At 61.9% G+C, this 56142-nt stretch carries 53 protein-coding genes and 1 tRNA gene (1 of these 54 only partly in view); 22 read left to right on the forward strand and 32 right to left on the reverse strand.

What is annotated here, in order from left to right; genetic code table 11:
• Nucleotides 1-328: 328 nt before the first annotated feature.
• From HMPREF2996_RS03360 to HMPREF2996_RS03370, 3 genes are all read right to left on the reverse strand, one after another.
• Nucleotides 329-1012 carry a DUF2334 domain-containing protein gene (locus tag HMPREF2996_RS03360; RefSeq protein ID WP_070446055.1) on the reverse strand — a complete coding sequence of 228 codons (684 nt, stop codon included), beginning with the start codon at nucleotides 1010-1012 and terminating at the stop codon, nucleotides 329-331.
• 117 nt (nucleotides 1013-1129) lie between these two features.
• Nucleotides 1130-3238 (reverse strand): S9 family peptidase, encoded by a 2109-nt coding sequence (locus HMPREF2996_RS03365; protein WP_070730109.1) that lies wholly within the window; start codon nucleotides 3236-3238, stop codon nucleotides 1130-1132.
• A gap of 9 nt (nucleotides 3239-3247) precedes the next feature.
• Nucleotides 3248-4105: a phosphoribosylaminoimidazolesuccinocarboxamide synthase gene (locus tag HMPREF2996_RS03370; protein WP_070446047.1), complete on the reverse strand. Its 858-nt coding sequence runs from the start codon at nucleotides 4103-4105 to the stop codon at nucleotides 3248-3250.
• A 64-nt stretch (nucleotides 4106-4169) separates the two neighbouring features.
• On the opposite strand from HMPREF2996_RS03370, the gene HMPREF2996_RS03375 reads away from it, so the two are divergent.
• Complete coding sequence (locus tag HMPREF2996_RS03375) at nucleotides 4170-4976, forward strand: serine/threonine protein kinase (protein WP_246815734.1); 807 nt, start codon at nucleotides 4170-4172, stop codon at nucleotides 4974-4976.
• Between the two features lie 222 nt (nucleotides 4977-5198).
• On the opposite strand, the gene purB is transcribed toward HMPREF2996_RS03375, so the two are convergent.
• Both purB and purD read right to left on the reverse strand, forming a co-directional pair.
• On the reverse strand, nucleotides 5199-6638 hold the full coding sequence (gene purB / locus HMPREF2996_RS03380; protein ID WP_070446043.1) for an adenylosuccinate lyase: 1440 nt from the start codon (nucleotides 6636-6638) through the stop codon (nucleotides 5199-5201).
• Between the two features lie 39 nt (nucleotides 6639-6677).
• Nucleotides 6678-7952 carry a phosphoribosylamine--glycine ligase gene (purD, locus tag HMPREF2996_RS03385; protein ID WP_070446040.1) on the reverse strand — a complete coding sequence of 425 codons (1275 nt, stop codon included), beginning with the start codon at nucleotides 7950-7952 and terminating at the stop codon, nucleotides 6678-6680.
• 34 nt (nucleotides 7953-7986) lie between these two features.
• Here purD and HMPREF2996_RS03390 point away from each other — a divergent pair, with 34 nt between their 5' ends.
• Entirely contained in the window at nucleotides 7987-8415 is a 429-nt protein-coding gene (locus tag HMPREF2996_RS03390) for an HIT family protein (RefSeq protein WP_070446036.1), read from the forward strand.
• 3 nt (nucleotides 8416-8418) lie between these two features.
• On the opposite strand, the gene HMPREF2996_RS03395 is transcribed toward HMPREF2996_RS03390, so the two are convergent.
• From HMPREF2996_RS03395 to HMPREF2996_RS03405, 3 genes are all read right to left on the reverse strand, one after another.
• Nucleotides 8419-9864, reverse strand: a complete 1446-nt coding sequence (locus HMPREF2996_RS03395; protein WP_070446033.1) for a sensor histidine kinase — start codon at nucleotides 9862-9864, stop codon at nucleotides 8419-8421.
• Between the two features lie 11 nt (nucleotides 9865-9875).
• Nucleotides 9876-10580 (reverse strand): response regulator transcription factor, encoded by a 705-nt coding sequence (locus tag HMPREF2996_RS03400; protein ID WP_070446030.1) that lies wholly within the window; start codon nucleotides 10578-10580, stop codon nucleotides 9876-9878.
• A 131-nt stretch (nucleotides 10581-10711) separates the two neighbouring features.
• Nucleotides 10712-11485, reverse strand: coding sequence for a MerR family transcriptional regulator (locus tag HMPREF2996_RS03405; RefSeq protein ID WP_070446025.1), 774 nt, complete (start codon nucleotides 11483-11485; stop codon nucleotides 10712-10714).
• Between the two features lie 80 nt (nucleotides 11486-11565).
• Here HMPREF2996_RS03405 and HMPREF2996_RS03410 point away from each other — a divergent pair, with 80 nt between their 5' ends.
• On the forward strand, nucleotides 11566-12855 hold the full coding sequence (locus HMPREF2996_RS03410) for an MFS transporter (protein ID WP_070730111.1): 1290 nt from the start codon (nucleotides 11566-11568) through the stop codon (nucleotides 12853-12855).
• Between the two features lie 81 nt (nucleotides 12856-12936).
• Here HMPREF2996_RS03410 and HMPREF2996_RS03415 read toward each other — a convergent pair whose 3' ends face one another.
• Entirely contained in the window at nucleotides 12937-14682 is a 1746-nt protein-coding gene (locus tag HMPREF2996_RS03415) for a pyruvate dehydrogenase (protein WP_070711533.1), read from the reverse strand.
• A 168-nt stretch (nucleotides 14683-14850) separates the two neighbouring features.
• Here HMPREF2996_RS03415 and HMPREF2996_RS03420 point away from each other — a divergent pair, with 168 nt between their 5' ends.
• Together HMPREF2996_RS03420 and HMPREF2996_RS03425 are read left to right on the forward strand one after the other, a co-directional pair.
• Nucleotides 14851-16350, forward strand: a complete 1500-nt coding sequence (locus HMPREF2996_RS03420; RefSeq protein WP_070711534.1) for an MFS transporter — start codon at nucleotides 14851-14853, stop codon at nucleotides 16348-16350.
• A complete protein-coding gene (locus HMPREF2996_RS03425; protein WP_070446013.1) occupies nucleotides 16337-16864 on the forward strand; it encodes a TetR/AcrR family transcriptional regulator in 528 nt (175 codons plus the stop codon). The genes HMPREF2996_RS03420 and HMPREF2996_RS03425 overlap by 14 nt, the downstream gene beginning before the upstream one ends.
• A 39-nt stretch (nucleotides 16865-16903) precedes the next feature.
• Here the strand turns inward: HMPREF2996_RS03425 and HMPREF2996_RS03430 are convergent.
• A tRNA-Thr gene (locus HMPREF2996_RS03430) sits at nucleotides 16904-16976 on the reverse strand.
• Between the two features lie 185 nt (nucleotides 16977-17161).
• Between HMPREF2996_RS03430 and HMPREF2996_RS03435 the strand changes: the two genes are divergently transcribed.
• The 5 genes from HMPREF2996_RS03435 to otsB are packed head-to-tail and all read left to right on the forward strand — an operon-like array spanning nucleotide 17162 to nucleotide 21968.
• Nucleotides 17162-18838, forward strand: coding sequence for a threonine/serine exporter ThrE (locus HMPREF2996_RS03435; protein ID WP_070730114.1), 1677 nt, complete (start codon nucleotides 17162-17164; stop codon nucleotides 18836-18838).
• Between the two features lie 50 nt (nucleotides 18839-18888).
• On the forward strand, nucleotides 18889-19248 hold the full coding sequence (locus HMPREF2996_RS03440; RefSeq protein ID WP_070684866.1) for a hypothetical protein: 360 nt from the start codon (nucleotides 18889-18891) through the stop codon (nucleotides 19246-19248).
• Nucleotides 19249-19250: 2 nt separating this feature from the next.
• Complete coding sequence (locus tag HMPREF2996_RS03445; protein ID WP_070730116.1) at nucleotides 19251-20672, forward strand: alpha,alpha-trehalose-phosphate synthase (UDP-forming); 1422 nt, start codon at nucleotides 19251-19253, stop codon at nucleotides 20670-20672.
• Nucleotides 20669-21193, forward strand: a complete 525-nt coding sequence (locus HMPREF2996_RS03450) for a hypothetical protein (RefSeq protein ID WP_070446002.1) — start codon at nucleotides 20669-20671, stop codon at nucleotides 21191-21193. The genes HMPREF2996_RS03445 and HMPREF2996_RS03450 overlap by 4 nt, the downstream gene beginning before the upstream one ends.
• A gap of 31 nt (nucleotides 21194-21224) precedes the next feature.
• Complete coding sequence (otsB, locus tag HMPREF2996_RS03455) at nucleotides 21225-21968, forward strand: trehalose-phosphatase (RefSeq protein ID WP_070445997.1); 744 nt, start codon at nucleotides 21225-21227, stop codon at nucleotides 21966-21968.
• On the opposite strand, the gene HMPREF2996_RS03460 is transcribed toward otsB, so the two are convergent.
• Nucleotides 21965-23050 (reverse strand): LacI family DNA-binding transcriptional regulator, encoded by a 1086-nt coding sequence (locus tag HMPREF2996_RS03460; protein WP_070730117.1) that lies wholly within the window; start codon nucleotides 23048-23050, stop codon nucleotides 21965-21967. The two genes, otsB and HMPREF2996_RS03460, sit on opposite strands and share 4 nt — an antisense overlap.
• Nucleotides 23051-23122: 72 nt before the next feature.
• On the opposite strand from HMPREF2996_RS03460, the gene HMPREF2996_RS03465 reads away from it, so the two are divergent.
• The 4 genes from HMPREF2996_RS03465 to HMPREF2996_RS03480 are packed head-to-tail and all read left to right on the forward strand — an operon-like array spanning nucleotide 23123 to nucleotide 26762.
• Complete coding sequence (locus tag HMPREF2996_RS03465) at nucleotides 23123-24271, forward strand: metal ABC transporter solute-binding protein, Zn/Mn family (protein WP_070730119.1); 1149 nt, start codon at nucleotides 23123-23125, stop codon at nucleotides 24269-24271.
• Nucleotides 24272-24973 carry a metal ABC transporter ATP-binding protein gene (locus HMPREF2996_RS03470; protein ID WP_070711552.1) on the forward strand — a complete coding sequence of 234 codons (702 nt, stop codon included), beginning with the start codon at nucleotides 24272-24274 and terminating at the stop codon, nucleotides 24971-24973.
• Complete coding sequence (locus tag HMPREF2996_RS03475; RefSeq protein WP_210398893.1) at nucleotides 24951-25913, forward strand: metal ABC transporter permease; 963 nt, start codon at nucleotides 24951-24953, stop codon at nucleotides 25911-25913. Before HMPREF2996_RS03470 ends, HMPREF2996_RS03475 begins: the two co-directional genes overlap by 23 nt.
• Before the next feature lie 9 nt (nucleotides 25914-25922).
• A complete protein-coding gene (locus HMPREF2996_RS03480) occupies nucleotides 25923-26762 on the forward strand; it encodes a CE1 family esterase (protein ID WP_070524571.1) in 840 nt (279 codons plus the stop codon).
• 33 nt (nucleotides 26763-26795) lie between these two features.
• Here the strand turns inward: HMPREF2996_RS03480 and HMPREF2996_RS12420 are convergent, their stop codons facing one another.
• From HMPREF2996_RS12420 to HMPREF2996_RS03515, 8 genes are all read right to left on the reverse strand, one after another.
• Nucleotides 26796-27077 (reverse strand): ATP-binding cassette domain-containing protein, encoded by a 282-nt coding sequence (locus tag HMPREF2996_RS12420; protein ID WP_083313774.1) that lies wholly within the window; start codon nucleotides 27075-27077, stop codon nucleotides 26796-26798.
• Between the two features lie 305 nt (nucleotides 27078-27382).
• Nucleotides 27383-28033: an AAA family ATPase gene (locus HMPREF2996_RS03485; protein WP_010188886.1), complete on the reverse strand. Its 651-nt coding sequence runs from the start codon at nucleotides 28031-28033 to the stop codon at nucleotides 27383-27385.
• On the reverse strand, nucleotides 28030-28764 hold the full coding sequence (locus HMPREF2996_RS03490; RefSeq protein ID WP_010188884.1) for an AAA family ATPase: 735 nt from the start codon (nucleotides 28762-28764) through the stop codon (nucleotides 28030-28032). Before HMPREF2996_RS03490 ends, HMPREF2996_RS03485 begins: the two co-directional genes overlap by 4 nt.
• Before the next feature lie 18 nt (nucleotides 28765-28782).
• A complete protein-coding gene (gene rlmB, locus HMPREF2996_RS03495; RefSeq protein ID WP_070445974.1) occupies nucleotides 28783-29733 on the reverse strand; it encodes a 23S rRNA (guanosine(2251)-2'-O)-methyltransferase RlmB in 951 nt (316 codons plus the stop codon).
• Nucleotides 29734-29792: 59 nt separating this feature from the next.
• Entirely contained in the window at nucleotides 29793-31199 is a 1407-nt protein-coding gene (gene cysS / locus HMPREF2996_RS03500) for a cysteine--tRNA ligase (RefSeq protein WP_070730123.1), read from the reverse strand.
• A gap of 46 nt (nucleotides 31200-31245) precedes the next feature.
• Nucleotides 31246-31728, reverse strand: a complete 483-nt coding sequence (gene ispF / locus HMPREF2996_RS03505; RefSeq protein ID WP_070645580.1) for a 2-C-methyl-D-erythritol 2,4-cyclodiphosphate synthase — start codon at nucleotides 31726-31728, stop codon at nucleotides 31246-31248.
• Nucleotides 31721-32482, reverse strand: coding sequence for a 2-C-methyl-D-erythritol 4-phosphate cytidylyltransferase (gene ispD / locus HMPREF2996_RS03510; protein WP_070645578.1), 762 nt, complete (start codon nucleotides 32480-32482; stop codon nucleotides 31721-31723). The genes ispF and ispD overlap by 8 nt, the downstream gene beginning before the upstream one ends.
• A complete protein-coding gene (locus HMPREF2996_RS03515; protein ID WP_010188874.1) occupies nucleotides 32454-33038 on the reverse strand; it encodes a CarD family transcriptional regulator in 585 nt (194 codons plus the stop codon). The genes ispD and HMPREF2996_RS03515 overlap by 29 nt, the downstream gene beginning before the upstream one ends.
• A gap of 288 nt (nucleotides 33039-33326) precedes the next feature.
• On the opposite strand from HMPREF2996_RS03515, the gene HMPREF2996_RS03520 reads away from it, so the two are divergent.
• Nucleotides 33327-33902: a hypothetical protein gene (locus HMPREF2996_RS03520; RefSeq protein WP_070445962.1), complete on the forward strand. Its 576-nt coding sequence runs from the start codon at nucleotides 33327-33329 to the stop codon at nucleotides 33900-33902.
• A gap of 178 nt (nucleotides 33903-34080) precedes the next feature.
• On the opposite strand, the gene HMPREF2996_RS03525 is transcribed toward HMPREF2996_RS03520, so the two are convergent.
• Nucleotides 34081-34317, reverse strand: coding sequence for a hypothetical protein (locus HMPREF2996_RS03525; protein WP_070711555.1), 237 nt, complete (start codon nucleotides 34315-34317; stop codon nucleotides 34081-34083).
• Between the two features lie 40 nt (nucleotides 34318-34357).
• The gene (locus tag HMPREF2996_RS03530; protein ID WP_070711556.1) at nucleotides 34358-34570 is read right to left on the reverse strand and encodes a hypothetical protein; all 213 of its coding nucleotides are present in this window, start codon (nucleotides 34568-34570) and stop codon (nucleotides 34358-34360) included.
• A 208-nt stretch (nucleotides 34571-34778) separates the two neighbouring features.
• Between HMPREF2996_RS03530 and radA the strand changes: the two genes are divergently transcribed.
• Nucleotides 34779-36161, forward strand: coding sequence for a DNA repair protein RadA (gene radA / locus HMPREF2996_RS03535; RefSeq protein ID WP_070730125.1), 1383 nt, complete (start codon nucleotides 34779-34781; stop codon nucleotides 36159-36161).
• Here the strand turns inward: radA and HMPREF2996_RS03540 are convergent.
• Nucleotides 36148-36888, reverse strand: a complete 741-nt coding sequence (locus HMPREF2996_RS03540; RefSeq protein ID WP_070445957.1) for a hypothetical protein — start codon at nucleotides 36886-36888, stop codon at nucleotides 36148-36150. The two genes, radA and HMPREF2996_RS03540, sit on opposite strands and share 14 nt — an antisense overlap.
• 107 nt (nucleotides 36889-36995) lie before the next feature.
• A complete protein-coding gene (locus HMPREF2996_RS03545) occupies nucleotides 36996-37619 on the reverse strand; it encodes a carbonic anhydrase (protein WP_070730127.1) in 624 nt (207 codons plus the stop codon).
• Nucleotides 37620-37660: 41 nt separating this feature from the next.
• Here HMPREF2996_RS03545 and HMPREF2996_RS03550 point away from each other — a divergent pair, with 41 nt between their 5' ends.
• Nucleotides 37661-38521 carry an HhH-GPD family protein gene (locus HMPREF2996_RS03550; RefSeq protein ID WP_070730129.1) on the forward strand — a complete coding sequence of 287 codons (861 nt, stop codon included), beginning with the start codon at nucleotides 37661-37663 and terminating at the stop codon, nucleotides 38519-38521.
• Here HMPREF2996_RS03550 and HMPREF2996_RS03555 read toward each other — a convergent pair.
• From HMPREF2996_RS03555 to HMPREF2996_RS03560, 3 genes are all read right to left on the reverse strand, one after another.
• Nucleotides 38487-39803 carry a threonine/serine exporter family protein gene (locus HMPREF2996_RS03555; RefSeq protein ID WP_070730131.1) on the reverse strand — a complete coding sequence of 439 codons (1317 nt, stop codon included), beginning with the start codon at nucleotides 39801-39803 and terminating at the stop codon, nucleotides 38487-38489. The two genes, HMPREF2996_RS03550 and HMPREF2996_RS03555, sit on opposite strands and share 35 nt — an antisense overlap.
• Nucleotides 39803-39973 (reverse strand): DUF4236 domain-containing protein, encoded by a 171-nt coding sequence (locus HMPREF2996_RS12425; protein WP_010188861.1) that lies wholly within the window; start codon nucleotides 39971-39973, stop codon nucleotides 39803-39805. The genes HMPREF2996_RS03555 and HMPREF2996_RS12425 overlap by 1 nt, the downstream gene beginning before the upstream one ends.
• Nucleotides 39974-40134: 161 nt before the next feature.
• Nucleotides 40135-40968 carry a DUF1266 domain-containing protein gene (locus HMPREF2996_RS03560; RefSeq protein ID WP_070730133.1) on the reverse strand — a complete coding sequence of 278 codons (834 nt, stop codon included), beginning with the start codon at nucleotides 40966-40968 and terminating at the stop codon, nucleotides 40135-40137.
• Nucleotides 40969-41101: 133 nt separating this feature from the next.
• Between HMPREF2996_RS03560 and HMPREF2996_RS03565 the strand changes: the two genes are divergently transcribed.
• The 3 genes from HMPREF2996_RS03565 to HMPREF2996_RS03575 all read left to right on the forward strand — a co-directional run bounded on the left by HMPREF2996_RS03565 (nucleotide 41102) and on the right by HMPREF2996_RS03575 (nucleotide 43496).
• A complete protein-coding gene (locus HMPREF2996_RS03565; protein WP_070711563.1) occupies nucleotides 41102-41662 on the forward strand; it encodes a hypothetical protein in 561 nt (186 codons plus the stop codon).
• Nucleotides 41662-42525 (forward strand): hypothetical protein, encoded by an 864-nt coding sequence (locus HMPREF2996_RS03570; protein ID WP_070730135.1) that lies wholly within the window; start codon nucleotides 41662-41664, stop codon nucleotides 42523-42525. Before HMPREF2996_RS03565 ends, HMPREF2996_RS03570 begins: the two co-directional genes overlap by 1 nt.
• An 80-nt stretch (nucleotides 42526-42605) precedes the next feature.
• Nucleotides 42606-43496, forward strand: a complete 891-nt coding sequence (locus tag HMPREF2996_RS03575) for a cation diffusion facilitator family transporter (RefSeq protein ID WP_070645562.1) — start codon at nucleotides 42606-42608, stop codon at nucleotides 43494-43496.
• 126 nt (nucleotides 43497-43622) lie between these two features.
• Here the strand turns inward: HMPREF2996_RS03575 and HMPREF2996_RS03580 are convergent, their stop codons facing one another.
• A complete protein-coding gene (locus HMPREF2996_RS03580) occupies nucleotides 43623-46400 on the reverse strand; it encodes an ATP-dependent Clp protease ATP-binding subunit (RefSeq protein ID WP_070711566.1) in 2778 nt (925 codons plus the stop codon).
• Nucleotides 46401-46656: 256 nt separating this feature from the next.
• Between HMPREF2996_RS03580 and HMPREF2996_RS03585 the strand changes: the two genes are divergently transcribed.
• Complete coding sequence (locus HMPREF2996_RS03585) at nucleotides 46657-47928, forward strand: serine/threonine protein kinase (RefSeq protein ID WP_070445922.1); 1272 nt, start codon at nucleotides 46657-46659, stop codon at nucleotides 47926-47928.
• Between the two features lie 35 nt (nucleotides 47929-47963).
• Here the strand turns inward: HMPREF2996_RS03585 and HMPREF2996_RS03590 are convergent, their stop codons facing one another.
• From HMPREF2996_RS03590 to lysS, 4 genes are all read right to left on the reverse strand, one after another.
• Nucleotides 47964-49364, reverse strand: coding sequence for an MDR family MFS transporter (locus HMPREF2996_RS03590; RefSeq protein ID WP_070445919.1), 1401 nt, complete (start codon nucleotides 49362-49364; stop codon nucleotides 47964-47966).
• Between the two features lie 159 nt (nucleotides 49365-49523).
• Complete coding sequence (locus tag HMPREF2996_RS03595) at nucleotides 49524-50468, reverse strand: hypothetical protein (protein ID WP_070446070.1); 945 nt, start codon at nucleotides 50466-50468, stop codon at nucleotides 49524-49526.
• A 34-nt stretch (nucleotides 50469-50502) separates the two neighbouring features.
• Nucleotides 50503-51459, reverse strand: coding sequence for a hypothetical protein (locus HMPREF2996_RS03600; RefSeq protein WP_070730136.1), 957 nt, complete (start codon nucleotides 51457-51459; stop codon nucleotides 50503-50505).
• Between the two features lie 175 nt (nucleotides 51460-51634).
• Nucleotides 51635-53209, reverse strand: a complete 1575-nt coding sequence (gene lysS, locus HMPREF2996_RS03605) for a lysine--tRNA ligase (protein ID WP_070730137.1) — start codon at nucleotides 53207-53209, stop codon at nucleotides 51635-51637.
• A gap of 173 nt (nucleotides 53210-53382) precedes the next feature.
• On the opposite strand from lysS, the gene HMPREF2996_RS03610 reads away from it, so the two are divergent.
• The gene (locus tag HMPREF2996_RS03610; RefSeq protein WP_070730140.1) at nucleotides 53383-55482 is read left to right on the forward strand and encodes a PhoX family protein; all 2100 of its coding nucleotides are present in this window, start codon (nucleotides 53383-53385) and stop codon (nucleotides 55480-55482) included.
• Between the two features lie 27 nt (nucleotides 55483-55509).
• Here the strand turns inward: HMPREF2996_RS03610 and HMPREF2996_RS03615 are convergent, their stop codons facing one another.
• Nucleotides 55510-56142, reverse strand: the 3' portion of a protein-coding gene (locus tag HMPREF2996_RS03615; RefSeq protein ID WP_070730142.1) for a 2-dehydropantoate 2-reductase. 315 nt of this gene lie beyond the right edge of the window; the window shows 633 of its 948 coding nt (coding positions 316-948); the start codon falls outside the window, past its right edge; the stop codon is at nucleotides 55510-55512.

The following is a 56142-nucleotide window of genomic DNA, read 5'->3' on the forward strand; positions in this document are numbered from 1 at the left end:
GCGGGCACACCGGCGATCCTTCAGACACCACCACCCACAAAACACAACAAGGCACGCAAGAAAACCTGCGAGCCTTATGTCAGCGCTACCCATCATCCAAAGCCAGACTGACGGGCGATCCAGCGACCCCAAGTCTGGCTTCCCGTGCTGCCGGAAGCAGCAAGAGCAACGGGATCCTTAAGCCCTTAAAGAGCGAAACCTGCCAACCGGATGAAGGTTTACGGGCACTCCGTCGTTCCTGGAAGACGCGTCTCCCTTTCTATACAGGCCAACGGACACCGGGATATGCGGATGGTTTAACGTGTCGTGAGCATTCGAGTGGGCACGGCTAGCGCGGTGCGAAGGCCGTATAGTCAGCGGGACTGGCGCCTGCTCCAACGGCGCGCTCGGCGGCCTTAAGGAAATCGGACACTACCTTGCGGTCATCGAGGTTACGGCCGGAAATCGATAGGCGCACGGTGTTGCCGCGCTGCGCGGAGCGCTCGGCAGCGCGGATGATGTTGCGGCGCCACCACTTGGCCGAACCGAAACCCTCACCAAAGGACAAGTTGCGGGCTTGGTGGAGCTCGCCGGTGCGCAGGTCATGGATGCCGCGGGTGGATGCAGCAAAGTCAAAATCAAACTCAGGAAGAACTTCTAGAGTTCCCTCCGACATACGCCAGCGCGGCGGCGCAAAGATAGTGGGCTCAAAGCCGATTCTGGCCATCTGCCGCGTCGCCCCCTTGAGGCGCAGACGCGCCTCGTGTGCATCCAGGTTTGCGAATTCCGCACGGCGGCCCTGAACTGCTTGGTCGAAGCCGTTGAGAATGAGCACTCGGCCCGATTCGGCCTGCTCACGCAACCACGACTGTGTCGCCGAATCCTTAGCCAGGTGCCAATTGCCATCGATGTGTGGCGCTACGAGCAAGGACACCGGGATATCCGCTTTATCGAACTGCTCCAGCAGGTCAGCGGCCTGCCTTCGGGTGTCGTCGAAGATACTGGAAATCGAAACCAAAAGGTGGCCATGCATAAGGAAAATTATCGCACAGCCACCGTCCCGGCGCGCGCCGAGGGGAAGCCTCACTCCCCCACATGGGCGGCCTAGGACGCTGTGCGGCTCATTAGCCACACAGCTCGAGCGGGGAGCCTAAGACTCAACCCCCGTGGCCTGGTTAATCAACCACGCATACTCGAATGCCGCCTGCCGCCACTTGGCATAGCGGCCAGACACACCACCATGGCCGGCGGCCATCTCAGTCTTGAGGAGGAACTCGCCACCGGTGGCGACGTCACGAAGCTTGGCCACCCACTTCGCCGGCTCCACGTAGAGCACGCGGGTGTCGTTAAGCGAGGTCAGCGCCAGGATATTGGGATACTTCTGCGGCGCAATGTTCTCATACGGCGAGTAAGAAGCCATGTAGTCATAGACCTCCGGGTCGTGGTACGGGTCGCCCCATTCTTCCCACTCCACCACTGTCAGCGGCAGCTCCGGCATAAGAATCGAGGTCAGCGGGTCCACGAAGGGCACGTTGGCCTCGATGGCCTTAAACCGATCTGGCGCCATGTTCGCCACCGCGCCCATGAGCAGTCCACCGGCGGAACCGCCTTCCGCCACCAAGGTTTCCGGGGTGGTCACGCGGCGCGCGATGAGGTCATCGGCCACCGCGATGAAGTCCGTAAACGTGTTCTTCTTAGCCAGCATCTTGCCGTCGTCGTACCAGTTGCGGCCCATCTCACCACCGCCGCGAACGTGCGCCATGGCAAAGATCATGCCGCGGTCCATGAGAGACAAACGGAAGACCGAGAAATACGGGTCCATATTTGCCTCGTAGGAGCCGTAGCCGTAAAGCAACGTCGGGTTCGGCTGCGCACGGTCCAAGTCCGCGCGGTGCACGATGGACACCGGCACCTTCGTCCCGTCAGGCGCTTCAGACCAGACGCGGTAAGCCACGTACTCATCCTTGTCATAGCCGCCAGGGACTTCCTGTTCCTTCAGCAGCGTGTACTCGCCGGTGGCCACGCGGTAATCAAAGAGCTGGGCTGGCTGGATGAAGGAGGTGTAGCTCACGCGCAGCACCGGCGCATCCCACTCCGGGTTGCCGGCCACGCCAACGGTGTAGAGCTCCTCGTTGAAGTTGAGCTCGTCGAAACGCGCCCACCCCTCCCGCACATCCATTACCGCGGCACGGCCAATGCCGCCGCGGCGGTAGCCCACGACGATCTGGTCGCGGTAACAATCCACGCCTTCAATGCGCACGGTGTCATCATGCGGCATGAGGACGGTGAGTTCGCGCAAGGCTGGAAGGTCATCGGAGACAGGACAGTAGCCTAAGGCAAAGTTGGGGCCGGTGGCATTGTGCGTGACAACCCAGTAGTCGGTGCCGTCCACCACCGCATGGTCGACGTCATAGTCCACGCCAGTCTCGCGCTCCCACAGGCAGCGGAACTCGCCCTCGGGGGTGGACTGCTCGAGCACCCACGCCTCATTCGTCGTCTTCGAGCCGGACACAATCATGATGTACTTCTCGCTGCGGGTCGTCCCCACGCCAATGCCGAAACGCGAATCCTCCTCGCGCATGACCACGACGTCCTCTGACTGCGGGGTTCCCACACGGTGGCGCCACACGGTGTCCGGCCGCCAGGCGTCATCGACGGTGGTGTAGAAGATGAATTCCTCCCCTACCCACGTCGCGCCATAGAAGATGCCTTCTAGGTGGTCCTCCAACAGCTCTCCTGTGCGCAGGTCCTTGATGAAGAGCTCAAAGCGCTCGTCGCCGGCCACGTCCACGGAATAGGCCAGCAGGTCACCGGAATCGCTCACCGTGGACGCGCCCAGGGCGAAGAAGTCGTGGTCTTCGGCGAGCGCGTTGACGTCGAGAAGCACCTGCTCCCCTTCCGGCGCCCCCTCCTCCGGGATGGTCGGCGGAGTCCACGGATCGGAGCCTTCCGACACCGGGATGCGGCAGCTGTAGCCGTACTCCTGGCCCTCCTCGGTGCGCCCGTAGTACCAGTACTTACCGCGGCGCTGGGGCACGGACATGTCCGTCTGCTTGATGCGGGACTTGACCTCAGTGAAGATGTTCTCCGTCAAGGTGTCCAGGTGTGCGGTGCGCTCCTTGGTGTAGGCGTTTTCGGCCTCCAAGTATTCGCGGGTCTCCGGGGCGTCTTTCGCGCGCAGCCACTCGTAATTATCGATGAAGCTGCGGCCATGGAACTCACGGGTGACCGGGCGTTTCGCTGCGTGTGGTGCGTTCATTCAGCCTCCTTAAAAAGTGGTCCCGGACAGGCGTTCAAAGGCCTCAACATAACGCGCGCGGGTGGCCTGGACAACGTCATCCGGCAGGCGCGGCGGCGTGGACTCCTTGTCCCAGCCGGAGTCGGTGAGCCAATCGCGCACGTACTGCTTATCAAAGGAAGGCTGGACCTTGCCTTCCTCGTAGGTATCGGCCGGCCAGTAGCGCGAGGAGTCCGGGGTGAGGACCTCATCAGCTAAGACCAAAGTGCCGTGCTTATCGACGCCAAACTCGAACTTCGTATCCGCCAAAATAATGCCCTTCTCCTCCGCCAGCGCGGCGGCCGTGGCATAAATGCGCAGGGTGGCTTCGCGCAGCTGCTCAGCTCGCTCGCGGCCTAGCTTCTCCACAACGACGTCGAAGGAGACGTTCTCATCGTGGTCGCCCTGCTCCGCCTTGGTGGCCGGGGTGAAAATGGGCTCGGGCAGGCGGGAGGCCTCGGTCAGCCCCTCCGGCAGCTCGACGCCGCACACGCTGCCGGATGCCTTGTATTCCTTCAGCCCGGAGCCGGTGAGGTAACCGCGGGCGACGCACTCGAAGGGCAGCATGTCGAGCTTCTGCACCACCATAGCGCGGCCGAGTACCTCTTCGGGGATGCGCTCATCATCGAGCGGGCCGGCGAGGTGGTTAGGGAAATCAATGACGTCGAAGAAGAACTTCGAGGTCGCCGTAAGCACACGGCCCTTGTCCGGAATGGCGGGCTCAAGGGCGTGGTCGTAGGCGGAAATGCGGTCGGAGACGACCATGAGCAGGGTATTGTCGCCGATTTCGTAGATATCGCGCACCTTGCCGGAGGCGATGTGGGCATAGGAAGAAAGTTCTGGACGCATGACATACATCCTAGACCCGTCTAGACTGCTTCAAGATACATCCCAAGCATGAGGAGTTAAGCCTGTGCACTCTCGCATGATCTCCCTTTTGACCTCCGCTGCACTGGTGGGCGGTGCCCTGAGCGTGCCGGCGGCGCAGGCTGCCGATATCTCCGTGCGCGAATCTGACCACGGCCAATGGCTGTGCACGATGTCGGCCTCGGCCACGGATCGCGAGCTAGCCCGGGACGTCCGCGCTGGATATATCGCGACGATTAAGGCGACTTCCGAGCAGATTCAAGCGCAGTTCCCGAAGCTGGATTTCTCCGCGTATACCTCGCGCGATATCAGCAAGGCTCCGGGCTATGCGGCGACGGTGGCCGCGCTGGGCAAGGCCGGTTATACGGGCGCGGATATGCTCATCATCCTGGTCGGCGCCGCCGCTCCGGAGGCGCTCGTAGCGGATGAGTCGGTGCTGCTGCCGCAGGACGCCGAGTACTCCATCAATGCTGCTGCCGCCCGCGCAAAGAAGGGACCGGCGCCACTACTGTCGACGGGTAGCGATTTCAGCCCCAAGCTGCGCGCCGCTCTGGCAGAAAACCAGGCACAGGAGAAAGAAGCCGTTGACGCCTTCAACGCAGCGCAGGTGCAGTCTTTCGCTGAGTGCGTCGAGGAACTGCGCAGCCGCGGTGCGCAAGAAGGCATCCAGCCGGTGCCGGAGCTGCCCATTCCGGGCAAGACGACGCAGCAGCAAACCTCGTCCACGGGTGCTGCGGTTCTCGGCATCATGGCGGTACTCACCGCGCTGATGATCGGCGGCTACCTCGCCTCCAACGGGAAATCCCTCGGCGGCTTCGAGTTGCCGGTGCTGCGCATCCCCGGGATGGCCTAAAAGCTAGTGCCGGGTGGCCCGGGACGTCGATAGAAGGTCGTTTCGATCAAATAGGGACCAGAAAATTCGGGGCGGCCTTAATTGATCGAAACGTACATGGACCGGGCCAGCGCGGTACGTTTTCGTAAATAGAGCCTCAAAAACTCACGTTTGAGAGGGCTTGTCTGCGAAAACGTACCGCGCCGGGTCGTCCCTTCACAGGGGATCCCCCGGCCGCGTGAGCTAGAGGATTTCGCCCGGGGTGTAGGCCGCGGCCTGCGGGTGCTGGTCAGCAATCGCCTTGATGCGGCCCAGAATCTGGCTCACCTGCGACTCGGCAGCACCGATGAAGGCGTGCTTATCCGACAGCGCGGCCTCGAGAGCGGCGGCATCGAGCGGCAGGCGCTCGTCGGCAGCCAGGCGCTCAATCAGGTCCTGCTCCCCGCCATTCTCGCGCATGTTGAGTGCTACAGCGACGGCGTTTTCCTTGATGACCTCGTGCGCGGTCTCACGGCCCACGCCCGCGCGCACCGCCGCCATGAGGATGCGGGTGGTGGCGAGGAAGGGCAGGTAGCGCTCTAGCTCACGGTCGATCATCGCCGGGAAAGCACCGAATTCTGCCAGCACGGTGAGGAAGGTTTCGAACATGCCGTCAATGGCAAAGAAAGCATCCGGCAAGGCAACGCGGCGCACCACCGAGCAGAAGACGTCGCCCTCGTTCCACTGCTGGCCGGACAGGTCCGCCACCATCGTCAGGTAGCCGCGCAGAATGACCTGGAAACCGCCGACGCGCTCGCAGGAGCGGGCATTCATCTTGTGCGGCATCGCAGAGGACCCAACCTGGCCCTCCTTGAAGCCTTCAGTCACGGTTTCGTTGCCGGCCATGAGGCGGATGGTCGTCGCCAGTGAGGAGGGCGCAGCACCAAGCTCCACCAGCGCGGAAACAGCATCGAAGTCGAGGGAGCGCGGGTAAACCTGGCCCACCGAGTTGAATACGCGAGAGAAGCCCAGGTGATCCGCAATGCGCGTTTCTAGCGCCGCGAGCTTGTCCTCGGATCCGCCCATGAGGTCAAGCATGTCCTGCGAGGTGCCCATCGGGCCCTTGATGCCGCGCAGCGGGTAACGGCTCAGCAGAGACTCCACGCGCTCGATGCCGAGCAGCAGTTCGTCGGCAGCCGAGGCGAAACGCTTGCCCAGGGTCGTCGCCTGGGCAGCGACGTTGTGGGAGCGGCCCGCCATCACCAGCGTCTGGTACTGCGCGGCGCGCTCACCGATGCGGGAGACCACCGCGATGGCTTTATCGCGGGTCAGCTCCAAAGAACGCAGAATCTGCAGCTGTTCCACGTTCTCCGTCAGATCACGCGAGGTCATGCCCTTGTGGATGTGCTCGCAGCCGGCCAGGGCGTTGAACTCCTCGATGCGAGCTTTAACGTCGTGGCGCGTGACGCGCTCACGCTCCGCGATGGAGGCGAGGTCGACGTTCTCAACCTGCGCCTCGTAAGCGGCGATAGCCGCAGCTGGGATGTCGACGCCGAGATCCTTCTGCGCCTTCATCACCGCAATCCACAGCTGGCGCTCCAGGATGATCTTGTGTTCTGGGGACCAGATTTCAGCCATCTCGGGGGAGGCGTATCGAGCGGACAGGACGTTGGAAATGTTCTTCTTTTCAGCCACGTCGCTCATTATTCCACGCCTCGCCCCAAAGGAGGCATTATCAGCGGATTAGATGCTGATCTGGCCCTTCTCCGCTGGGAGTGCGATGTCTGTGCGGAAGAAGCTGCCCTCCAGCTCGATGCCGCCGAGAATCTCGTAGGCGGCAGCACGGGCATCGGCGAGGGTGGCGCCGCGACCGAGGACGTTGAGGACGCGCCCACCGTTGGAGACGTAGCCGCCCTCCCCCGCAGTGGTGCCGGCATGGAGGATCCGGGTGGGGTCATCCAGGTCCGGCGAGGTAATCGGATCACCCTTGCGCGGGGAGGCCGGGTAGCCCTCTGCGGCTAGCACCACGGTAACGGCGTAGCCCTCTTCCCACTCCAGCGGCGCAAGTTCCGCCAGCTGTCCGGTGGCGGTGGCATTCAAAACCTCACCCAGCGGAGACTTCAGCAAAGCGAGCACCGCCTGTGTCTCCGGGTCTCCGAAGCGGGCATTGAATTCCACCACGGCTGGGCCTTCCTTGCCCCATGCCAGGCCGGCGTAGAGCAAGCCAGAGTAGGGAGTGCCACGCTTGACCATTTCTTTGGCCACGGGAACGCAGACTTCGTCGACGATGCGCTGGACGCCGTCGGCAGGCAGCCACGGCAGCGGGGTGTAGGCACCCATGCCGCCGGTGTTGGGGCCTTCATCGTTGTCATAGGCGCGCTTGTGGTCCTGTGCCGGGAGCAGCGGGACGACGGTTTCGCCATCCACGAGGCAGAACAGGGACACTTCGGGGCCGTCGAGGAAGGACTCGAGCAGCACTGGGTTGCCCACAGCATGAACCGCATCGACGTGCGCGCGGGCCGCGTCGCGGGACTCGGTCACCACGACGCCCTTGCCGCCGGCCAGGCCATCATCCTTGACCACGAAGTGCGGGCCAAAGCGGTCCAGCGCGGCCTCGATGTCCGCATCGCTGGTGCCGGGGGCGAGCTGCTCCGCGCGGGCGGTGCGCACGCCGGCGGCCGCCATGACATCCTTGGCAAAGGCCTTGGAACCCTCGATCTGTGCCGCGCTTGCCGACGGCCCGAAGACCGCAATGCCGCGCTCGCGCAGAGCATCCGCCACGCCTTTCACCAGCGGCACCTCCGGCCCAATGACGACCAGATCCGCGTCAATATCAACCGCCAGCTCCGTCATGCGCGCAGGATCGTCCACTTGGGAATACTCCGGGTGAATGGTGGCTTGCTTGGCATGTGCCGGGGAACCCGGTGCGATGTGCAAATCGGTAACAGAGGGATCAGATTTAAGGCCAGTGAGCAGGGCGTGTTCGCGGCCGCCCGAGCCAATAACGAGAATGCGCATGCCGTCTATCTTAACTGGCGGTAGCCTAGGGGCCATGTCTTCCGTATTTACAAAGATCATCGAGGGCGAGCTGCCAGCTCGCTTTGTCTACCGCGACGAGAAATGCGTGGCATTTTTGTCCATCGAGCCGCTGCGTTATGGCCACACCTTGGTGGTGCCGATCGAGGAGGTCGATAAGTGGACTGACCTCGATTCTCAGACTTGGGCGCACCTCAACGAGATTGCTCTAGAGATCGGTGGCGCCATTAAGACGGCCTTCGACACCCCGCGTACGGGCTACATCATCGCTGGCTTCGACGTTCCCCATACCCACATCCACCTCTTCCCCACCGAGAAGATGGAAGACTACGACTTCGCCAAGGCCTTCGCTGCCGACGCTACCGACCCCGCCGCCATGGATGAGGCCGCCGCGCGCATCCGTCAGCACCTCGGCACGGATGAGGACGGCCGCCGCAGCAACTAGGCGCTAGCTCCCGCTCGTCGGCGCCTTGGGGAGGCGGACGGTAAAGACCGATCCGCTGCCCAGCTCAGAGTCCACGGAGATCGAACCGCCGTGCTGTTCCACGAGGGACTTCACAATGGCTAAGCCCAAGCCCGAGCCACCCGTATCGCGGGTTCGTGAAGTATCCGCACGGTAGAAGCGCTCAAAGATATGGGCTGCATCTTCGGGGGAGATGCCCTTGCCGTCATCGGCGACGTCGATAAGCACGTTCTCCTCATCATCCCGCAAAGTCAGCGTCACCGATGCCTCGTCACCACCGTGACGGATACCGTTAGATACCAAGTTGAGCAACACTTGGTGCAGGCGGTCCGCGTCACCGTTGACTATCGGAATCTCGGAGGCTTCATTGTTGACGTTGATCGTGCGGCCAGAAAAGGCCGCGCGTGCCGAAGAGCCCACGGAAAGCACGAGCTCCAGCATGTCTACCTCGCGCATATCGAGGCGCGATCCCTCCGCACGCGTCAGGGCTAGCAAGTCCTCCACCAGCAGCGACATGCGCTGCGACTCGGCATCGATCTTGCTGAAGACAAATTCCGGATCTTTAGTCGCCCCCGAACGGTACAGCTCCGTGTAGCCGCGCAGGCTGGTCAGCGGCGTGCGCAGCTCGTGGGAGGCATCGCCGACGAAGCGGCGCATCTGCTGCTCCTTTTCCTGCGCATGGACGACGGAGTTCTGCAACTGTCCCAGCATGACGTTAAGCGCCGCGGCGAGCTGGCCTACCTCGGTATGTAGCGGCCACTCTGGCACGCGCTTGTCCAGGTTGCCGGCCGCGATTTGGGAGGCCGTTTTCTCGACCACGCGCAGCGGCCGCAGCGCCCGGTGGATCAGCCACATACCCACGAGCGCGATAATGAGCATGACCAGCGCCGCGATGATGACCTGGACTATAGCGAGGCCTTTCAGAATGGAGTTTTCCGTCGTCAGGTCTTTAGCGACGACCACCACGGAGCCATCCGTCTTGAGCTGCGCCACGGCACGCCATTCGGTTTCGCCTTGAATTGAGCGAACGGTGCTAGGTTCACCACCAACGACCACCGAACGAGCATCCGGCAACGCCGCCGTCGGCCGCGTGGTTACCACGGAGCCATCGGGATAATACGCCAGTGCTACATAGTCCGTCGGGGGTCGGCGGCTCCCGTCCTGCGGCGTGTAGAAAGTCGCGTCGAGATTGCTGGCCCAAGAACTCAGGGCATCATTCAGCTCGGTGTCCACGCGGGTGTAGAGCACGTTGCGCATGATCGACGAGACCGCCAAGGAGGACATAGCCAGGCCCAGGCCCGAAACCAGCACCATCAAGACGAGCAGCCACGTGCGCAAGGGCAGCGCTTTAGGTCGCTGCATGCGCCGGCGCAAGGCGCTATTGAGCACCGGCGTGGATCCGGAATCCGGGTTCGCGGTGGATTCGCTCATAGTGAAAAAGCCTACGAGCGCGGTGTGCGCAGCACATAACCGACACCACGGACGGTGTGGATGAGCGGAGTATCGCCGGTATCAATCTTGCGGCGCAGATAAGAAATGTAGGACTCAACCACGTTGCCATCGCCGCCAAAGTCGTAGTGCCAAACGTTATCCAGAATCTTGGACTTGGACAGCACCACCTCGCGGTTCTGCATGAGGTAGCGCAGCAGGTTGAACTCGGTGGGCGAAAGCTCCACGATCTCCCCTGCCTTGGTGACCTCGTGGGTGTCATCGTTGAGGGTGAGGTCGGCATAGGTCATGGTGGCGTCACCGTTCTGGTCATCCACCGTGCTGCCGCGGCGCAGGATCACGCGCAGGCGGGTGATGACCTCTTCCAGGCTGAAGGGCTTGGTGACGTAATCATCCGCCCCAATGGTCAGGCCATGGATTCGCTGATCCACGCTGTCTTTGGCGGTGAGGTAGAGGACGGGGCCGTCGAGGCCTTCCGCGCGCAGCTTGCCCAGCAACTCAAAACCATCCATGCCCGGCATCATGACGTCCATGATGTAGGCATCAGGGTTGATCTCCCGCGCGATGCGCAGGGCTTCGTTGCCGGAGTTGGCGCTGTGTACATCGAAGCCCTGAAACTTCAGGGAAACAGTAAGTAGTTCAACGATATTGGGCTCGTCATCGACGACAAGTACCTTGACGTCCTTTGAATCATCCATGGTCCCGCTCTGGTCCTTTCTCCGCTGTTCCTATGACTAGGTGGCGTGGGGGTTTCTCATTCAAAGTGAGAAGTATTGCACTACGCCTTCCCAGGGTACTGAGCGGAGTCTGGACGTGCGCTGTGAACAAATCAGTCCCACACGGGATTACCCAGATCCAGCCCTTCTGCCTGGGCTTGTGCTTCAATCAGCTGACGCAAGTAGCCGGCATTACCGCGATAGGTCTCATCGAAGCGCGGATCCTCGCAGTACATGCGAGCCAAGATCACTTGCTTGGACCTCGACACTGGGTACCACTGAGCAATGAGGTCGCGGTGCTTGTCGACGATCTCCTTCGCCCCCTCGCTGCCCGGTTCAAGCCCTGCGTTCGCGGACTCCTCTAGCTCGGCCGCAAAGTTTTCATGATCCACGGAGAATCCTTCCCAATCCTTCTTCCCCATCGATTCCGCAGCGGCCGCACTCGCCGCCCATTCTTTGCTGTCTCCCCACTTCTCGCGGGCTTCTTCCTGCAGTTGGGGCCATGCATCACCCAGATTGCGCACTTTTTGGCTGGGGCTTAGGTTCTTATCCATTTCGGTCTCCTCAATCAGTCTTTCCACTGCGTACAACATCGCATCGACGTCGGCTCGCCGCTTCTGTAAAGCCTCGTGTTGGCCTCGGAGGCGGGCCAGAGTGGCGGAGGAAGGGGCATCGAGAAGCACTGCGATGTCCTTCAGCTCAATTCCCACGCTGCGATATATCAGGATGTCCATCCCGCGCTGCACGTCATCTTCGGTGTACAGGCGGTGATCACCCCCAGTGCGCCACTGTGGGCTGAGCAGCCCAATGTCATCCCAGTGCCGCAACGTGCGGGTGGTGACTTTGAGGATTTCGGCAACGTCGCCGATGCTGTAGTCATTACGCATGACGTTGAGCCTAAAAGTTGACGTCGCGTTAAGTGCAACTCCTGCCACTCAGCACATATTTTTGCCTACGATAATGAAGCATGACGCAAGCCTCGAAACGCACTGACCGCCTCACCGTGGCTGCTTGGGCCCTGTGGGACTGGGGTTCGGCTGCCTTCAACGCGGTTCTCGTGACGTTTATTTTCTCGGTCTATCTCACCGACTCGGTGGGCCAACACATTGACTCGCAGTTCACCCCGGCGCAGTGGTTGTCGTGGTCTATGACGGTGGCGGGTCTGGTGATTTTTGCGGTCACCCCCGTGATGGGCCAGCGTTCCGACCGGTTGGGCACGCGGCGGCGCGCGCTGGGCTTCTGGTCGCTGCTGACCTTCCTGGTCATGGCCAGCCTGTTTTTCATTCGCAACGATGCGCCCGCGTATTTCTGGCTGGGTCTTATCGGCTTGGCGGTAGGTTCGGTGACCATCCAATTCGCCGAAGTCAATTATTTTGCCCAGCTCAACCAGGTGGCCACCGAGGACAAGGTGGGCCGGGTATCTGGCCTGGGCTGGTCGGCGGGTTATTTCGGTGGCATCGTGCTGCTGCTCATCTGCTACTTCGGCTTCGTCTCCGGAGAGGGAGGCGGACTTGGGCTATCCACGGAGGGCGGCTGGAATATTCGGCTCGTGGCACTGCTCGCCGCGGCGTGGTTTGGGCTATCTGCCATTCCCGTGCTGCTGCGCGTGCCGGAGATTGCGCCGTCGGGTGAAGCAGCGGGCGGCGTTGCGGCGTCTTATCGCGAGCTGTGGCGCACGGTGCACACGCTGTGGCGGGAAGATCGCAACGCCTTTGCCTTCCTTTTCGCTTCTGCCATCTTCCGTGATGGGCTCTCGGCCGTATTCAGCTTCGGGGCGGTGTTGGGCGTATCCGTCTATGGGCTTTCGCCTGGCGACGTCCTCATCTTCGGCGTTGCCGCCAACGTTGCGGCCGCACTGGGCGCGGTTGCGGGCGGGCTGATCGACGACCACGTGGGCCCCAAAGCCATCATCCTCACCTGCCTGACAATTCTGACGTTGATGGCGGGCATCATGTTCTTCGCGCAAGGCCCGACGGTCTTCTGGATCTGCGGGCTCATCCTGTGCCTGTGCGTGGGACCAGCCCAGGCTTCCGCCCGCGGCTTCTTGGCGCGCGTTGCCCCGCCAGGACGTGAAGGCGAGATGTTTGGCCTCTACGCCACAACCGGGCGTGCCGTAGCGTGGTTGACGCCTTTCCTGTTCGGCGTCTTCGTCTCCCTGATGGGCCAAGGAGACCGGGGAGGCGTGCTCGCCATAGGGCTAGTCCTCCTCGTCGGAGCGATCGTGCTCATCCCAGTCAAAGACCCCGCGAAAGCATAACGCTGTCGCGGGGTGGAGCCGCAGGGCGTGGGTTCCTTGTGGTGCGTAGGTCCCTTCTAGCGTGAGAGCGAAGCGCTCACGCTAGAAGTCCTGTGGACGCGGAATGTTGCGCAGGTTGGACTTCGCCATGGAGAGCATCTGGCCCACGCCGCCACCGAAGACGGTGCGGGTTGCTGCCTTGGAGAAGCCGAGCAGCTGCTCGAAGGTGAGTGTCGGCGGCAGGGAGAGGGCGTTCGGGTCCGTGACGACGTCGATAAGCGCAGGGCCGTCGTAGGCCAAGGCCTCCTTGATAAGGCGCGGCGCGTCCTTCGGATCCTCGATGCGGAAGTGCTTGATGCCTGCGCCTTCCGCGATCTTGGCGTAGTTCACGTGCTCGTGGTCGGTCTCATGCTCCGGCAGGCCCTGGACCAGCATCTCCAGCTTGACCATGCCGAGGGAAGAGTTGTTGAACACGAACATCTTCACCGGCAGGTTGTGCAGCTTCACCGTGAGCAGCTCGCCCATGAGCATGGAGAGCCCGCCGTCACCGGAGAAGGTGATGACCTGGCGGTCTGGGTGCGCCGCCTGCGCACCGATGGCCATCGGCAGCGCGTTGGCCATAGTGCCGTGACGGAAGGAGCCAATCTGCTCGCGCTTGCCATTCGCAGTGATGTAGCGCGCGCCCCAGACATTGCACATGCCGGTATCGACGGTGAAGATAGCGTCTTCATCGGCCTGCTGGTCAATGAGGTCTGCGATGTACTCCGGGTGGATTGGCGTGTGCTTCTCCACGCCAGAGGTGTAGGCCTCAACGACGTGGTGCAGCTTGTCGTAGTGATTCTTGAGCATCTTGTCGAGGAAGGAGCGGTCCTTCTTTTCATCGACGTGCGGCAGGATGTTCTCAATGGTGGCGGCGACATCACCCGTCACCGGGTACTTAATGCGGGTCCGGCGACCGATGTGGGAGCCATCGATATCGACCTGGGCCACGTTGGCATCCGGCAGGAAGTCGTTATAGGGGAAGTCCGTGCCCAGCAGGATAAGCAAGTCCGCCTCATGGGTAGCCTCGTGGGCTGCGCCATAGCCGAGCAGTCCGGACATGCCGACGTCGAAGGGGTTGTCGTACTGGATGTACATCTTGCCACCCAGGGCGTGGCCGATGGGAGCCTTGATCTTCTCGGCCAACGCAAGAACCTGCTCGCGCGCATCCTTGACGCCGGCACCGACGAAGAGAGCGACGTTCTTAGCCTCATTAATGGCCTGGGTCAGCGCAGCGGCCTCTGCCGGGTCTGGGTAGACAACCGGGCGGCCGGAGGAAATAACGGAGGAGGTGAAGGTGTCCTCTTCCGCCTCTTGAGTGGAGACATCGCCCGGAATGACGAGGACGGACACGCCCTTGCCGGCCATGGTGCTCTGGATGGCATGGTGCAGAACCACGCCTCCCTGCTCAGCAGAGTTGACCATCTCGCAGTAGCCGGAGCACTCCTGGAAGATGGCCTCCGGGTGGGTTTCCTGGAAGAACTTCGAGCCGATCTGGCGGGAAGGAATGTGGCTAGCTAGGGCGAGGACCTTGGCGCCGTTGCGGTGGGCGTCGTAAAGCCCCTGAATAAGGTGCGTATTGCCCGGACCGCAGGAGGCGGCGCACACGGCAAGGTTGCCAGTGGTGAGGGAATCGGCCTCAGCGGCGAAAGCCGCGGCCTCTTCGTTACGGACGTGAACCCACTCGATGGAGGATTGACGCACCGCATCCACGATGGGGTTGAGGGAATCACCAACGAGACCATAGATGCGCTTGACCCCTTGGGCTTCCAGAGTTTCCACGAGCTGCGTGGCGTAATTGCGTGCCATGTTGTACCTCTCTAACTTTTATCGCTAACGGCCCCCAGTGTCCCCGCGCCGGGCACATTTCGCCACCTTAAAGCTGCCTTCTCACGTAGTAGAGGCTTTGTGACTTCGACAACAAACACGCTTCTTGAGCTTTGAAACTGTAACGACCGTTCGCTATAGTTTCGCAGCATGACAGATGCACGAACGGAAACCTCGGCAGAGATGCTTCGGACCTCAGCGACCCGCCGGTGGACCTTCTTTGGCGTGGTCTCTTTAGGCCTGCTCATGATCGGCTTGGATAACTCAATCCTCTACACAGCCCTGCCGGAGCTCTCCGAGCAGCTCCACGCCACTTCGCTGCAGCAACTATGGATCATCAACGCCTATGCACTCATGCTTGCCGGTCTCCTGCTGGGCACCGGAACTCTGGGCGATAAAATTGGCCACCGCCGCATGTTCGTCATCGGCCTGTGGATTTTCGGCATCGCGTCTCTGACCGCAGCGCTAGCGCCCGGCGCGTGGGAGCTCGTCGCTGCCCGCGCCTTCTTGGGTCTTGGCGCCTCCATCATGATGCCCGCTACCCTGGCTCTGATTCGTCTGACCTTTGAAGATGAGATTGAGCGCAACACGGCCATCGGCATTTGGGGCTCCATTGCCGTCGTTGGCGCGGCCGCAGGCCCCACGGTGGGCGGCTTTTTGCTTGAGCACTTCTGGTGGGGATCGGTCTTTTTGGTCAACGTGCCCATCGTGATCATCGCCCTCATCCTCACTGCCTTCCTCGCCCCACCGAACGTGGCGAACCCAGCGAAGCATTGGGATTTCTTGTCTTCCCTTTACGCACTGATCACGCTGGCCTCTCTAGTGCTCGTCATCAAGTCCGTAGCCAGCTCCCACCTCAACGCCATGCTTATTGGTGGCGCGCTGGCCGCCTGCCTCATAGGCGCTGTCCTCTTTACACGCCGCCAGCACACACTGGAAGAGCCGCTTCTCACCTTCGATATCTTCCGCTCGCCCATCTTCAGCGGCGGCGTGTTGGCCGCAGCCGGCGCCATGTTTGGCATGGCCGGGCTGGAAATGACCACCACGCAGAAGCTGCAGTTGGTGGACCTCTACTCCCCACTGCACGCTGGGCTCATCATTTCCCTCATCGCGCTGGCCGCGCTGCCGATGTCCGCGCTGGGCGGGGCTAACCTGCACCGCTGGGGCTTCTTGCCCATCATCGCCGGCGGCTTCCTCGCTATGGCAGCGGGCATTGGCTGCGTGGTGTGGGGCGGCACGCACGACGTGTTCCCCGCATACCTGGTTGGCCTGTTCATCACCGGCCTCGGCGCGGGGTTCGTGATGTCGGTATCCTCCACCGCCATCATCGGCGCCGCGCCTGCCTCGCGTTCCGGTATGGCCGCGGGTGTGGAGGAAGTTTCCTATGAATTCGGCACGCTGCTGTCCATTGCGGTCACCGGTTCGGTGCTGCCCATGCTCTATAAGAGCGGGCTGCCAGAGGACATCCGGGACCTAGGCATGGATGCACTCCACGACCCCGCGCTCGCGGAGGCCGCCGGCCCCGCATACACCGATGCTTACTTGGCCACCGCCGCCGGACTTGGCGTAGTCATGCTCATTTTTGCTGCGGTCACCGGCTGGTGCTTCCGCAGCAACCCAACCTCCGGAGGTGCCGATGCCACGCATTAGTAAAAAGGTTGAGGCGCTCGAAAAGGCGCTCGCCATCATCGAGAAGGATGGCGTTCACGCCCTCACCTACGATTCCCTGGCCACTGCCACGGGCATGAGTAAGTCGGGGCTCATCTACCACTTTCCTACCCGGCACGAGCTGCTCATTGATTGCCATAAGCTGTGCGCGGAGCGCTGGGAGGAAGAGCTCATCGGTCTCTCCGGTGGCAAAACGGCGGAGCAGTTGAGTCCTCGCCAGCGCTACCGCGCCACCTTGGAGTCGATGGGCAAGAATGACCCGCTCATTGAATTGCTCATGTCCATCCACTCGCAGTCCCATCCGGACTTCCAAAAGGTGTGGAGGGACGTCGATGGGCGCTGGCTGCCTGATCCTGCCGCGGAGGATGAATCCGTCGTGCTGGCATCAATCATCGCAGACGGCCTGTGGGTGCACGATCACCTCACCGACCGCCCCCTGCCGCCGCAGAGACGCCGCGCGCTTATCGACGTCGCCTTAGGCCACCTCGCCGAATAACCCCCAGAATGAAAAAAGGGCCTTGAAAAGGCCCTTTTGAGCTGGAGACGAGACTTGAACTCGCAACCTACGCATTACAAGTGCGTTGCGCTACCAATTGCGCCACTCCAGCACCGCGGCTCATCCGCTAGGGGAATCGTACCTGAGCCCACCCCATACAGAGAAAGTCAGGGTGCTTGCGCTGCGAAAAAGTGAACGTAAAAGCCGCGAAAAGCACTGGCAGGTGCATAAATCGACGGCAGTTACTAAAGTGCTGACTTACCGAACCCAGAAGTGTTGTTGAGGTCTATCTTTTCCGTGTCTGTTCTTTCTTCCTTGCGCCAGCGCCTGCTGTACCGTTCGGCCTCCGTCGCCACCATCGACGCTGCAAAGGCCGCACCACCGCCCTCCCCTCTAGCCCCTGTCGATCTCACCGATCCGGCCCAGGTCACAGGCGTCATGGAAATCGCCGCACGCGTTGGTGAAATCCTCATTGCGGCGGGCTCAGCCAATACCGACGTGCAAGCGCAGATTCACCTCGTCGCTTCCTCCTATGGTCTGCACTACTGCCACGTGTCGATTCTGATGAACACCATCACCATCCACACCTCCATCGGCACCGGACCGGAGCGGCACAACCTCCATGTCTTCCGCGTGGCACCGAGCATCGCCGTGGACTTCACTAAACTCTCCGCCGTCGACCGGCTCATCCGCTCCATCCACTCCGGTGCTACCCCGCCGGCAATGGCGGAGAAAATCCTGGATGACATCGACGCGATGAAGAACCCTTATTCCAAGACCACCATCGTCAGCGCGTGGGGTGCCATGGGTGGATTCATCGCCGTGATGCTGGGCGGCGACCTTCTCGTCGGGGTTGTCACCTTCCTCATTTCGGCACTCATTATGGGCACGAACATGTTCCTGGCGGACTATCGCTTGCCGCCCTTTTATCAGAACCTCGTCGGCGGCCTACTCGCCGTTGTCCCCGCGGCCATCCTCTACAACATCTTCGCGGGATTTGGCATCCAGATGCTACCTTCCCAAATCATCGGTTCCGGAATCATCATCCTGGTGGCGGGCCTGACCTTGGTGCAGTGTTTGGTGGACGGGATCACCCGCGCGCCCGTGACCTCCTCCGCCAAGTTCTTTGAGGCTTTGATGTCCACCGGCGCTATCATCGCCGGCGTCGGTCTAGGTATCCAGGTGGCTTCGTGGTTGGGCTTCAGCCTGCCGCCACTGGCGACACTCGCCCCGCCCGTCTATCACCAGATCCCCCTTCTGGTGCTGTGCGGTGGAATCGGTTCTGCCGCCTTCGCACTAGCGCTGGGAGCGTCGTGGTCCGAGGTCACCATCTCCGGGCTCACCGCAGCCGCCGGTATGATTTTCTACTATTTCCTCGTCGTCTTATTAGGCGTCGGAGCTGTCGTCGCCTCCGGATTCTCGGCCGTGGCGGTAGGCCTCGCGGGTGGTCTCCTCTCCCGCCGCTACATGATGCCGCCGCTCATCACCATGATCGTGGGCTATACCCCCATGCTGCCGGGTCTGACTTTGTACCGCGGCATGTACGCCATGCTCAACGAACAGCTCATTACCGGCCTGACCAACCTGGCCAGCGCCCTCGCCATTTCCGGTGCACTAGCCGCTGGCGTGGTCTTCGGCGAGCGAGTGGCCCGCCGCCTGCGCCGCCCGCAATACTTCCGGCCTTATAACTCGATCAAGCGCTTGGGCACGTTCTCCTTCTCGCGTGCCACCCGTTTGGCCCAGCGCGCCCGCATTCCGCGCGTTCCCCTATCGCCCTTCGCTCCGCGTCACAACCTGCCGGCCCCACCGCCGCAGTATGGCCCCAAGCCACCGACGCCCGCGCAGCAGGCGCGCTTCCAGCAGGGTGATGCCGTCACGGACATGTGGCCCGTCACCACGGAGTTTCCAGCGCAGCGCCCCACCTACACGGTGCCCGGCAAAGATGACCCGAGCGCCCCATCGGCGTCGCAATAGCGTAGAATAGCCGGTCTGAAAGCTTTCACACTTCATCCCAGGAGGACTCCGTGCCACCAAAGGTCACAGATACTCAGCCAGCGGCTGACCAGACTCATGCAGTAGAGGAAGAGACCGCCCGCTCCGCGCGCCGCGTCGTTGCCACCTATGCGGAGGATTTCCTTGACGGCGTGACTCTTATGTCGATGCTGGGCGTCGAACCGGAAGGCTTGGTGCACCGCAAGGTCTTGGCCGAGCAAGCCGACGCTGCTCCGAAGAAGTCCAGCAAGAAGTCAACGAAGAAGGCCTCCAAGAAGTCCAGCAAGAAGTCGACCAAGAAGGCTACGAAGAAAGCCTCAAAGAAGGCGACTAAGAAGAGCACCAAGAAGTCGACGAAGAAGGCGTCTAAAAAGTCCGCGAAGAAGGCCTAGCTATGTCCGGGCGCAGCAATAGCTTCGTAGTCGTGGCCAACCGCCTGCCGGTGGACCTCGAGACCTCCGCCGACGGCACCCGTGAATGGAAGGCCTCCCCCGGCGGTCTCGTCACCGCGCTTTCCCCTGTCTTGGAGGAACACCAGGGCTGCTGGGTGGGCTGGCCGGGCGTGGCCGACGAGGCACCTGAGCCTTTCACCACCGACAACGGCGTCCTGCTTCACCCGGTACGCCTCACGCAAGAGGATTATGAAGCCTTCTACGAGGGCTTTTCCAATGCCACCCTGTGGCCGCTCTACCACGACCTCATCGTCACCCCCGTCTACAACCGCGATTGGTGGGATGCTTACCGCGAGGTCAACCTACGTTTTGCCAACGAGGTAGCGGCCGTCGCCGCGGAGAATGCCACGGTGTGGGTGCAGGACTATCAGCTGCAGCTCGTGCCCGGCATCTTGCGCCAGCTGCGCCCCGATCTCACCATCGGCTTCTTCCTCCACATCCCCTTCCCCTCCCCGGATCTCTTCCGTCAGCTGCCGTGGCGTGAGGAGTTGGTGCGGGGGCTTCTCGACGCCAACTTGATCGGCTTCCACCTCGAATCCAACGCCCGCAATTTCCTAGAGCTCGCCCGCGCCCAGGGCCTGAAGGTCGAAGGTGAAGTGAGCACCCGCGCAGTCACCGCGCGCATCGTGACCAGTAGTGGGCATTCCGTCGGAATCGGCGCCTTCCCCATCTCCATTGCGGCGGGTGAGTTCGCTGAAGGCGGTGATGCGGGGGACATCGCCCAGCTACGTGCGGAGTTGGGTAACCCCACGCACGTCATTTTGGGAGTCGACCGCCTCGACTACACAAAGGGCATCCTGCAGCGTCTTACTGCCTTCGAGGAGCTCCTCGAAACCGGGGCGCTGGACCCAGAAGAGGTGACCTTCGTGCAGCTGGCCACGCCCTCGCGCGAGCGCATCGACCACTACCGCGCCACGCGCTCGAAGGTGGAGGAAGCCGTAGGCCGCATCAATGGGCGCTTCGGGCGCCTCGGTGCGCCGGTGGTGCACTATCAGCACAGCTCCGTTCCGAAGGAGGTCCTGCGCCGCTACTACAGGCTCGCGGACATCATGCTGGTCACGCCATTTAAGGACGGCATGAACCTAGTGGCCAAGGAATACGTGGCCTCCCACGGCGATGGCTCCGGCGCGCTCGTGCTCTCCGAGTTCGCAGGTGCGGCGGCAGAGCTTACTCAAGCTAACCTGTGCAACCCCTTCGACATCGAATCCATCAAGCGCGCCCTGCTCTCCGCGGTCAAGGCGCTGGAGGAATCGCCTGAGACCATGCGCGAGCGCATGATTGCGATGAACGAGCAGGTGCGTCAGCACGATATCGCACTGTGGTCGCAGTCCTTCCTCGGCGCACTGAACCAGGAGGAAGCATGATGCGGCGCCGGCCCGCCGCAGCGCTCACCGCTGTGCTCGGCACGGCGCTGCTCACGCTTGGTCTGAGCGGGTGTGGCTCCGCCGAGGAGGAGCCTGCGCCGCGCGGCGATGAGCGCATCCTGGACAAGGATTGGCAGGTCATTAACCTCTATACATCTCCGGATGCTCCTTCCTCCCTGCCCGCCGATACTGCACACGTGCCGCACATGAGCTTCGGTGAACACACCGCTGTGGGCTCGACCGGCTGTGTTTCCTTCACTGCCGAGGTTTCCTTCCACAAGGATGACAAGGCCTCCACCATCTGGGAGGGCGACGTGATGCGGGTGGAGAAAGCCACTTATGAGAGCCCGCCGCGCAGTGCTGACTGCGAGGGCTCGATACAGTGGGCCGATTCACTCATGCGCAACCTCATTGCTGAGGGCCATGAATTCGATTTCGGGCTTAACCCGAACAACCAGCTGGTGTTGACGCTGCGCACTGACAAGGTGGACTCACCGATCATCCGGATGGCCTCGCTGTAGCCTTGAAGTTTTCGGCGCTAGGGTGGGAAGCATGATTGATGCTCTCGCCTCCGCAGAACACCTCGCGGTTGTTTCCGATTTTGATGGCACCTTAGCGGGCTTCGCACGCAACGCGTATGATGTAAAGCCGGAGCAGCGCTCGCTCGACGCCCTGGCCACCTTAGCGGAGCTCCCGAACACCACCGCCGCGGTGCTCTCCGGCCGGCACCTCGAGGGCCTAAAACAGGTATGCCCGCTGCGCGAACCGGTACTTTTGGGCGGTTCGCATGGCGCCGAGTCCTCGTGGGAGGATTCCGCCCTCACTCCGGAGATGGAAGCTCACCTGGCGAAGAAAGAAGCAGAGCTCAGAGAAATCATCGCGCGCCACCCCGGCGCGGAACTGGAGGTCAAACCCTTCCAGCGCGTGCTGCACCTGCGGACACTAGAATTGCAGGATCCTGACGCGGCGGCCGCGGCGTATGCAGAAGGCGAGGCTCTCAGCGCCGATGGTTTCCCCAAGACAGCGGGCAAGTGCGTCGTCGAGTTTTCTGCTACACAGGCCACGAAAGGCACGTGGCTTGAGAAGCTTCGCCAGCGCGTCGGCGCCACGGCAGTGGTCTTCTTGGGGGATGACACCACCGATGAAGACGGCTTCGCCCTGCTCAACCAACCGCCGGACCTCGGCGTCAAGGTCGGTGAGGGCGCAACGCAAGCGGCGCTGCGCGTGCCCGATATCGCGGCGGTGACGGAGTTCCTCGAAGAACTCGCCGCCGCCCGCGCGCAGCACAGCGCTTAAGCCCCAGCCGGGGCCACGGTCCGCCCGGGATGGAAGGTGGTCTCCAACAACGCGCGCGGCACCTCTCCGCGCCCATCGATGAGGCTGGCCAGCATGCGCCCCGCCGCCGCCCCCTTTTCCTTGTTCGGCTGCACGACGGTGCTCAGGCCCAGCGCCAAGGCGGGCGCAATGCCGTCGAAGCCGGTAACAGAAAGCTGCTCGGGAACCGCGATTCCATGATCGCGTGCATAAGCGATTACGCCAAGCGCCATCGAGTCCGTCGTACACAACACCGCGGTGAGATCCGGGTGCCTAGTCAGCAATTCCTCTGCGGCCGCATAAGCGGTGCGTGGATCATTGATGTGGCGCGTCACCACGGGGATGCCTGCAGGATCGAGTCCCGCGTCTGCAAAGACATCGAGCGCACCCAATACACGTGAGCGTTGCACGTGCATATCCGCCGCAGCTAGCTGCGCAGCCGTCACTTCACCATCGAGGCGCTCGCGGTATAGGCGGATGGCAAGGATGCCGATGCGGGTATGGGAGGCGTCGACAAGCGCCTGCGCCGCCGGGGCAATCGCGGCGCGGTCATCGATACCCACGAAGGGCAGGCCCGAATCCGTGGGCTGGTCACACACCACCACCGGCAGGCCACGGCGCCGCACGGCGTCAAGGTAAGCATCACCCGCCGCTACGGAATAGACCACAAATCCATCAACCGCCGCCGACCCTACGAGCTGCGCTGCCTGGGCGTCATTGGGAGCACCGACGGTATCTGGACCGGCCGGGATGAGAGTCAACGTCGTGCTCGCCCCCGCCGAGGCCTCCGCCATGCCGGCGAGGAAATCTACCGAGGCCATGTCCTCGAAAGCATAGGACAGGTGCTCAGTAAGCAGGACGCCCAGCGACCCCTGGCGGCGCGTGCGCAGGCTGCGCGCGGTGGGATCCGGGCCTGTGTAGCCACGCTCAGCCGCCGCGGCGAGGATGCGCTCCCGAGTGGCAGGCGCCAGCTGGTCTGGGCGGTTATACGCGTTGGACACCGTGGTGGGCGAAACCCCGAGTTCGGCGGCCAGGGAGGCCAGCGTCGTACTGCGTTTGGACATGACGGTAAGACTACCCGTTTTCAACTTATTATCATTTGACAACAATTTTCACTAAAGCGTAGAAATAGGGACATGACCACTTCCCTCTCACGCCGCGCTTTCCGACGTCCCACCGCCCTCCTCTTCGCTGCCACGCTGGGCGCCGCCTCGCTGAGCGCCTGTTCTTCCAGCGGCGATAACGCCGATGGCGGCTCGGATGCCGGTTCCGATAAGGAGACCATTCAGGTCGTCGCCTCGACCTCCATCTGGGCTGATGTGGCCCAGGCGGTCGTCAACACCGCGCAGACCGACGTCAATATCGACGTCCACGCCATCGTGAGCGGCAACAGCGTGGACCCACACCACTTCGAGCCCACCGCCGCGGATATCGCCCGCGCCGACGAGGCCGACGTCATCATCGCCGGTGGCGGCGGCTACGACGCCTGGCTTTACCAGGCCGTCAAGAACCAGGACCAGATCATTCACGCCCTGCCGCTTACTGCGCATGACCATGGCGATCACGATCATGGAGAACATGAGCATGGCGAGGAACACGACCACGCGCATGATGAGCATGATCATGACGAGCATGCGCACGAGGAACACGCGCACGACCATAACGAGCATGGTCATGACCACCATGACCATGGAGAAGGTCATGACCATGACCACGCTCACGAAGGCGAGACCGTGACCATGGACGAGGCCAAGAAGATTGCCGCCGAGCACCCCGAGCAGGTCACCAACATCGATGGCAACGAGCACGTGTGGTACGACTCCGCCGCCATCGAGAAGGTGGCGACGGAGGTCGCCACCCTCGTTAACGAGGCCAACCCAGAAGCCAAGGCGACCGCCGACCCACTCGTGGAACGTGTGGAAGGACTGAAGGCACGCATCGAGAAGCTCCCGCAGCGCAACTACGCGCAGACCGAGCCCATCGCGGACTACATCTTCAAGTACACCGATAGCACCGACGCCACCCCGGAGGGCTACCGCAAGGCCACCGTCGCTGAGGGCGAGCCCACCGCCGCCGACCTGGCCCGCTTCCTCGAGGACATCAAGCAGGACAAGATCGACCTGCTCATCTTCAACCCGCAGACCGAAACTGACATGACCAAGCGCATCCGCGCCGCCGCCGAGGATAAGAACATCCCGGTGGTAGAGATTGGTGAAACCCCACCAGAAGACACCAACTTCCTTGACTACTACGAGGAAGTCGTCAACGCACTCGAGGCTGTGTAAGTGCTCATTTCTTTCAAGAATGCCGCAGTAGAACCACTGTGGTCGGACATGAACCTCGCCGTAGACCGCGGCGAGTTCATCGCCGTTTTGGGCCCCAACGGCGTGGGCAAGTCCACGCTGCTGGGAACAATCTTGGGTACCCGCCAGCTCACCGCGGGCAGCGTCGACGTCAACTGCCGCGTGGGCTTTATCCCACAGCAAAGAATGTTCCCCCAGGACCTGCCCCTGCGCGCCCGGGATCTCGTGTCACTGTCCCTCGCCCATGGCGTGCTCCGGAAGCGAAAGCCGGCGCGGGGGCGTATCGACGAACTCCTCGCCGAAGTTGGCGCCACCGGCATCGCTGACCGCCGCGTGGGCCAGCTCTCCGGTGGACAGCAACAGCTCATCCGCCAAGCCCAGGCCCTAGCCAACGATCCAGAGCTCATCCTCGCGGACGAGCCGCTGTTGTCTTTGGATCCAGCGCGGCAGCAGGCGACCGTCGAGAAGCTCAATGCGTGGCGCCACGAGCGCGGCACCTCCGTACTCTTCGTTACCCATGGCATAAACCCGGTGCTGGGCGTGGTGGATAAAGTGCTCTACCTCGCGCCCAATGGCCACACGTTCGGTTCAGTCGATGAGGTCATGCGCTCCGAGGTCCTCTCGGAACTGTATGGCTCCTCCGTGACTGTTCTCAACGTCGATGGGAGGCTCATCGTTGTCTAAATTCATCGAAGATACCCAGTACCTGCTGGGCGTTGATTTTGTGCAATCCTCGCTCATCGCCTGCGCGCTGCTCGGAATCCTTTCCGGAGTGATGACCTCACTTATCGTCCTGCGCCACATGTCCTTCTCTGTGCACGCCACCTCTGAGCTCGCGCTCATGGGCGCGGCCGCAGCGTTGCTGTTCGGTCTCAACATCGGCTTCGGTGCGATTGCCGGTGCTATCGTGGCCGCCATCATCCTGGCGGTGCTGGGACTGAAAGGCCAACAAGACAGCGCTATCGGCGTGGTCATGAGTTTCGGCTTGGGTCTCTCGGTGCTTTTCTTACACCTCTACCCCGGCAACGCCAAGACCGCAATGACGCTGCTGACGGGACAGATCGTCGGTGTCTCCTCCGCGTCGGTGTGGCTGCTCGCCGCAACCACCGCCATCATCGTCGCCGTGGTGGCGTTCTTCTGGCGCCCCCTGCTTTTCGCTTCCGCGGACCCCGTCATGGCCCAAGCCGCCGGCGTGCCGGTGAAGTCTCTAGCGGTGTGTTTCGCCATCCTCGTGGGCCTGACGGCCGCGCAATCCGTGCAGATTGTCGGTTCCCTGCTCGTCATGGCGCTGCTCATCACGCCGGGTGCTGCGGCGGTACAGATTACCTCCTCCCCACTGCGCGCGGTGATGTGGTCCACCATCTTCGCGGAGGTCTCCGCCGTGGGCGGCCTGGTCCTCTCCCTGGCGCCGGGCCTGCCCGTCTCGGTCTTCGTCACGAGCATCTCTTTTGTTATTTACCTGGTCTGCCGCGGCATCGGCTGGGCTCGCAGCCGCAAGGCCGTCCGCGACGACGTCGCCGCCCGCCGCGCCTCCCAGGAACACTTCCGCGCCGCCACCGATCGCGCCGACGCAGAGACACACCACACCTCGACGCACGATGAGCACTGCGCGCATCAGGATTAGGCTAGATGCGTGACTTTGGAACGCCGTAGCCTCGAATTACAAGACCGCACCCGCACGTACCTCGTGTACCGCCCGAATGATGACGTCGAGCGCCAGAGAGACCTCCTCCTGTTCTTCCACGGCTCCCTGCAATCCGCGAACGTCATCCGCCGCTTCACTAACGGCACGTTCGATGACCTCGCCACCCGCCACGGCATGCTTGCGGTCTACCCCACCGGCGTGGAACAGCACTTTAACGATGCCCGCGCCACCCTGCCCGTCGCCGCGCGCGAGCTGGGCATCGATGACGTCGCCTTCACGCGCGCCATCCTCGACGAGCTGCGCGCGGAGCAGGAGATTGGCCGCGTGTTCCTCTGCGGCTTCTCCAACGGCGGGCAGATGGTTATCCGCTTGCTCTTCGACGCCCCCGGGCTTGCCGATGCCGCCTGCGTCTTCGCCTCCACTCTCGGCGCCGGCGCCAACCATGCGCCCACCAATCCGGACTCGGCGTACCAACCCACCCCGGTCATGTTCGTCCACGGCACGGGCGACCGGCTCGCGCCCTATACGGGCGGAACGGCGGGCATTGACCCGAAGCGCACCCGCGGTGCCGTCACCGGCGCGCAGGAGAACGCCGCACGCTTCGCGGAGCTCAACCATGCCGCCGGCCCAGAGCGCACCCACCTTTTCCCCGACACCGTTGTCGACCGCTGGGAGCCGGCAGACGCCACCGGCGCGCCGGTCGAGCTCGTGAGCGTCGAGGGCATGGGCCACGTCATCCCGTCGGGCAACGAGCTGGACCCACGCCTGGGTAAAAACACGGATTCCTTCATCGCTGCCGAGCTCGTGGAGGAATTCTTCGGGCTCTAGACTGCACGTGCGCCCCATCGTGTCTCACTCCACTCAGCCCCAACCTCGGGTCGAGGCCGTTCGTAGGTGAGCGTCGAGAAGCAATAATTGTGGATTACCGACCAGTGCTTTGGCGATTCCTAGACGCTGTTTCATACCGAGCGAAGCATGCTCGCAGGAAACACTGTGGTGCAATGAAAGGCCTACAAGGGATAAAAGATCCTTCAGTTCATCATTCAGTGAACCTTGTTGTAGTGGTCGGCAATGTCGTTGACGATCGCGTAGAGGTCGCGTTCCATCGCGTAGGTTTTCTTTTCTCGCGTACGGACTAATCACACTTGCGACCCGTTGTTATCTAGAGAATTATTACGTCCCAGCGTGATGTTGCACACGTCTGTGTATGTATGTACTCTCGATGTCACGGTTTGCTGGCGAAGATTCTTCAAGTTACCCGCAGCTGAATCTGTACAAGGTGAAAACGGCAGGCAAAGGACCGAGTCGTCCTCGTCTCTAAGCCGTGGAACCCCAATCCTCCAGAACCTTGTATTCGGCACACGCACGCAATCTGAATGTTCAAGATGTGAAGTACTGGCCAGCAACCAAGAAGTAAAGATCGCCATCCAGCTTTCTCGGCCCTGAATCTAGCATCCGGAGGCGTAGAGAAACTCACGCAACGACTGAAACGCCAGCGTCTGGGTCACGTCGCGCAGCTCAAGGAAGAACCCATCTTCTGTAATTTCAACAATCCGCGCACCGGGGATGGCTGCCACAATCGGCGAGTGCGTCACCACGATGAACTGCGCACCCGCCTCCGCGGCGCGATGGATTTCCGCCATGAGCGTCATCTGCCGCACGAGCGAAAGCCCAGATTCCGGCTCGTCGAGGATGTAGAGCCCGCGCCCATCAAAGGAACGCTGCACGACGTCCATGACGGACTCGCCATGCGACATCGCGGTCGAACCAACGTTGTAGTGCGCCTCCGCTCGCAGGAAGTAGCCGTCCTTGGGCGCGGTACCTAGCCGCAGGCTCGCCCACCTCCGGAGGGGATTGATGGGACCGGCGGAGCGCTGCACACCCCATATCCCACCGCGCTCAGGAAAGCCGTACTCGAAGGCAATGCCCTCGGCGAGCGTCGACTTTCCTACCCCGTTGTCCCCGGTCAGCACGGTCACCGGCGCACGCAGGTCCAGTCCTTGGCGTCGCAGCGCCACGAAACCAGGAACGGAGGACACCCACTCAGGTCCGTGGCCGCCGTCCAGCGCGGCATAGGCGTCGACATAGAAGTCTCTCATTCGCCCTCCCCAATAAGAAACGCGGCGGTCCCCAATGGATCGGCAAGGAACTCGCGCGCGGCGTGGACAGCTTCCGTCGCTTCGGGAGCGACGGGCGCAATCCCCTTGTCGCCGAACGCGTAGACGGTCGCGCCTTGCATGCTGAGGAAGACTGGCGAGTGCGTCGCGAGGATGACCTGCGCGCCCTGGGCGGCGAGGCGCTCGAGCTGCGTGACAACCTCGACCTGCCGGGGATAGGACAAGCCGTCTTCCGGCTCGTCGAGAATGATCATTCCGTCAGAATGGAAGCGTCTCTCGACGAGGGCGAGCAGACCCTGGCCGTGGCTGAGAAACGGCAGGTCACTGAGCGGATCGGGATTCTCCGGGCTGTGGATCTGGTGGTGATACTCGCTCAAGTTGAGGAAGGTCTCGCCGCGCAAGAAGTACACGTCGCGCGGGTTGTGCGCCCGCGAGCAGATGAGCCACTCGGGATAGTCCTCGTCGCCGGTGGCAAACCGGGCGTGGCGCGAGCCGCCCTCGGGATTGACGCCAAGCCCCACGGCGATGGCCTCGAGCAGCGTGGATTTTCCGGCGCCGTTATCCCCCACGACGACGGTCACGGGCGTAGGCAAACGCAAGGCGCCGCCGGGCAGCGCTGCGATGAGCACGCCCAGGCGGCGCATGTGTTCCGGCACGCCGGGCAGTCCCTCCCCAATAAGCTCCGGGGCGGGACGCACACTCGTGAGGAACATGGCGACGAAAGCGTGAGCCTACTTCTGGGCCGCGCGACGCTGGCGGGCGAACTCGGAAAGCACCGCACCTGCCGCCACGGAGGCGTTGAGGGATTCAACCCAGTCGGTCATGGGGATGGACATGATGGCATCGCAGTTCTCGCGGACGAGGCGCGAAATGCCTTTGCCCTCAGAGCCGATGACGATGACAACGGGGTCGGTGCCACCGTTGTAAGTATCGAGGGTGTGCTCGCCTCCCGCATCCAGGCCAACAACCTGGTAGCCGGCCTTCTGGAAGTCCTGGACCGTGCGGGTCACGTTGGTCACGCGAGCCACCGGCAAGCGCGCGGCGGTGCCGGCGGAGGTACGCCAGGCCACCGCGGTGACGGAGGCGGAGCGACGCTCTGGGATGATGACACCATGGCCGCCGAAGGCCGCGACGGAGCGGATGACTGCGCCGAGATTGCGCGGGTCGGTGATGTTATCGAGGATGACGAACATACCCGGTTCCTGAGCATCGCGGGCCCGATCCATCAGGTCATGAACGTCGGCATACTTGTACGGCGGAATCTGCAGGCCAATGCCCTGGTGCATGCCGTTGCCGGTCATGCGATCCATCTCGTGGCGCTGGACCTCAAGAATCGGGATGTTGCGGGTATTGCACATGGCCACTGCCTCCGACAGGCGGGCATCATTACGCGTGCCCTGCACGATGTAGAGGGAGGTAGCAGGCACCTTGGCGTGCAGGCACTCGATGACCGGGTTGCGGCCAACGACCATCTCCGCGGTCTCCTTCTGGTGGCGGCCCGAATTGCGGCGCTCGCGTTCCAGCTTCGCCTTGTGCTTGGCGTGGTAGACGCGGTCCTCCGCCTTGGGCGTAGGGCCCTTGCCGGCCAGGCCCTTGCGACGCTGACCACCAGAGCCCTTCGTAGCCCCCTTCTTATTGGACTTGCGGGCGCCCGCGCCGCCGCGGCCATGGGTACGTGCCATAATTCTTCTCCTTTGTTGTCCTCGACTTCTGTGCTGTCCTTGGCCTTTGCCAAGGACGGTTAATCCGCCAAGGTCCAGGTGGGGCCGTCGGCGGTGTCGGTGATGGTAATACCCGCGGCTGCAAGGCGGTCGCGCACGGCGTCCGCAGTAGCCCAATCCTTTTCTGCGCGGGCGGTGGTGCGACGCTCCAGTTCGGCACGGACGAGCACGTCCAGGGCCGCATCAGCGCCGCTTTCTTCGCCACTATCTTTCCACTGTTCATCGAGTGGATCAAAGCCAAGAACCGCGGCCATGGCGCGCACCGCCCCAGCGAGGCGCTCGGCCTCTTCACGGTTGCCTTCACTGAGCGCCTTATTGCCCGCGCGCACGGTGGTGTGAATTTCCGCCAGCGCCTTCGGCACAGCGATGTCATCATTCATCGCCTCTTCGAAGGCCGGAGTCCACTCGCCCTTCTCTACGTTTTCGAACTTGCCCACGAAGTCCTCGATGCGGCGGTAGCCAGCCGCAGCTTCGGTCAGCGCTGCCTCGGAGTATTCGAGGACCGAACGGTAATGCGCAGAGCCCAGGTAGTAGCGCAGCTCCACCGGGCGGACGATCTCCAGCATATTGGCAATGGAGAGCACGTTACCCAAGGACTTCGACATCTTCTCACCGGCCATGGTGACCCAGTGGTTGTGCATCCAGTAGTTGGCAAACTTATCGCCCGCCGCATGGGATTGTGCGATCTCATTTTCGTGGTGCGGGAACTGCAGATCCAAGCCACCGCAGTGGATATCGAATTCGCCGCCTAGGTAGTAGGTGGACATGGCCGAGCACTCCAAGTGCCAGCCCGGCCGGCCACGGCCCCACGGGGTGGGCCAGGACGGCTCACCTGGTTTAGCCGCCTTCCACAGCGCGAAGTCCTGGGGACTGCGCTTGCCAGCGTTGTCTGTTTCGCCCTGTTCCATCTCCTCGACACGGTTGCCAGACAACGCTCCGTAGTCCGAGCCTTCCGTGGCATTCCACGCCGCGACGTCAAAGTAGACGGAACCAGCACCGTCTTCGCCAGGCACGGCATAAGCAAAGCCGGCGTCGATAAGCCGCTGCATGTACTCCACCATCTGGGTGACAAAGCCCGTCGCGCGCGGCTCCACGGAAGGGGGCAGAACACCCAGGGTGTTATAGGCCTTGGTGAACTCACGCTCGTAGGTGGATACCCACTCCCACCAGGGGCGGTTATTCTCAGCGGCCTTGGTGAGGATCTTGTCATCGATATCAGTCACGTTGCGCACGAGTGCCACGTCATAGCCTTGTGCGATAAGCCAGCGGCGCAGAATGTCGAAGGCCACGCCGGAGCGCAGGTGGCCGATGTGTGGCTGGGACTGCGGGGTGGCACCACACAGGTAGATCGACGCGTGGCCGGGACGAACCGGCTCGAACTCACGTTGGCTGCGGGTGGCGGTATCAAAAATGCGCAAAGTACTCACCTGGCCTAGTCTAATTGACTCATCCAGCCGGCAAGTTCAGGACTCCTTAGGCGCGCCAGACTACGGCAGTCGCCACGGCAGCGCGGCCCTCCTTGCGGCCGGTGAAGCCAAGGTGATCCGTCGTCGTCGCAGAGACGGACACGGGGGCGCCGAGGATGTCGCTCAGCACGGCCTCGGCTTCCTTCCTCCGCGGGCCCATCTTGGGGCTCTGGCCAACCAATTGTGCGGCAGCGTTGCCGATGATGAAGCCTTCCTTTTCTAGCAGCTCGCGGCACTCGCGCAGCAACTGGGCGCCGGAAACCCCGTCGTACTCCGGCCGGCCTACGCCAACGAAAGAGCCCAAATCGCCGAGGTTGGAGGCGGAGAGCAAAGCGTCGACAAGCGCGTGGCTCACCACGTCCCCATCGGAATGGCCCTCGCAGCCATCGACGCCTTCAAAAAGCAGACCTGCGATCCAGCAGGGTTTTCCGGGCTCGATCTGGTGGGCATCGGTAGCGATTCCCACGCGGGGGATGATGGGGTTAGTCACTAGGCACCTCGAAGATGGTCGGTTCGACCTCATCCGTCACGGCTTTCGCCAAGACGAGGTCGATGGGGGTGGTGATTTTAAACGCGAAGGTATCTCCCTGCACGGTCTCCACGCGCTCACCATGCCATTCCATGAGGCTGGCGTCGTCCGTGGCGACGAAGTCGGGGTCCTGCGCCCAATAGTCTAGGTTGGCGCGGCGCAGCGCAGCCAGGCTAAAACCCTGCGGCGTCTGCACAGCGCGCAGACGGGAACGGTCCGGCGTAGACAGCACCGCGGTCCCTTCGACTTCTTTGATAGTGTCCGCCACGGGAAGGACCGGGATAACTGCGGTGGCACCGTCGAGCACGCGCTTGGCGACGCGCGCGATCATCCCCGGCGGCGTCAATGCTCGGGCGGCGTCGTGGATCAGCACCACGGCATCTTCATCCGGGATGGCCTGCAGGCCCGCCCAGACAGAATCGGCGCGCTCACCCCCACCGTGGACGATACGTACGGGAACATCAGAATCGATGCGGTCGAGGATACTGGCGGCGTAGCCCTCCATCGCGGGACTGACCAGAACGATGATCTCATCGACGAATTCTGAGGTGATCATGGCCCGGACAGAACGCTCCAGCAAGGTGCGCCCGCGCAGCTCCACGTAGGCCTTCGGGACTTCGGCCCCGAGGCGCGTTCCCTGACCGGCAGCCGCGACGAGAGCAATGACGCGGGCGGTGGAGCGTTGATTAGTCTTCGTCGTCGAAGGAGAGGTCATCGAGATCGACGTCATTGTCAATGTCGGTGGTAATGGACTTGTCCTCCACCAGGCCAGCGGCGCGGTGGCGCTCGATGGTGGCGTTAATCTCCTCCATCATGGTGTCAGCCTTCTTCTCATCAACCGGCTTAGCCAGGGAAAGCTCGCCCACCAAGATCTGACGGGCCTTAGCCAGCATGCGCTTCTCACCAGCGGACAGGCCGCGGTCCTGATCGCGGCGCCACAAGTCACGCACGACCTCTGCCACCTTGTTGATATCACCGGAGGCGAGGCGCTCTTGGTTCGCCTTGTAGCGGCGGGACCAGTTGCCGGCTTCCTCGACGTCTACTTCGCGCAGAACAGAGAAAACCTTCTCGAGGCCTTCCTTGCCCACAACGTCGCGCACGCCCACCATCTCAACGTTCTTGGAAGGGACACGCACCACCAGGTCGGACTGGTTGATTTGGAGAACGAGGTATTCGAGCTCCTCGCCGCCCATCTCCCGCGTTTCAATCGCCGTAATCTTGGCGGCGCCGTGGTGGGGGTAGACGACGACCTCTCCGACCTTAAATTCCATTGCCACTCCTTGTGAAGCCTTTGAGACGATGCCCATCGTGTGCGCTCGGCGTGCTCTCGGTGGGCCGCATATACAGGGAGTCTATTCTAGCACGCTGCTTTCTACCCCTGCTGCCCCGCCCGGGCGCTGCGCACTGGCTGCACTACACCACTATGGCGGCTGATATAAAGCCCGGCTACCCCCGGTCTACCCAAGGGGTTTAGCGGAAACTGTGTGCTTTCCCCCCGGAGGTACTAGGCTAAAGCGTTGATAAGCTTTGTGATCGCAATTCAATGGAGGACACTCACAGTGCAGTCCCTGAAGTCCGCCGCTCGCTGCGGTGCCATCATGTCAGTTACCGCCCTCTCCGCGCTGGCCTTGGCGTCCTGCTCGGCCGGTCATGTTGCGCAGACCGCGGAAAAGGTGATTGCTGTCGACGGTGCATCCGCAAGCTCCGAAGATGGCAAGGTGGCCGTACGTGACGTCACCATTCAGGTTGAGCCGGACACCGGTGAGACCTCCCTGAAGTTCGTTGCCGTGAACCAGGGCTACAAGGTCGATGACGTTACCCTCGAGTCCGTCAGCGTTGACGGCCAGGATGTGCCCCTGGAGGGCGTCGAGCCGCTTCCGCGCGATCATGCTCTCTACGCCGATTCCCAGGAGAACCTGGACCGCCTCCCCAAGGACGGCAAGGATAAGAACATCACTTATGTGACCACCTCCCTGGAGAATGAGGACTACGCCTTTGGCGGCTCCCGCCCGGTGACCTTCACCTTCAACACCGGCACCATTGAGGTTGATGCCACCGTGTCGGCCTCCCCGCTGCAGTCCGGTAACTATGACCGCGACCCGCAGTCCACCGAGGGCTACGCCGAGAACAAATAAGCCTTTTCTTCATAGATAAACCGCCCCAGCTGCCAAAGTTGTAGCCCGTGATTTAAAGATTCGGGAAAACTTCGTCAGTTGGGGCAGCTGCGTTTCGTATTAGTGTTTTCGCACATACACAAAGGCCACCGCATGAGATACCACGCGGTGGCCTTTTTCTACGGTGCCGGCGAGGCGCTTAGGCCTGAGAAGAGCCTGCGAGCGCGAGGACAACAATAGAGTTCACGATGCCCAGGGAGGACAGAGCAGCCGGAACCAGAAGAAGGTTCGGTGCCTGCGGGCCGCCGTACTTAACCATCTGATCCATAACCTGGTTCAACGGCTCCGGGTAGGTAGCTGCGGAAGCAGCCGGGGCGCCAGCAAATGCGACAGAGGTAGCAGCGGCCAGAGCAACGAGGGTGCGACGAATCTTCATTATGTCTCCTTGAAAAATCTGATGAACGTGTGGGGGCGGATTAGTTGAACAGCAGGTTGGACAGGAAGCCCAAGGAGGACAAAGCTGCCGGAACAAGAATAACGTTCTGAGCCTCGTAGCCAGCAGTGTTGGCGATCTGGGTCAGAACGGAGGCCAGCGGCTCCGGAGCCTGTGCAGCGGAAGCGGCGGGGGTACCAGCAGTTGCAACGGCTACGGCAGCACCAACGGCGACAAGAGTACGACGGATCTTCATGAAAACACCTTCGCGGGTCGGGAGAGTATAGGACCGGAGACACACAAACTTGGGACTGTGTTGTATGCCCCTCGCCGCGTAGTTTACCCCATCACTAGTGGGACGCCTCTCGTAGGCTAGATTCTCTCCACTCGGGGGTAACGCTTGTTTCTGCTGATGGAGCAACACAAACACGTGCCTGTCCACGCGGCTTACTAGAGTGTGAGACATGGCAAAAAAGGTTCGTCCCGTCCACACCTGCTCTGAGTGTGGCTTCGTCTCCCCCAAGTGGCTTGGCCGCTGCCCTGAGTGCGGCTCGTGGGGGACGCTGCAGGAAACCGCGGCAGCCCAAAGCAGTACCGCCGCCCAAGCCGCCATGTCTGGGCGGCGCCCCACCGGTTTGACTCCGACGAGCCCAGCGGTGCCGATAACGAAGGTCGGTGCGTCAGCGACGAAGGCCATCAATACCGGAATTGGGGAGCTTGACCGAGTCTTGGGCCGCGGCATCGTCCCCGGGTCGGTGGTGCTCATGGCGGGTGAACCGGGAGTCGGCAAATCCACTCTCCTGCTCGAGGTTGCTTCCCGCTGGGCGCAGCTAGGGCGCACTGCGCTGTATGCCACCGCGGAGGAATCCGCCGGTCAGGTCCGCGCCCGCGCTGAGCGCACCGGGGCTTTGCACGAAACGCTCTACCTTGCGGCTGAGTCGAATCTCGACGTCGTCTTTGGGCACGTGGAACAGCTCAAACCCAGCCTGCTCATCGTGGACTCCGTCCAAACCATGCACGCCGCCGGAGTCGAAGGCGTGGCTGGCGGCGTGGCCCAGTCGCGCGCGGTGACCGCTGCCCTGACCACGCTGGCCAAAACCACCGGCATCCCCATCCTCCTCGTCGGGCACGTAACCAAAGACGGCAACGTTGCCGGACCGCGCGTGCTTGAGCACCTCGTGGACGTCGTCCTGAATTTTGAAGGTGACCGTCAATCCTCTCTGCGCCTTCTCCGGGGCCTGAAGAACCGTTTCGGCGCCACCGATGAGATGGGGTGCTTCGAGCAGACAGCGTCCGGAATCCGGGAGGTCGCGGATCCTTCTGGCCTCTTCCTCTCCCACCGCGGCAGCACCCCGGATGGCTCGGCGGTGACCGTCGCCATGGATGGTGTGCGCCCCATTCTGGCTGAGGTCCAGGCACTCACCGTGGATCCTGTGGCGAAGAACCCACGGCGCGTGGTGACGGGGCTTGATGCCAACCGCGTTCCCATGGTGCTCGCAGTGCTCCAGGCCCGCGCGGGCGAACGCACCAACGACAAGGATGCCTATGTGGCCACGGTGGGAGGAATGAAAATTCAGGAGCCGGCAACGGACCTTGCCGTAGCCCTTGCCACGTGGTCCTCCTTGCACGAGCAACCGCTACCGGCGAAGACCGTTGTCATCGGGGAGGTTGGCCTCGCCGGAGAGGTGCGCCGCGTGCCCAACCTAGACCGTCGCTTGGCGGAAGCCGCCCGCTTGGGTTACCGCCATGCCCTAGTCCCGCCCGGAAAGGTGGAAACCAGCGGCGGCATGCGGGTGCACCAAGCGGCAACGCTGAGTGAGGCTATCGCCGCTGTTAAAGCAGGTTGAACGGGAGCGCTGGGGAGTAATTCTCACCGATGACGGAGTGTAGGAAGTAAGCACCCGGCTCGGCTTCCTCGCGGTCGGTGCACTTGCCTGGTTCGGAGCGCTTGCGGGACCAATCCGCCTGGAAGTAGCGGGTCTCACCGGATTTGAAGGTCTGCTTGCCGGTTTCCACCGAGGCATAGCAATCGGTATCGGCCCACACGCGCTCGTTAGAGCCCATCTTGTAGACCTCGAAGCGCAGCTGTTCCTCATCCAGATCTATGGAGCAATCTGCCGTTGTCGGGTTAAAGACCTCCAAGTAGAAGGTCGGCATCTTATCAGCCGGAACACTGTCCTCGTTGGTCTTGGCCAGCACCTTGAGGTCTTGGAGGGAACACGTCGTCTTGGTGGGATCAACGGTCAACTCGTCGGGCTTCGCCTCAGAGGATGGCGCTTCCTTATCCTGCTCACCTTCCTTCGGCTCAGCCGATTCCGAGGCTTCAGCGGAGCCCTCGGCCGCAGTGGACTCGGTTGTCTCCACCGCCGAGGTTGCTTCCTCCGACGGGGCCAAGGTATCCGAAGCCGCTGCTTGCTGTGATTCCGCTCCCGGTTCCTCCGAACCGCTAAAGAGCGCGGTGGCAGCCCAAATAAGAACGATCACGAGTACCAAGATCGCCACGAGCGCAGCAACGCGACGGCGAACATAGATCTCTCGCGGCAGCTGCTTCGGGGTACGGGATGGCTCAGTCACAGCTCTTAGTTTAAGGGGACTAGAGCCCAACCCGGGCCAGCCCGGAGCCGCGTGTCTTGAGCAGCGGCTTCTATGTGCTCACCCGAGGAACCGGGCGGGCACACGGATTATTCAACGCCGTGTAGGACGACGGTCTCCACGCTGGAATCCTCAAGGAGGTAGCGCAGGCCGACGATGCCGAGCGTTCCGGCGTCGAGAAGCTGGCGCGCAGCCGGGATGTCAGAGATGATCTGGGAAACCACCTGCGCGGTGTTTTCGCGCTCGAAGTCAGCGCGGTCTTCGCGGCCATCGCGCTTGGCCACCATCGAGGCCGCGGCAACTTGCTCGATGATCGGGCGTTGCAGGCCCGTGGGCAATTCGCCGCCATCCAGGAAGTCCTTAGCCGCGCCCACTGCACCGCAGGACTGATGCCCCATGACAACGAGCAGGTTGGCGTGGAGGTTTTCTAGGGCATAATCCAGCGAGGCCATCACCGCGCTGTCCAAAATGTGACCCGCGGTGCGAATGACAAAGGCATCGCCGAAACCAATGTTGAACACGTGCTCGATCGGCGCGCGGGAGTCCGAGCAGGCCAACACGATGACGCGCGGATCCTGGCCTTGGGTCAGGCCAGCGCGCAGCTTCGCGTCCTGGTTAACGGCGATGAGGTTGCCCGTAACGAGGCGTTGATTACCTTGCTGGAGGGCTTCCCACACCTTCTGCGGGTCTTGAGGGACATCTACTAAAGGCATGTTTCTTAGTCTAGACCCCGCCGCCCTACACTGAGGTGCCTATGGATACCCAAGCTGTCGTGGAATGGTTCGATGCTCATGAGCGCCCCCTGCCGTGGCGCCGGCCGGGTACCTCGGCGTGGGGTGTGCTCTTAAGCGAGGTCATGAGCCAACAAACCCCCGTCGCACGCGTAGCCCCGCAGTGGGAGGAGTGGATGCGCCGCTGGCCTACCCCACAGGACCTTGCGGCGGCCTCCAAGGCGGATGTCCTGCGCGCGTGGGGCAAGCTGGGCTACCCGCGCCGCGCACTGCGCTTATGGGAGTGCGCGAAGAAGATTGGTGAGGGGGAGGTCCCGGGAGACGTCGACAAGCTCTTGGCGTTGCCGGGAATTGGTGAGTACACCGCCCGTGCGGTGGCCTGTTTCCATTTTGGCCACAACGTTCCGGTGGTGGATACCAACGTCCGCCGCATCTACGCCCGCGCCGAGGAGGGGCGCTTCCTCGCCCCGACGCCCGCGAAACGCGAATTAGCACAGGTAGAAGCCTTGCTTCCGGAAGAGAACGGCCCGCGTTTTTCGGCCGCTCTCATGGAACTCGGTGCCTTGGTGTGCACGGCCAAGAACCCGGACTGTGCCGCCTGCCCTATTAAGGCCTCGTGCGCCTGGCAGCTCGCGGGCTGCCCAGAACCTAGTGCGGAGGAGACCGCGCGGGCTAAGAAACGCGTGCAAAAGTTCACCGGCACGGACCGACAGGTGCGGGGGCTGCTTCTCGACGTCCTGCGCGGCTCGCCCCACCCAGTTACCCAGGCCGACCTTGATGCGGTATGGCCGGACGCGGCGCAGCGCTCGCGGGCGCAGGCCTCGCTGCTCGAGGACGGGTTGATGGATGTCAACGACGAGGGTTTGTTCCACCTGCCGCACTAGGCACGTGTGAGAAGTCGATGAGGTGGCCGAAGGTCCAATCGCGGTCGGTCAACAAGCGGGCGAGGATAAGCCCGCAACCGATGGCCGCCACGGCCATCGAGGCGGTGGCGAAGTTGCTCAACGCTTGGTCCATGTTGCCCACGTTGAGGTGATAGACGGTGCGGAACATGGAGGTGCCCGGGATCATGATGACGGACGCGGGCACCGTCGTAGTGATGCGCGGCAGGTGTGCGTGTGTGGAGGCCACCGCGCCCAAGAGCCCGACGATGACACCGCCGGCGAAAGCGCCGACGTAGGCCGTGGCCCCGACCCCGATGAGGAGCAGGCGTACGAGGTTGGCCACCGTTCCCACCGCGGCCGCCACGAGGACCATGCGGCGCGAGGAGTTAAAAAGGAACGCGAATCCAGAAATGCCCAGGAAGCTGGCCGCCGCGGCGGCGAGGTACCACACGGGCTCATAGTCGGGGGTGCCCGGTTCCGGGGTCAGCTCCGTAGTCCAGCTGACCAGAGCCACGGTAAAGGTCGCAGCGGTGATCACCGTCAGCGCGTAAGTCAGGCGAGATAGCCCAGCCTCGAAGTCGAAGCGCGCGAGGTCAATGAGTGCGGAGAACAACGGGAAGCCGGGAATAAGGAAGAGCACCGCGGCCACGTAACCCGAGGAAAACTCCGACGGATCCGCCACCCCGGCGACGGCTACAGCCTCGGTGGTGAAGAAGTACACGAGGCTAGCCACCGTTCCGGCCGCCACGATGCAGCCCAGCTGATGAACGTGCTTGCCGTGTAGGACCGCGCGGGTGAGCTGACCACAAAAAGCGGCGAGGGCCACCAGCAGAATCGCAAGCGGTGTGAAGAAGTTCAGGACCGCAAAAGAGGCGCACGCAATCGCCGCCGCGGCTGCCAAGAACCAACGATTCCACCGCTTAACCACCGTCGACTCGATGGAATCAAGCATCTCTGTAAGATCTTCGGCCGTAATGCCCGCGTACAGCCTGTGGTGGGTAAGGTCCTCCAGCGCCTCAATGCGGGAGGCGTCAACTGCCGGCGAATGCTGCTGGGCCACCACGGTACGAAACTCGCGGCCACGGTGAAACGTGCATGTTATCTGGGTGACGCCAACGTTGGCGTCGAGCCGATCAAAGCCGAGCGCGCGGGCGGCACGTTTCATGCCGCGTAGCACGCGGTAGCCGGACGTTCCCGCCCCCATGAGCATCATGCCTAAGCGCAAGACGACGTCGGCCTCGTACCCCATGCGGACATAGTCGCTGTTGGGGTGAGAAGTCATTAGCGCCAGCGTCCCCGGAAATTCAGTCCGCCGGGCAGGTTGACCCACATGCCGCCACGGGAGTTAAAGGTCACGGGGCCAACCTTCGTCGACATCGACGCACCGGAACCGGAAACGTTGATCCAGCTATTCTTTCCGGTCTTCTTGCGCTTGCGAAAATAGATTCCCATGCGCGCTAGCTTAGCGCAGCGAAGTCGCTGCGCACCGGCGACAGAGCGATTACCCTTACGGCACGAATCTGATCTCTCCTCGCGCACTCGTGGCGGCCCTCGCGCTCGCGGCTACCGCAGTGGCATCAGCGGCGCCCACCAACTGCCAGGCTTCCTAAGACTTAGTGCAGACCGTCCAGGGATGAAAATGGCTCCTCTGCCTCGATGTCATGCAGGGGCACGCGTGCCCAAGGCGAATCACTGTGTGCGAGCAACTCGGTGAGCCGTTGCGATTGATCCTTCATCGCAGCGGCGACGTCGGGCTCACCGTCACTTGCCCAGATCATTCGACCCCACCAGAAGCTTGCGGCTACGTCAGCCCACGACACGAAGTAGCGCTGCAGGGCCGCCACGGCCTTATCTGAAATCTGAAGGAACTCTTCTGGAGAGATCCAACCCAGCTCCGTTGCCGGACCACCGACGTTGTGAATTCGGATTATGTCCCATGCGCGAGTCGTGGCGGGCAATGCCGGGGCTGCTGCTTTGGCAAAGCCCTCCGAACGCAACATCCTTACGAGGTAGCGGAACTTATGTTCTCCACGACGCGGATCCGCGCCTTGGGCAACAAAGAAGTCTTTAAGGAACTCGACCTTTTCCTCCACTTCCGCATCTAGCTCGCGCTCGGGGACGTCCTTCACGGCGTATGCGAGCGGTAAAATAAAGTCATTTTCCACGTGCTGACTGCCTTCGAGCAACACGTCAATAGCCTGGTGCGCTTCCTGTGCACCAGTGACCCCCCAGTTTTGCTCGAGAGATGCTTTGTAGTACTTGGCCGTCCTTGCATTGATGTCCTCAACCCCTAGCGGAGTCGCAAACGCCTTATTGCTCTTGTATATCATTCCCCAAGAGTGGCGGCGCACTTCATCTTTGCTCGGCGCCGGTTCCGGCCACGGGAACTTTGTAAGGCGGTAGATCCAAGTATCATCAAACTTTGCTGGCGTGAACGTTGAGCTCATATCTTCACAAAGTACCGAGGTTCCCAACGTGGATCCGTGGCGCCCCCTCCGTCACCCCTATGTTGGGGAGTGACGGACGCCATATCGCAGCACACACAGTCATCATTTTTGATGTGTTGTTAGTCTCGTGTGCATGACAGGACCCCAAATTGCATTGACAGACCGGCCAGATCTCGGCGCCGCGCTTAAACGTGCTGGTGATTCCGAGATTGTGCACACTGCCGCCGCAGCCGTTGTGGAAGGCCTTGGTGTCGACGAGATTGTCTTGGAAGCCGCCCCCACGAAAGCAAGCGGGGTGGATGGTGCCGCGTTTGTCACCAACCGTAGGATCCTCGTGACCGCCGATAAGAAGGATCCATCTCATTTTGAGTTCCTTGAACTGGACAGCCTCGGCAACGTCACAGTTCTGCCCTACAAGGGTGGCTGGGCCGTCGTGGCTCAGCTCTACAGCACCTACAAAGTGTGGAGCGGGTTCACGGAGAAGGCCGCGCGTCGCGTGCAGTTTGCCGCCCAGTGGGCCCTGACCGCAGGCCGGGAGGCACGAACGGAGGCCTCGCGCGCGGTGTCTTCGGAAGAACTTTTTAAGCGATGGAAAGAAAACAAGCACCGTCTCAATCGCAACAGCGTGGAAGAGCGCGTTGCGTCGATGCACTCCCTGTATTCCGACATTGATTCACGGTGGTGGACTGAATAATGAGCAGACTTGCATACCCGGGTTCGCCCGACCACTTTAACGGGGCAGAAGACACCTCACACATCGAAGAAGGCCAGGTAATTGCGGATAATGGCTACCGCCATTTCATCAAGCACGGCTCACCACTAGACGCCGGCACGTCTCCGAAGAGCGCCTCGGGCACCGCCTCACCCTCGTCGAACCCCACCGCGGGAACCACAGGCACCCACTCCAATGACTCAAAGCAGGGTCTCAGCGTTAAGAAGCAGCTGTTGCTCCTTCCGCTCGTGATCGCGGTCATCGTGGTGGTAGCGATTGGCTACGTTGCACTTAAAGACGCGCTCTTTGGTGATAAATCAGAGGATTCGGCTGCTCCCGAACAACCGGCCGCTGAGGCACCTGCCGATTCTGGGGCTTCCAACGGTGGCGCTACCGGCGCGACCGGTGGAGCAACCACTGGCGACACTCAAAGTGGCCTCACCCCTGCTGACCAAGCACCCGAGCCGATTACTGACTTCGTGGAGGCTTGCACGGATTATGAAGTGGTGTTCAGCTACTACGGCGCGGATAACTCCCCTGCCCCAGAAGCAATGGGCACCAACTGCTCCGTGGATACGACGAAAGCACCTGAGGTTGGTTACGTGGTCTTCACCGATGACCCTGCCGCCACCGCCGCCGTTCGTGACGGCAAGCCCGTCCTAGACGGCATTGAGATTCCGGCAGAATCAACGCGTGGCTCCACATTCAAAGCACAGCGAGTCGAGTCCCTCATCACTGTTCAGGAAATCCTCCCAGATGATAAGGGAATCGTTGAGTACATGATCAAAAATAATGACCCTGAGGTGGCAAAGAAAGCTCTGGTAGACCTCGGCGTGGCCAAGTAGAGCTAGAACGCGCACTTCTACCCGCCGCCTTCTGTTTTCATTTTATTGTCAATAAGAGTCGGTGGTGATAAGCTGAGTGCATGGCACACGAGCACCACGACCACGATCACTCCGGCACACCGCTACGCGCACTCCTCATAGCGCTGAGCATTACCGGCACCGTCTTCTTCGCGGAGCTGATCGGCGGCTGGTTGGCGGGCTCAATGGCGCTGATGGCCGATGCGATGCACATGCTTTCCGACGCCGCCGGGCTCATCATTGCGGTGATTGCGGTGTTGATTGGGCGTCGACAAGCATCAGCCCAGGCCACATACGGCTACCGGCGAGTGGAGGTGCTTGCGGCGCTGGCAAATGCGGTGATGGTGCTGGCGATCTCGGTGTGGATTGTCGTCGAAGCGGTGCGCCGCCTACAGAACCCGGCCGAGGTGCAGGGCGAGGCAATGCTGATCATCGCGGGCATCGGTCTCGTGGCGAATGCACTGTCGGCGTGGGTGCTCCACCGGCACCGCGAATCCTCAATTAACGTGGAGGGCGCGTTCTTGCACGTGCTGGTGGATTTGCTCGGCTCGGTCGCCGTGATTGTGGCGGGCATCGTGGTGCTGACCACGGGGTTTGTGGCGGCGGACGTGATCGCCTCCCTCGTGATCGCGGCGATGGTGCTGCCGCGCGCCTGGCAGCTCATGCGGTTGTCGGCGAGCGTGCTGCTCGAGCAGGTTCCGGCGGGCTTCGACGCCAGCGTGATCGAGCCCGCGCTGCGGCAGGTCGAGGGCGTTGCCGATATCCATGACCTGCACCTGTGGAGCCTGGATGGTGTAAACGTGCTCACGACCGTGCACATCGTGCGCGACGGCACCGTCGACACCGGCCCACTGTTGGATGCCGCCCAGCAGGCTCTGCGTGAACACGGCATCGAGCACTCCACCATCCAGATCGAACACCCGGAGCACGAATCCCACGAGACCGTGTGCTGATTCCTTTTAATTAGTCGGTGGGATAGCCCACCCACCGGTCACACAAAGAAAGCCCCGATCCGCACGAAGTTCACATGCGGTTCGGGGCTATTCCTTATGGGCCCAGTGTGGGTCCCGAGTCAGTGCTTAGAGCGGCTGGCCAGCACCGGCACCTGCCGGCGGCGGGTTGCCGTCATCACCATCATCGTTGTGGGATTCCTCAGCGGAGTCGCTACCTGACTCGTCGAGGACGTCCGGGGTGACAGTGTCGGGGCCATCGGAGTCTGGGCCGTGAGTTTCGGCGTCGATTTCGGTGGCCAGTTCCTCATCGGCCTCACGCACGGCGGTCTCCTCGAGATCCTTGTCGAAGGTGTCCTCCGGCAGAGGGCGCGGACGCGGGGTGAAGGTGAAGGTGGCAGAAGAGTTGTCCTTGGACTCGCCGTCCCAGCCTTCAACGTCCACGGTGATGATTTCGCCCGCACCGATTTCGCCGAAGAGGATCTTCTCGGAGAGCTGATCCTCAATCTCGCGCTGGATGGTGCGGCGCAGCGGACGAGCACCCAAGACCGGGTCGAAGCCGCGCTGAGCCAGCAGATCCTTGGCCTTCTGGGTGAGCTCAATGCCCATGTCACGCTCGGAAAGCTGCTTCTCCACGCGGGCGATGAGCAGCTCCACCATCTCGACAATCTGCTCCTGCGTGAGCTGGTGGAAGACCACAATCTCATCAATACGGTTCAGGAACTCAGGGCGGAAGTGCTTCTTCAGCTCGTCGTTGACCTTGTTCTTCATGCGCTCGTACTGCGCATCGGCGTCATTCTCCGAAGAGCCGGTAAAGCCCAGTCCCACGGCCTTCGAGATGTCCTGGGTACCCAGGTTGGAGGTGAAAATGAGCACCGTGTTCTTGAAGTCCACCACGCGGCCCTGACCATCGGTCAGGCGGCCATCCTCCAACACCTGCAGAAGGGTGTTGTAGATCTCCTTGTGGGCCTTCTCGATCTCATCGAAGAGCACCACGGAGAAAGGCTTACGGCGAACCTTCTCGGTCAGCTGGCCGCCCTCTTCGTAACCAACGTAACCCGGAGGGGCACCGAAGAGGCGGGACGCGGTGAAGCGATCGTGGAACTCACCCATATCGATCTGGATGAGGTCATCATCCGAACCGAAGAGGAAGTTAGCCAAGGACTTCGACAGCTCCGTCTTACCCACACCGGACGGGCCAGCGAAGATGAAGGAACCAGAAGGACGACGCGGGTCCTTCAGGCCAGCACGGGTGCGGCGGATGGCGCGGGAGACGGCCTTGACGGCATCGTCCTGGCCAATGATGCGCTTGTGCAGCTCCTCTTCCATGTTGAGGAGGCGGTTGGATTCCTTCTCAGTAAGCTTGAGAACCGGAATACCGGTCCAGTGAGCGAGGACCTCTGCGATCTGCTCCTCACCAACCTCGGCGATTTCCTCCAAGTCACCGGAGCGCCACTGCTTCTCCTTCTCCGCACGCTCTTCACCGAGCTTGCGCTCCTTATCGCGCAAACCAGCAGCCTTTTCAAAGTCCTGCGCGTCAATCGCCGCTTCCTTTTCCTTGCGGACCTCGGCGATGCGGTCATCGACTTCACGCAGACCTTCCGGAGCGGTCATACGCTTAATACGCATGCGGGCACCGGCCTCATCGAGGAGGTCGACAGCCTTATCCGGCAGGAAGCGGTCATTGATGTAGCGGTCAGACAGGGAGGCCGCTGCCTTCAGCGCCTCATCGGTGTAGGAGACACGGTGATGTGCCTCGTACTTATCGCGCAGACCCTTGAGGATGAGGATGGTGTCATCGAGAGAAGGCTCGTCCACCTTGACCGGCTGGAAGCGGCGCTCGAGAGCAGCATCCTTCTCAATGTGCTTGCGGTACTCATCCAAGGTGGTGGCACCAATAGTCTGCAGTTCGCCGCGAGCCAGCTTCGGCTTCAACAGCGAAGCGGCATCGATAGCGCCCTCGGCGGCACCGGCGCCGACCAGGGTGTGGATCTCATCGATGAAGAGGATGATGTCACCGCGCTGGTTAATCTCCTTGAGCACCTTCTTCAGGCGTTCCTCGAAGTCACCGCGGTAGCGCGAACCGGCCACCAGGGAGCCCAGGTCCAGCGAGTAGAGCTGCTTATCCTTAAGGGTCTCCGGGACCTTGCCGTTAACGATATCGAGGGCCAGACCTTCGACCACGGCGGTCTTACCCACGCCGGGCTCACCGATGAGCACCGGGTTATTCTTCGTGCGGCGGGACAGCACCTGCATAATGCGCTCGATCTCAGAATCGCGGCCCACTACCGGGTCCAGCTTGCCATCACGCGCCGCCTGGGTGAGGTTGCGGCCGAACTGGTCCAGCACCAGGGAGTTGGAACGCTCACCGGAGCCGCCTGGGCCGCCACGTCCACCCTGGCCAGCGCCGGCACCGGCGCCCACCGGACCTGCACCACCCTGGGACTGGTTGCCCTCTCCCTCGTTGCCCTCATAGCCGGAGAGCAGCTGGATAACCTGCTGGCGAACACGCGGCAAGTCAGCGCCCAACTTCGTCAGCACCTGGGCTGCTACGCCATCGCCCTCGCGGATGAGGCCAAGCAGTAGGAATTCGGTGCCGATGTACTTGTGGCCCATCTGAAGGCCCTCACGCAGGGAGAGCTCGAGGACCTTCTTGGCGCGCGGGGTGAAGGGGATGTGGCCGGTGTGCGGCTGAGAACCTTGACCAATAATCTCTTCCACCTCACGGCGGACATCCTCCAGCGAGATGCCCATGGACTCCAAGGCCTTGGCTGCTACACCTTCACCTTCGTGGATAAGTCCCAGGAGGATGTGCTCGGTGCCGATGTAATTGTGGTTGAGCATGCGTGCTTCCTCCTGCGCCAAAACGATGACGCGGCGAGCACGGTCAGTAAACCTCTCGAACATTACCTCTTACCTTTCGCTCTAAATGTGTCATCCACTCTAACGCGCGGGGAGGACACTCCATCCACGATTTCTCTCCCCCTCTTCCACTAAACCTACATTTCCGCAGGTAAAGGCACTGTACGCCGGTAGCGAACAGGTCATGATGAAGCCGCTTTTCGCACTAACCTGCCACAGAGGCTTCGCCACCTTAGAATGAAGAGGATTCTATATATCTCATCATCGACCCCTCCACGAAGGATTTCCTCTCATCGTGACTATGCTCCCAGAATTTTTCACCACCCAGCACCAGCTGCGCCAAAAGGCAGTCTTGGACCAAGGAGCGGACTCCACGCTCTTCCTCGTGGAAGATCCTTCACATGACGAGCTGCTCGTGGAGATATACAACCCAGAGGACCGTGGTGTGCTCCGCCAGTCCGGCGTCGTGGGGCAACTACAGCACAGCGCCATCGCCCCCATCGTAGGCACGGGAACGATGAACAACGGTCAAGAATTCTTCGTGCGCCGCAGCCTGCCAGGTGAGCAGCTGTCGAATTTCACTTCCTCTGGCATCGGCGCGCAGCACCTTTCCCGGGAGGAGGCCATCGCTGTCTTCGCCCCTTTGGCTGACGCCACCGATTTCCTGCTCCAGAAGGGCCGCAATAATTTCGCTCTCCGCGCGCTCAATCCGCGCCGCATCATCCTGACCAATAACCGCTCGAACGCCTTCTTCGCAGCAGTCGGCCCAGCTACGGGCTCCGAGGCCCCCACTGCAACAGCGAAGGAGGCAATCGACCGCCTGGCACAACTCCTCGCCGCCGCCTATCCTTCCTTCCGCGCAGCAGGCGCTTATACCTCGGCGGCCGCCGTTGTTGATTCTCTCCGAAATGCTGGAGCAGGGATGGCCAGCGCCAGCGCGGCAAGCGCAGGTGCCACCACCACGCCTAGCGCCGACGCCGCCGCGGGTACGCCACAGTGGCAACCGGAACAGCATTACGCTGCTGCCCAGCAAGGAGAATGGGGAACGCAGCCGCAAGCGCCGGTTCCCGCTTCCACCCCTGCAGAAGACTCCGCTCAGCGCGGGTCGACCTCGAAGAGCAAGGTCTTTGCTGGCCTTGGTGTGGGCCTTGTCCTTTTAGCCCTCATCGGCGGCCTGCTGTGGTTCTTCTTGGGCCGTCCGGCGTGGTCTGAGGAGGAGCAAGCGCTGGTCGACGACCACCCAGGACTCATCAGCTCCCGTCCCGGTGGGGAGGGCTTCGACGGTGCCACCTGCGAGTCCCGCGAGCCGGAGGATGGTCAGGACGCGAAGATTACCTGCGTTGGCGACGGTGTGGGCTACTCGGTGGCGAGGTACGGGGACGTCGCCAAGCGCGACGCAGCTGCCCCAACACAGGATGCGCAGGAACTGTCCAACGGCCAGTGCACCGTACGCAGCTATGACGTTTCTGATTCCGAGCCAGTCTTCTACATGAGCACCGAAGACTCCGCGGACGCCGTCCTCGTGTGGGGTGAGGACGCCGAAGAACTTCGCCTGAACATGCCGCTGTGCTAAGCCGCACGCTCACTCGGCGCAGCTAGTCTGCGCCGTTAGTCCACACGCTTAAGCAGCGGTGCAATCACCGCAATGGCGATACCGGCCACGCCGGCAAAGAGGAAAGCCCAATGCGTTCCCTGTGCCGTCGCTGCGGCGGGCCCCATCCCCGCGGCGGCGCCAGCCTGGGTGCCGCGTGTGAGGAAGACTACGAGCAAAGCCGTTCCCGTCGCGCCAGCCAACTGCTGGAAGGTGTTCATGATGGCCGAACCGTGCGAGTAAAGCTTCTCCGGAAGCGAGGACAGCGCTGTGGTCATCAGCGGCGTCATCATCAAGCACATGCCGAGGGAGAAGATCACGTGCATGCCCACGACCATCCACAGGGCTGAGTTCTCACCCAAGATGACCATAAGCCACAGGCTGGCCACCATGAACAGTGAGCCCGGAATCATGAGTGGACGCGGGCCATAGGAATCGAAGAGCCGGCCCACGATCGGGGAAAGGAAAGCCTGGAGGATGCCGCCGGGCATCACCGCCAATCCCGTGGCAAAGGCGGTGACGCCCAAGGTCGTTTGCAGGTAGATGGGCAAGACCGTGACCATTCCCAGCATGAGCCCAAAGGACAGGAGGAGGATGATCACCGCGAGAGTGAAATTGCGGACGCGGAAAGGACGCAGGTCCATCAGTGCGCGGTCCTCCAGTGCCAAGCGCTGCTGGCGACGGATAAATACAATGAGCGCGATGACGCCGACCACGGTAACGGCGATATCCACCCAGGCGCCGCCCTCCAGCATCTTTTCCATCGAGGACAGACCATAAATCAGCCCGCCAAACGCGAAGGCGGAAAGGACGACGGAGAGGCCATCGAGCGGAGTATCGCGGTTCTCACCCACATTGCTCAATCGCCAGAGCCCAAAGGTGAGAATAAGGGCGACGAGCGGCGCCATGGCCCAGAAGATGACGTGCCAGGTGAAGCGGTTCAGAATCGCCCCGCCGACTGTGGGGCCAAGCGCCGGGGCAACGGAGATAACCACAGAGATGATGCCCATTACCGTGCCGCGGCGCTGCGCTGGGACCAGCGTCATGGCCACGGTCATCAGCGTAGGAATCATCAGCGCGGTTCCGCCGGCTTGCAAGATGCGGCCCAGGAGCAGAATGACGAAGCTCGGGGCGAGGGCCGCCACCACGGTGCCAACCAGGAAGAGTCCTGCGGAGGCGGTGAAAATCTGCCGCGTGCTAAGCCTCTCCAGCAAGAAGCCGGTGGTCGGAATGACGACGGCCATGGTGAGCATGAATCCCGTCAACAGCCATTGGGCGCTCGTAGCAGGAATGGAGAAGTCCGCCATAATGGCTGGTAGCGCAACGGAGAGCGAGGTCTCATTGAGAATCATGACCATCGCCCCCAGCACCAGGATGCTGAGGTTAATTATCACCTTCGAGGGAATCTCAGCGGACATGCGGCCAGCCACACCTTTCTGTTTCTCTGCTCTGGGGATATTCGCGCCAACGCTTCCGCAGTCTGCGCGCAAGGAGTTTAGAGTACTCGCAAGGTAGCCGGGGATGCCACATGAGCCGGGGCAGCGAAGTTTCCTCGCTCCCCGGCAGTTGGTGGGGCTTTAAGGGATCGTTTCCATGTTGCGGGACGTGATGACCACGACGCTGCCACCGCTGTCCAAGCTGCAGCCCAACAAACGGTTTTCTGGGGTATCCTCCCACAGTTTCGGCGCACCGTAAGCACAGTGCCCCAGGTCCGTGGTGAGGTGGCCACGGTTTCCGCCCTCGCCAGCCTGCCAGTCATGGTTAGCGTATTCATCCAGCAATTCCATGGCGTCATTGCAATTCGTGCCGTCCTCTTGCACGTAGACCAAACCGGTGTCTTCACCACGCGTACCGCTTTCACCGCACACCGTTCCGGTGTTGGCGATGCCATTCGCATCTGGCTTCGCTGGGAAGGTATCGGAGTAGTACTGGCCATCGTCCTTGACGGTGAAGTGGTGCCCGTTCGCCTTGACCACAAACTCGTTGCCACTGAGTGCTTCAAAGGTTCCACCGTCAAAGCTCACGGTCTCGCCCTCGTTGAGCGTTGCAACTTCGGTCGGTGTATAGAACTCAATGGCCCACACCGGGAAGAAGCCGCGGTCGCCGAGGTAGCTCACCGCGTTTGACCTCCAGCTCTGCATGACCGGCCCCGGATAAATTGGCGGATCGGCAAATTCGACCTTGCAGTTCGGGGCATCGGCCTCTTCGTGGATGAGGCAGAGGACGCGCCCATCCGGGCTCTTGACCGCTGGGATGGGGTTCGGAATCGTCGCTAGGTTGCCACCCGCCATAAAGTCCTGCGGATCGCGTTCCTTCAGGCCGCCGGGTTTGTCTTTATCGGGCTTGGCGCTGCTCGACGCCGCGGCCTCGGTAGAGCTACTGGAGGCAGATTCAGAACTGGCGGAGCTGGCTGAGTTCTGTTGAAACTGTGGCTCATCGCCCGCCGGCTCGCTCGTCGAAGAACACGAAGCCGCGGCGCAGGCCATGAGGGAGGCAGAAAGGATAGAGAGAAGCTTCTTCATAACAATCATCGTCCCACGAAATAGTGTTATGCCACTAGTTTTCCGAGTGTTTCGGGTCTTCGGGGTGTGCAGCGTCAAGAAGAACAACGCGACCGATACCGGATAAATCTTCGCAATGAATCCGACGTGCATACGGATTAGGTGTCTCAACGAATTCCGGTTCTCTGTGAGAGCACTTCCAGCCGTCAAGCTCCAGGATTCCCCGGGTGTTCACTTCTTTTATGTCCCACTCGTAGTTGACGTACTTGTCCACGATCTCCATTGCAGTCGTGCAATTCGTACCGTCTGTCTGCACAAAGACTTTCTGGCGTCCAAAATTGGTGTCGGTCTCGCCGCAGACAGTACCCACGGGCGCATAGCCATTGGTGTCCGGCTTCAGCGGATAAGTATCCGCCGAAAACTGGCCGCCGTCCTTCACTGTGAAATGGTGGTCTTGGACCTGAACCGTGAATTCATCCGCACTGGGGGCTTCAAAAATCACGCCGTTGATATCGACTTTCTCGCCTTCCTCCAGCTGCTGTGAAGGAACCTGGTCCCCGGCATCCACCACGCCCTTGGGGAAGAAACCGGCACCTTCTATATAGCTGACCATGTTTGCTTCCCATTGCGGGTTCTCGGGGTCAGGCAGGATGGGCGGGTTTTCAAAGCCAACGAAGCACCACGGCCCTTGAGAGCCCTCATGCAGAGAACACGACACCCTGCCGTCCGGGCTCCTCACTCCCCAGGCCACCGTGGTCTCATACCTGAACCCAGTGGCGCGGAAGTCCTCGGCATCGCGTTCTTTGAGGCCCGAAGGTTGAGAGCCAAACCCCGGCTCGCGATCTGTGGAATCGCTTTCTTCGGCGCTATCAGAGCTTTGCGCACTGCTTTGAGAACCCGAGGACTCCACAACTTCGAATCGATGAGTTTCCTGGGTTCCTTCATCAGAAGAACACGCAACCAAGCCAGCCGTTACAAGCGGCAGTGTGAGAAGAGAGAATAGCTTTTTCATGCTTTGTATTGTTCCACGCAGGCAGGCCTCTCGCTGAGTGATGTGTGCTGCGGCGACAAACTGAAAGCACCGCCAAAACACGGCAACGCACAAGCCTTCGGCTGCGGGGCCGGTGGCTTGTGCGTTGCGCGCGGAATGTGCCGCGGGATGAACTGTGCTCGAGTTGGCTTAGGGCCTACTTCTCCGGCTTCACGATTGGGAAGAGCACGGTCTCACGGATTCCTAGGCCGGTCAGAGCCATAAGCAGGCGGTCCATGCCCATACCAGCGCCCGCTGTCGGCGGCATGCCCTGCTCCATGGCGGCGAGGAAGTCCTCATCCAAAACCATGGCTTCTTCATCGCCGCCAGCAGCCAAGCGGGCCTGGTCCTCGAAGCGCTCACGCTGGATTACGGGATCCACCAGCTCCGAGTAGCCGGTGGCCAGCTCGAAGCCGCGCACGTAAAGGTCCCACTTCTCCGTCACGCCTGGCTGCGAGCGGTGCTGACGGGTCAGCGGGGAGGTCTCAACCGGGAAGTTCTTCACAAAGATTGGGCCCTCAAGCTGGTCCTCGCAGAGCACCTCCCAGATCTCCTCCACCAGTTTGCCGTGGCCCCAGCCGCCGTTCTTCGGGACGTCGAGCCCGATGACGTCAGCAATCGCCTTGAGCTCCTCGACGGTGGAGTCGATGGTGACCTCCGGCTGGCCGGGGAACTTGCGCTGCAGAGCCTCGTTGAGGGAGGGGTACATTTCAATCTCCGGCCACTCTTCGCCACCGAAGTCATACTCAGTACCATCAGCCAAGGTGACGGTGGTGGAACCGAAGACCGCGCGGGCCACAGACTGGATGGACTCGCGGATAGTGCGGGCACAGTCGTTGTAGTCACCCCACGCCTCGTAGGTCTCCAGCATGGCAAACTCCGGGGAGTGGGAGCGGTCAACGCCCTCGTTACGGAAGTTGCGGTTGATCTCAAAGACGCGGTCGATGCCGCCGACCACAGCGCGCTTCAGGAAGAGCTCCGGAGCGATGCGCAGGTAGAGGTCAATGTCCAGGGCATTGGAGTGGGTCACGAACGGGCGGGCCGCCGCACCACCGTGGAGGGTCTGCAACATCGGGGTTTCGATCTCCACGAAGCCCTCATCTTCCAGGTAGTTGCGCAGCGCACGCATGACCTTCACGCGGGTCATGGCATTCTTGCGGGCCTCCTCGCGCACGATGAGGTCGTTGTAGCGCTGGCGCACGCGAGTTTCCTCGTTCATGTCCGCGAAGGAAACCGGAAGCGGGCGCAGGGACTTCGCCGCCATGGTCCACGTGGAGGCCATAACGGAGAGCTCGCCACGGCGCGAGGAAATGACGCGACCCCGCACGGAGATGAAATCACCCAGGTCAACGTCAGACTTCCACGCGGCGAGGCGCTCCTCCCCTACCTCTGCCAGCGACAGCATGGCCTGCACTTGGGTGCCATCGCCATCTTGCAAGGTGGCAAAGCAAAGCTTGCCGGTATTGCGCATGAAGATAAGGCGGCCGGCGATGGCTACCTCGACGTCAGTCTCCTCACCCGCGCTGAGGTAGGTGACGCCCTCTTCCGCGGCCGGCTCTTCGCCCTCGGCAACGACCTGGAACTGCTGGCGGAGATCCCGCAAGGAGATCGTGCGGTCTACGGTCACCGGATAGGGCTCGGTGCCGGACTCCAACAGTCGGGCGCGCTTCTCGCGGCGAATGCGCAGCTGCTCGGGGACGTCAGTAACTTCAGTATTCTTCTTCTCGCTCACGGTTGTCTAGGGTAGTCGATCCCCATACGCTGGCGCGATCCCGGTTCACAGAGAGTTCATCTGGTGGTTAGACAGCATCAACCGCGCGGTCATCTCAACCGTATTAACTCAGTGCGTCCGTTGCGACATCCCTTACGCAACCAACGATTTTCGATTTTTGGAGCATAACTTTCATGGCACTCAACGGCCGTAATCTCTTGGCTAACATGTTCACCTCGTCTCGTTCTTCTCTTACCTGCACCTACAAGTGCGGTAATGCCTGTTTCGGCGAATGCGAGAACACCTCCGACAACCCTTACTTCGGCAACCAGTTCTCCCGCCGTACCGCCCTGCGCGCCGGTGGCTTGGCCGTCGTCGCCGTCGGTGGTTCCTCCGCGCTGGCTGCTTGTGCCGCACCAGACGAAAAGGATGCTGCAGCTGGCGGCGGCTCCTCCGACAAGACCAGCGAGGTCAAGGGCTCTGACATCGAGCTCACCTCCGCCGAGGGCATGCACTTTGAAGCCGTAGAGGCCAATACCAAGGATGAGGTCGTCATCCCGAAGGGCTATGAGCAGTCCGTTCTGATTGCCTGGGGTGACCCGGTCATCGAGGGCGCACCGGAATTCGACGTCAACAACCAGACCGCCGCGGATGCGGAGAAGCAGTTCGGCTTCAACAATGACTTCGCCGGCCTCATCGAGCACCCGGATGACAAGAACCGCATGATCTACATGTGCTCGCATGAGTACACCACCGAGCCGATGATGTTCCCGGACTACGACCCGGAGAACCCCACCGAGGAGCAGGTAAAGATCGGCTGGGCCGGCCACGGCCACACCATCCTCGAGGTCTCCAAGGTGAAGGGCTCCGGCGAACTCAAGCGCGAATTCGGCCCGCTCAACCGCCGCATCACCGCCACCACCCCGTTCACCCTGGTTGGTCCGGCTAAGGGCACCGACCTGGTGAAGACCTCCGCCGACCCGAAGGGTGAGAAGGTCCTGGGTACCCTCAACAACTGCTCCGGTGGCGTGACCCCGTGGAACACCATGCTCTCCGGCGAAGAGAACTTCGACCAGTACTTCGCAGGCGGTGACGTCAAGGACGACAAGGCCGCTGAGTCTCTCAAGCGCTTCGGCATCAAGGAGGGCCCGTCCGACCGTAAGTGGGAGAAGTACGATGACCGCTTCGATGTAACCAAGGAGCCGAACGAGCCAAACCGCTTTGGCTGGCTCGTGGAGATCAACCCGCTAGATCCGAACTCCACCCCGGTCAAGCACACCGCTGTGGGCCGCTACAAGCACGAGGCTGGCAACATCCACATCACCAAGGATGGCACCGTGGTCTGCTACTCCGGCGATGACTCCCGCTTCGAGTACGTCTACAAGTTCGTCTCCTCCAAGAAGTACAAGGAAGGCGACCTGGAGCACAACATGACCATCCTGGACCACGGCACCCTGTACGTGGCCAAGATGGAAGGCAACTCCCCGGAGAAGGAAATCGACGGCTCCGGTGTCCTGCCGGAGGACGGTGCTTTCGACGGCAGCGGCGAGTGGGTCAAGCTGCTGACCTCCGATACGGAGAACAACAAGTTCGAGTCCCACGTGGACGGCATGTCCGCCGAGGAAGTCGCCGTCTTTACTCGTGAGGCCGCCGATAAGGTGGGCGCAACCAAGATGGACCGCCCAGAGGACGTTGAGGTTCACCCGGAGACCGAGAAGGTCTACATCGCGCTGACCAACAACAAGTACCGTGGCGCCACTGGCGAAAACGCCAAGAAGAACAAGGAAGACGCCAAGGAATGGGCTCCGGTCAAGGAGAACAAGAACGGCCTGGTCATGGAGCTCGAGGATGACCACGCCGGCGAGAAGTTCACCTGGAACCTCTTCCTGGTCTGCGGTGACCCGCGTGAGGCCAGCACCTACTTCGGCGGCTTCGATAAGGAGAAGGTCTCCCCGATTTCCTGCCCAGATAACCTGGCCTTCGACAACCACGGCAACCTGTGGATCTCTACCGACGGCAACGCGCTGGACTCCAACGATGGCCTTTATGCCGTGACCACCGAGGGCGAGACCCGCGGCGAGCTCAAGTGCTTCCTCACCGTCCCGGCGGGCGCGGAGACCTGTGGACCGATCGTCGACGATGACCGCGTCATGGTCAACGTCCAGCACCCGGGTGAGGCTGACGACGCCACTTTTGAGAACGCCACCTCCCACTGGCCTGACGGCGGCAAGTCCACCCCGCGCCCGGCCGTGGTCGTGGTGTGGAAAAAGGACGGCAAGATCGGTACCGAATAAGGCACCGACGTTGCGTAGTGCGCACTCTTAGGCGGTGCGCAGCTGCGCCTCCAGCACCTCCTGCGCAAAATCCCACAACGGGGTTGCAACCCCAGCCTTGGCGCCCATGCGTCGGATAGCTCCGACCTGGGCGTCAAGTTCGTTTGGTAGACCTTCTTTGATGTCGCGCTGCATGGAGGACGTGTTATCCGGGTGCTGCTGGCGGGCAAACTCCATGGTTTGCTCGACCACATTGTCAGGCAGGTCCACGCCAAGTGCACGTCCAACAGACTCGACTTCCCGCATGAAGGCCTCAAGCTGGCCGGGGATTTCCTGGCAAAGGTAGCCAATCGGTTTATCCACCAAGGCGCCCAGAGTGCCGGTAGGGGTAACGAACATGGCTTTCGACCAGACGTCGACAAGCGCTGCGTCGTGGAACTTGCTGGAGGCACCCGCCTCTTTCAGCGCGGCCGCCAGATCCTCACCTGTACGGCGCAGTGACTCCGGCGCATCAGCACTCAGCGGACCAAAAGCCAAAGCCAAGGGCCCCGGATTGCGCTTGATCTGAGCCGGCCCCAGACGGGTGGCATAAACACGGGCAACCCCAGCAAGGATGTTTTCCTCCCCAAATTCCTCGGCCGCAAGGTACGGAATCTCGACCGAGTTGTGCGTGGTCACCAC

Source organism: Corynebacterium sp. HMSC066C02 (assembly GCF_001814945.1).
Taxonomy (GTDB): domain Bacteria; phylum Actinomycetota; class Actinomycetes; order Mycobacteriales; family Mycobacteriaceae; genus Corynebacterium; species Corynebacterium aurimucosum.

Coding starts and splice junctions, on each gene's coding strand:
- HMPREF2996_RS03360 (WP_070446055.1), bottom strand. CDS start 1,012: ATGCATGGCCACCTTTTGGTTTCGATTTCCAGTATCTTCGACGACACC.
- HMPREF2996_RS03365 (WP_070730109.1), bottom strand. CDS start 3,238: ATGAACGCACCACACGCAGCGAAACGCCCGGTCACCCGTGAGTTCCAT.
- HMPREF2996_RS03370 (WP_070446047.1), bottom strand. CDS start 4,105: ATGCGTCCAGAACTTTCTTCCTATGCCCACATCGCCTCCGGCAAGGTG.
- purB (WP_070446043.1), bottom strand. CDS start 6,638: ATGAGCGACGTGGCTGAAAAGAAGAACATTTCCAACGTCCTGTCCGCT.
- purD (WP_070446040.1), bottom strand. CDS start 7,952: ATGCGCATTCTCGTTATTGGCTCGGGCGGCCGCGAACACGCCCTGCTC.
- HMPREF2996_RS03390 (WP_070446036.1), top strand. CDS start 7,987: ATGTCTTCCGTATTTACAAAGATCATCGAGGGCGAGCTGCCAGCTCGC.
- HMPREF2996_RS03395 (WP_070446033.1), bottom strand. CDS start 9,864: ATGAGCGAATCCACCGCGAACCCGGATTCCGGATCCACGCCGGTGCTC.
- HMPREF2996_RS03400 (WP_070446030.1), bottom strand. CDS start 10,580: ATGGATGATTCAAAGGACGTCAAGGTACTTGTCGTCGATGACGAGCCC.
- HMPREF2996_RS03405 (WP_070446025.1), bottom strand. CDS start 11,485: ATGCGTAATGACTACAGCATCGGCGACGTTGCCGAAATCCTCAAAGTC.
- HMPREF2996_RS03410 (WP_070730111.1), top strand. CDS start 11,566: ATGACGCAAGCCTCGAAACGCACTGACCGCCTCACCGTGGCTGCTTGG.
- HMPREF2996_RS03415 (WP_070711533.1), bottom strand. CDS start 14,682: ATGGCACGCAATTACGCCACGCAGCTCGTGGAAACTCTGGAAGCCCAA.
- HMPREF2996_RS03420 (WP_070711534.1), top strand. CDS start 14,851: ATGACAGATGCACGAACGGAAACCTCGGCAGAGATGCTTCGGACCTCA.
- HMPREF2996_RS03425 (WP_070446013.1), top strand. CDS start 16,337: ATGCCACGCATTAGTAAAAAGGTTGAGGCGCTCGAAAAGGCGCTCGCC.
- HMPREF2996_RS03445 (WP_070730116.1), top strand. CDS start 19,251: ATGTCCGGGCGCAGCAATAGCTTCGTAGTCGTGGCCAACCGCCTGCCG.
- HMPREF2996_RS03450 (WP_070446002.1), top strand. CDS start 20,669: ATGATGCGGCGCCGGCCCGCCGCAGCGCTCACCGCTGTGCTCGGCACG.
- otsB (WP_070445997.1), top strand. CDS start 21,225: ATGATTGATGCTCTCGCCTCCGCAGAACACCTCGCGGTTGTTTCCGAT.
- HMPREF2996_RS03460 (WP_070730117.1), bottom strand. CDS start 23,050: ATGTCCAAACGCAGTACGACGCTGGCCTCCCTGGCCGCCGAACTCGGG.
- HMPREF2996_RS03465 (WP_070730119.1), top strand. CDS start 23,123: ATGACCACTTCCCTCTCACGCCGCGCTTTCCGACGTCCCACCGCCCTC.
- HMPREF2996_RS03475 (WP_210398893.1), top strand. CDS start 24,951: ATGGGAGGCTCATCGTTGTCTAAATTCATCGAAGATACCCAGTACCTG.
- HMPREF2996_RS03485 (WP_010188886.1), bottom strand. CDS start 28,033: ATGAGAGACTTCTATGTCGACGCCTATGCCGCGCTGGACGGCGGCCAC.
- HMPREF2996_RS03490 (WP_010188884.1), bottom strand. CDS start 28,764: ATGTTCCTCACGAGTGTGCGTCCCGCCCCGGAGCTTATTGGGGAGGGA.
- rlmB (WP_070445974.1), bottom strand. CDS start 29,733: ATGGCACGTACCCATGGCCGCGGCGGCGCGGGCGCCCGCAAGTCCAAT.
- ispD (WP_070645578.1), bottom strand. CDS start 32,482: ATGACCTCTCCTTCGACGACGAAGACTAATCAACGCTCCACCGCCCGC.
- HMPREF2996_RS03515 (WP_010188874.1), bottom strand. CDS start 33,038: ATGGAATTTAAGGTCGGAGAGGTCGTCGTCTACCCCCACCACGGCGCC.
- HMPREF2996_RS03525 (WP_070711555.1), bottom strand. CDS start 34,317: ATGAAGATTCGTCGCACCCTCGTTGCTCTGGCCGCTGCTACCTCTGTC.
- HMPREF2996_RS03530 (WP_070711556.1), bottom strand. CDS start 34,570: ATGAAGATCCGTCGTACTCTTGTCGCCGTTGGTGCTGCCGTAGCCGTT.
- radA (WP_070730125.1), top strand. CDS start 34,779: ATGGCAAAAAAGGTTCGTCCCGTCCACACCTGCTCTGAGTGTGGCTTC.
- HMPREF2996_RS03545 (WP_070730127.1), bottom strand. CDS start 37,619: ATGCCTTTAGTAGATGTCCCTCAAGACCCGCAGAAGGTGTGGGAAGCC.
- HMPREF2996_RS03550 (WP_070730129.1), top strand. CDS start 37,661: ATGGATACCCAAGCTGTCGTGGAATGGTTCGATGCTCATGAGCGCCCC.
- HMPREF2996_RS03555 (WP_070730131.1), bottom strand. CDS start 39,803: ATGACTTCTCACCCCAACAGCGACTATGTCCGCATGGGGTACGAGGCC.
- HMPREF2996_RS12425 (WP_010188861.1), bottom strand. CDS start 39,973: ATGGGAATCTATTTTCGCAAGCGCAAGAAGACCGGAAAGAATAGCTGG.
- HMPREF2996_RS03560 (WP_070730133.1), bottom strand. CDS start 40,968: ATGAGCTCAACGTTCACGCCAGCAAAGTTTGATGATACTTGGATCTAC.
- HMPREF2996_RS03565 (WP_070711563.1), top strand. CDS start 41,102: ATGACAGGACCCCAAATTGCATTGACAGACCGGCCAGATCTCGGCGCC.
- HMPREF2996_RS03570 (WP_070730135.1), top strand. CDS start 41,662: ATGAGCAGACTTGCATACCCGGGTTCGCCCGACCACTTTAACGGGGCA.
- HMPREF2996_RS03575 (WP_070645562.1), top strand. CDS start 42,606: ATGGCACACGAGCACCACGACCACGATCACTCCGGCACACCGCTACGC.
- HMPREF2996_RS03580 (WP_070711566.1), bottom strand. CDS start 46,400: ATGTTCGAGAGGTTTACTGACCGTGCTCGCCGCGTCATCGTTTTGGCG.
- HMPREF2996_RS03585 (WP_070445922.1), top strand. CDS start 46,657: ATGCTCCCAGAATTTTTCACCACCCAGCACCAGCTGCGCCAAAAGGCA.
- HMPREF2996_RS03590 (WP_070445919.1), bottom strand. CDS start 49,364: ATGTCCGCTGAGATTCCCTCGAAGGTGATAATTAACCTCAGCATCCTG.
- HMPREF2996_RS03595 (WP_070446070.1), bottom strand. CDS start 50,468: ATGAAGAAGCTTCTCTCTATCCTTTCTGCCTCCCTCATGGCCTGCGCC.
- HMPREF2996_RS03600 (WP_070730136.1), bottom strand. CDS start 51,459: ATGAAAAAGCTATTCTCTCTTCTCACACTGCCGCTTGTAACGGCTGGC.
- HMPREF2996_RS03610 (WP_070730140.1), top strand. CDS start 53,383: ATGGCACTCAACGGCCGTAATCTCTTGGCTAACATGTTCACCTCGTCT.